Raw genomic sequence first — 50,077 nt, 5'->3', positions numbered from 1 at the left:
CAATTTGCTCAACAAAGCCCTTATCAACACTGAGCGCTTCGCCGTCCTCATCCATATAGCCTGGCTTGTCGTGCGCCTCCTGGCGCCTACAGAAGCTTCCCAAATGCTGATTTGCGGCAGCTTCCTGCATGCTGAATGTCGCAACGCGCGCGACATTTAGCGAACGAGCATTTTTGAATAGCTTTTTCCAAATAAATTAAATCTTTCGCATCGGTTTTTCTTTCCGATCTGAAAGAGTATTTACGGAATTGTTATCGCCGGAAAATTTTTCTCCAAAAAAATTGAACTCCCGCAGTTTCCTACTCTCAAAGGTTCGCTTTCACTTTTTTGAGAAGGAAACTCGCTAATGAAAAACGTAGTCAACTTTGCTTCGAATGCCCGTGTCAACGCAATCCTCTGCTGCAGCGCCGCGGTCCTGCTGACCGCTATTGGCGGCAACGCCTACGCCGCTGACAAGGCCACGGCATCCGAAGCGACTGTTGCCGCGGCGACGAGCTCGGTCGACCAGGTCACCGAACTCTATCGTACCCTGCTCGGTCGCGAGCCGGACACCGCCGGCCTCGCCTACTGGGTTGGCCTCGTCAACAACGGCCTACCGCTGGACAGCGTGCGCGTGGCCCTGATGAGCACCGAGGAATACACCAACCGCACGGTGTCCGCGGCCACCGCCTCGTCCTACCACCTGTACGTGGCCACCACCGGTTCGGACTCGAACCCGGGTACCCAGGCGCGTCCGTTCAAGACCATCAACAAGGCCGCCTCGGTCGCCAAGGCGAGCACCACCGTGCACGTGGCGCCGGGCACCTATAACGGCAACGTCTCGACCAAACTCAGCGGCACCTCGACCGGCTTGATCCGTTTCGTGTCGGATACCAAGTGGGGCGCCAAGATCGTCGGCAGCGGCAAGGAAGTCATGTGGCTGAACAACGGCAGCTACGTCGAGATCAACGGCTTCGACATCAGCGGCCCGGGCCGCCTGGGCATCCAGAACATGGGCTCGAACACGCTGGTGACGAATAACCGCGTCCACCACATCACGCTCTCGGGCGGTTGCACGGGCTCCGGCGGCGCCGGCATCGTCAACGCCAACTACAGCAGCTCGGCCGGCAGCATCATCGGCAACGTGGTGCACGACATCGGCAAGCCGGGCGGCTGCAACGGCGTTCAGGGTATCTACTCGTCCAACAAGGGCAGCAAGATCATGAACAACATCGTCTACCGCGCCTCGGCCTACGGCATCCACCTGTGGCACGCCGCGACCGACTCGACCATCGCCAACAACACCGTGTTCGCCAACGGTTCGAGCGGCATGGGCGGTGGCATCGTCACCGGCGTGGGCGACAAGCCGGGCAACATCCAGCTGAAGAACACGATGGTCGTCAACAACATCGTGTACAAGAACCCGCGCCAGGGAATTTCGCAGTACTGCTACTCGGGCCAGAGCTGCATCGGTTCGGGCAACGTCACCGCGAACAACCTGGTCTACGGCAACGGCTCGGCCATCTCGCTGCGCGTCGGCAGCGCGACCGGCACGATCAGCGCCGATCCGAAGTTCGTCAGCTACAACCCGACCGGCACCGGCGACTATCGCCTGCAGAGCAGCTCGCCGGCCGTGAACAAGGGCACCAAGAACTACGCCCCGACGGACGACATCGTCAATGCGCTGCGTCCGAAAGGCGGCGCATGGGATATCGGCGCCTACGAGAACCACTGATCTCGGAGGCCAGGCGGAGCCGAACGGCTCCGCCACATCCTGCACAGCCCCACGATGGCCAGCCCATCGTGGGGCTTTTTCATTTGCCTTCAGCATCGCGTTTCGACTTGGAGAAGCCGAAAGCTTTCATTTGTCGATCTTCCGTCACCGATACAGGCGGCTTTCTGCTTGCCGATCCACCGGAGCACTTATTCCCGCGCTAACTGAACAGCATCATTTGTTTTCGTTGGGCATCTCACAGCACGCCAATCCCATCCGCTGTTGACTTCCGCTGCTTCTGAAAGGGTTGTTTCGGATATGAAACAGCCTTTATAGAACAATTATTTTCAAATAATTTTTTTTCAAATCAATTAAATGTTCTTTAACTTTTCTAATTCACTCGGGAAATATCTTTTACAGAATTATTACCACAGGAAAAATTTTCTGTAAAAACATTGAACTAATGCAGTTTCCTGCTCTCAAAGTTTCGCTTTCACTTTTTTGAGAAGGAAATACCCTGATGAAAAACGTAGTCAACTTTGCTTCGAATGCCCGCGTTAATGCCGTCCTCTGCTGCAGCGCAGCCTTCCTGCTGACCGCTATCGGCGGCAACGCCTACGCCGCTGACAACGCCACGGCATCCGAAGCGACTGTTGCCGCGGCGACGAGCTCGGTCAACCAGGTCACCGAACTCTATCGTACCCTGCTCGGCCGCGAGCCCGACACCGCCGGCCTCGCCTATTGGGTTGGCCTCGTCAACAACGGCCTGCCGCTGGACAGCGTGCGCGTTGCCCTGATGAGCAGCCAGGAATACCAGAACCGCACCGCGTCGACGGCCGACACCTCGTCCTACCACCTGTACGTGGCCACCACCGGTTCGGACTCGAACCCGGGTACCAAGGCACGTCCGTTCAAGACCATCAACAAGGCCGCCTCGGTCGCCAAGGCGAGCACCACCGTGCACGTGGCGCCGGGCACCTATAACGGCAACGTCTCGACCAAACTCAGCGGCACCTCGAGCGCCCGCATCCGCTTCGTGTCCGACACCAAGTGGGGCGCCAAGATCGTCGGCAGCGGCAAGGAAGTCATGTGGCTGAACAACGGCAGCTATGTCGAGATCAACGGCTTCGATATCAGCGGCCCGGGCCGCCTGGGTATCCAGAACATGGGTTCGAACACGCTGGTGACCAATAACCGCGTCCACCACATCACCGTGTCGGGCGGTTGCACAGGTTCCGGCGGCGCCGGCATCGTCAACGCCAGCTACACCAGCTCGGCCGGCGACATCATCGGCAACGTGGTGCACGACATCGGCAAGCCGGGCGGCTGCAATGGTGTTCAGGGGATCTACTCGTCCAACAAGGGCAGCAAGATCATGAACAACATCGTCTACCGCGCCTCGGCCTACGGCATCCACCTGTGGCACGCCGCGACCGACTCGACCATCGCCAACAACACCGTGTTCGCCAACGGTTCGAGCGGCATGGGCGGTGGCATCGTCACCGGCGTGGGCGACAAGCCGGGCAACATCCAGCTGAAGAACACGATGGTCGTCAACAACATCGTGTACAAGAACCCGCGCCAGGGAATTTCGCAGTACTGCTACTCGGGCCAGAGCTGCATCGGTTCGGGCAACGTCACCGCGAACAACCTGGTCTACGGCAACGGCTCGGCCATCTCGCTGCGCGTCGGCAGCGCGACCGGCACCATCAACGCCGATCCGAAGTTCGTCAGCTACAACCCGTCCGGCACCGGCGACTATCGCCTGCAGAGCAGCTCGCCGGCCGTGAACAAGGGCACCAAGGCGTCCGCCCCGACGGTCGACATCGCGGGCGCGCTGCGTCCGAAAGGCGGCGCATGGGATATCGGCGCCTACGAGAACTACTGATCTCGGAGGCCAGGCGGGGCCGAACGGCTCCGCCACATCCTGCACAGCCCCACGATGGCCAGTCCATCGTGGGGCTTTTTCGTCAGGAGCCGCCCGCCTCGTCGTCGAGATTGCGCAGGAAGGCGAGCTTCTCGGCGATCTTCGATTCCACCCCGCGCGGCACCGGCCGGTACCAGCCCGGTTCGCGTATTCCCTCCGGCAGGTAGGTCTCGCCCGCCGCATAGGCATGCGGCTCGTCGTGGGCATAGCGGTAGGCGTGGCCGTAGCCGAGTTCCTTCATCAATTTCGTCGGCGCGTTGCGCAGGTGGACCGGGACCTCGCGCGACTTGTCCTTCTTGACGAAGGCCATCGCCTCGTTGAAGGCGTTGTAGCCGGCATTGCTCTTGGCGGCGATCGCCAGGTAGATCACGGCCTGGCCGAGGGCCAGCTCGCCTTCGGGCGAACCGAGGCGCTCATAGGTCGTGGCGGCATCGTTGGCGATCTGCAGCGCGCGCGGGTCGGCCAGTCCGATGTCTTCCCAGGCCATGCGCACGATGCGGCGCGACAGGTACTTGGCGTCGGCGCCGCCATCGAGCATGCGGCACAGCCAGTACAGGGCCGCGTCCGGGTGCGAGCCGCGCACCGACTTGTGCAGGGCCGAGATCTGGTCGTAGAAGTTGTCGCCGCCCTTGTCGAAGCGGCGCGCATTCAGCGTCAGCGCGTTCTCGACGAACTCCGCGGTGATGCGGGTGACGCCGGCCGTCTCGGCCGAGGTCTTGGTCTGTTCCAGCAGGTTGAGGAAGCGGCGCGCGTCGCCGTCGGCGTAGCCGACCAGGGTGTCGACCGCGACCTCGTCGAAGCTCAGGTGCTGCAGCACGCGCTCCTGGGCGCGCTTGAGAAGCTGGCGCATCTCGTCGTCGCTCAGGGCCTTGAGCACGTAGACCTGGGAGCGCGACAGCAGCGCCGAGTTGACCTCGAACGAGGGGTTCTCGGTGGTGGCGCCGATCAGGGTCACCAGGCCCGATTCCACGAAGGGCAGCAAGGCGTCCTGCTGCGACTTGTTGAAGCGGTGGATCTCGTCGATGAACAGGATGGTGTGCTTGCCCTGCTGCAGGTAGTGCTCGGCCTGTTCGACGGCGGCGCGGATATCCTTCACCCCCGAGAGCACCGCCGACAACGCGATGAACTCGCAGTCGAAGGCGTAGGCGGTCAGGCGCGCCAGCGTGGTCTTGCCCACGCCGGGCGGGCCCCACAGGATCATCGAGTGCGGCTTGCCCGACTTGAACACCAGGTTCAGCGGCTTGCCCGGGCCGAGCAGGTGGCTCTGGCCGATGACTTCGTCGATGGTGCGCGGCCGCAGGGCTTCGGCCAGCGGCGGCGAGGGTTCGGTCTTGAAGAGGTCATCCATGATGCGCTCCCGGGACGCTCGAGGGAAATGCGAAATGTTGCGGAGTGTTGTGCATGTGTCTAGTGTAGCCGATGCAGGCGGCAGAGGCAGTCTGCACGGGCCGGCCCTGTCCTATAATTCCCCGTTTCCATGCCGGAGCCGCCCCATGACACATCCCGCGCCCGTCCTGATGATCCAGGACGTCTGGTTCAGGTGGACCAAGGCCTCGCGCGCCGCCGCCGATGCCGGGCCGCGGCTGGCCGTGCCGCGCGTGCACCGCCTGCCCATCCTGAGCGGCGAGGCCACGGTCCGCCACGAGGTGGCAGCGCTGGAAGAGCATGGTTTCGAAGCGCGCCACCTGGTGCGCCGCATGGACGACCCGGCCTGGGCCCACGACCGCCCTGCCCGCCCGGACAACCTGAAGGCCTGGCGCGTGGGCGAAGGATTTGCCGTATCCCTGTTCCGGCCGTGGGACAGCATGCTGACCACCAGGTGGCCGGCCTGGCTGGCTTCGCCCCTGTTCGATGGCGGGCTGGGCGGTGCGGTCCGGATCGACTGGAACGCGCGCTTTCGCGCCTCGGTCTGCGGTTCGAACCGTTCCTATTTTTATGAGGAACACACGGTCTGGGTGACCCTGCAGGCCGCGCCGACGGATTCCAGCTTCCTGGCGCTCGCACCGAGCAAGCACATCAACCTGCGCACCACGATCTACTGAATCAAGGCTTGCCGACGTAGAGCACGATCTTGCCGACCGCCCTGCCGCTTTCGCTCAGGGCATGGGCTTGCGCGATGTCTTCCAGTGCGAACTCGGCGCCGACGATCGGCCGCAGGCGGCCGCCGTCGACCATCCCGGCCAGCTTGTCGAGCACCGGCGCATTCGGCCCGATGAAGACGAAGCCGCCGCGCACGCCCATCGCGGCCGCCCTGGCCTCGTCCGGCGGACTGATGATCGACACCTGGATGCCGCCCGGCTTCAACAGCGACCACGAAGCTTCCTGCACCTCGCCGCCGATGGTGTCGAACACGGCGTCCACCGGCTCGACCGCTTCAAGCAGCGTGGTTGTCGTGTAGTCGACGAACTGGTCGACGCCCAGCGACTCCACCAGCGCGCGGTTGCGGCCGGATGCGGTGGCGACGACGGTGGCCCCGGCCGCCTTCACCAGCTGGATCGCCAGCGAACCGACGCCGCCCGAGCCTGCGTGGACCAGCACGCGCTGCCCTGCGCGGACCCGGGCGGTGTCCATCATCGCCTCCCAGGCGGTGATCCCGGCCAGCGGCAATGAAGCTGCTTCGACGTGCGAAATGGTACGCGGCTTGCGCGCGCATTCGCCGGCGCGGATCGCGACGAACTCGGCATAGGTGCCGTTGCGCGCCAGGTCGGGCCGCGAGTAGACCGCGTCGCCCACCTGCCACTGCGTGACCTGGCTGCCCACCGCCGCCACCACGCCGGAGACGTCCCAGCCGAGGGTCAGCGGCATCTGGTGCGGCATCATCTGGGCCAGGTAGCCGGCGCGGACCTTCCAGTCGACCGGGTTGATCGAGGCCGCCACCACCCGCACCAGCACCTCATCCGGGGCGATGTCGGGGACGGGAATCTCGTCGAGGGAGAGGACCTCGCGTCCTCCGTACTGATGGATGCGTACTGCCTTCATTGGGCGCTCCTTTTGCCTGCCGTTGGTCGTGAAGACCGATTGTACGGAAGGCTGTCGGGCGGAGCGCCCGGCAGCGGGATTTACTGGTTGACGACGTCGGCGCCCTTCGGCACCTCGAATTTGAACTGCTGGGCGCCCAGCGCCGGGTTGCGCTGGAAGTTGGTGAACTTCAGCAGCGAGACCTGGCCGAACTGGTCCTTCAGCTCCATCGCCACCGGCACGCCGCCCTTCAGGCCGATGCCGATCTGCTCGAAGGTGGTGTCCTTGGTCTTCGGCACCGCGGTCAGCCATTCGGCGCCGTCACGCTCGCCGGCGTCAAGCAGGGTGAAGTTCTTCTCCAGGTCATTGCTGCCGAACAGGATGGCGGCCGGCGACGAACCCAGGGCGTTGCCCAGCTTGCGGGTGCTGACCTGGTTCAGGTCCTTGTCGTAGATATAAAGCGTTTCGCCGTCGGCCTGCAGCAGCTGTTCATAGGGCTTCTGGTAGGTCCAGATGAACTTGCCTGGGCGGGCGAACACAAACGTGCCGCTCGAAACCGGGGCGGCCTTGCCGCTCTTGGACTTGGTCAGCTGCTGCTGGGTGAACTCCCCCTTGGCGGACTTGGTGGTGGCGACGAAGCTCTTGAACTGGTCGAGGGCGGCGGCGCCGGCGTTGGCCGACAGGGCGAACGCGGTCGTTGCGATGAGTGCTGCGAAACGGGTGGTCGTGAATTTCATATGGATTCCTCTTGTTGTGGTCCGCCGCCCATCGTTGACCGCGTGGGCGGGAGGACCCGCCCACCCTACAACAGCGGATAGGCGCGGTTATTCGGCGGTCGTCGCCGGCACGAGGATGTCGCGGTTGCCGTTCGACTGCATCGGCGACACCAGGCCGCTCTGTTCCATTTGCTCGATCAGGCGGGCCGCGCGGTTGTAGCCGATGCGCAGGTGGCGCTGGACCAGCGAGATCGAGGCCTTGCGGTTCTTGAGCACCACGGCCACGGCCTGGTCGTAGAGCGCGTCGGATTCGCCGCCGCCCTCGCCCGCCGGGATGCCCTCGGCGTTACCCTCTTCCAACGTGCCGCCTTCGAGAATGCCTTCAATATAGTTCGGTTCACCGAGCGACTGGAGATGTTTTACAACTCGATGCACTTCGTCGTCCGACACGAAGGCGCCGTGCACGCGGATCGGCAGGCCGGTCCCCGGCGGCATGTACAGCATGTCGCCCATGCCCAGCAGCGTTTCCGCGCCCATCTGGTCGAGAATGGTGCGCGAGTCGATCTTCGACGAGACCTGGAAGGCGATGCGGGTCGGGATGTTCGCCTTGATCAGGCCGGTGATCACGTCCACCGACGGACGCTGGGTGGCCAGGATCAGGTGGATGCCGGCCGCACGCGCCTTCTGGGCGATACGGGCGATCAGTTCTTCCACCTTCTTACCCACGACCATCATCAGGTCGGCCAGTTCGTCGATGATGATGACGATGGTCGGCAGCTTCTCGAGCGGCTCGGGATTGTCCGGCATGATCGAGAACGGATTCGGGATGTGCTCCTCGCGCTTGGCCGCTTCCACGATCTTGCCGTTGTAGCCGGCCAGGTTACGCACGCCCAGCTTCGACATCAATTTGTAGCGGCGCTCCATCTCGTTCACTGCCCAGTTCAGGGCGTGACCGGCCTGGCGCATGTCGGTCACGACCGGCGCCAGCAGGTGCGGGATGCCTTCGTACACCGACATCTCCAGCATCTTCGGGTCGATCAGGATCAGGCGCACATCAAGCGGGTCGGATTTGTAGAGCAGCGACAGGATGGTCGCGTTGATGCCCACCGATTTACCCGAACCGGTGGTACCCGCCACCAGGAGGTGCGGCATCTTGGCCAGGTCGGCGCAGACTGGTTTACCGGCGATGTCCTTGCCCAGGGCCACCGTCAGCGCAGAGGCACTGTCGCCATAGACCTTGGAACCGACGATCTCCGACAGGCGCACGATCTGGCGCTTCGGGTTCGGCAGCTCGAGCGCCATGTAGTTCTTGCCCGGAATGGTCTCGACCACGCGGATCGAGGTCAGGGAGAGCGAACGCGCGAGGTCGCGCGCCAGGTTGACGATCTGGCTGCCCTTCACGCCGGTGGCCGGCTCGATCTCGTAGCGGGTGACCACCGGGCCCGGATAGGCGGCCACGACCTTGGCTTCGACGCCGAAGTCGGACAGCTTCTTCTCGATCAGGCGGCTGGTGAATTCCAGGGTCTCGACCGCCACCGTCTCTTGCGCCGGCGGAGCTTCGTCCAGCAGCGCCAGCGGCGGCAGGCCGCCGTCGCCCGCCAGCTCGTGGAACAGCGGCGTCTGCATTTCCTTCTGGGCGCGCTCGGACTTCGGCACGCTGGTCATCTGCGGCTCGATCTTGATGGTCGAGGCCGCGCTGGCCACCGGCGACGGGGCCGCGGGCGGCATGGCGAGCGAGGACGGCGTCGACGGCGGCAGGATCACGGGCTCGGCGCGCGGCTCCAGCGCCGGCTCGGCCTTGACGATCGGCGGCGGGGCCGGATGCTTTTCGGTGTACTTCTGGCGCTCGTTGACCACCAGCTCGTCGCGCTTGACGGCGGCGGCTTCGCCCTGCTTGCGGTCTTCGTGGTCTTCCATGCGCATGCGGAACCAGTCGATCGTGTTTTCGACCGACTCGCCGATGCGCTCGGCCACGGCCAGCCAGGACACCTGGAAGAACAGCGAGAAGCCCAGGCCGAACAGCAGCAGGAGCAGCAGGGTCGCGCCGGTGAAACCGAAGGCGACGTGGGCCGAATGGCCGATCAGCTGGCCCAGCACCCCGCCGGCGGCGCGCGGCAGCTCGACGTTCCAGGTCCACAGGCGCAGGTACTCCAGGCCCAGGCTGCCGGCCAGCATGATGGCGAAGCCGGTCCAGCGCACGTACATCTCGCCGGCATGAAGCGGTTCGTCGCCCACCGGGGCCAGCTTGTCGGTCAGGCGGCGCCAGCCCTTCCAGACCCCGCGCAGGAAGATCACGCCCCACCACCAGGCCGAGAAACCGAAGATGAACAGCAGCAGGTCGGACAGCCAGGCCCCGGCCTTGCCGCCCAGGTTGGCGATCCTGGGGACGGAATTGGCGTGCGACCAGCCCGGATCGCCCTTGTTATAGCTTAATAAAATAAGCACGAAATACAGGAAGGCGACGGCCATGGCGATCCAGCGCGCTTCCGACAGGAGGCGCGACAGCCGGCCAGGCAGGGGCTGGCGGGCGCGTGTGGATTGCGCAGTGCGGGTGTATCCAGAAGTGCTGGCTTGGCTGTTCTTGCTCATTGCTTGTACTACGAAAGTGACATGGAAAGCGAAACAGAAGTGTTCGCTATCGACAATCCGCCCATTCTAAGCCATATACGGCTGGGCTGGCCTACGATTCATGCTCGAGTGCATCATCGTCTATAATCTTGTGTTGCAAACCGAGCCTTGATCTTTCTAAAGGCCGCCCCCAGTTTCCGCTTGTTCATCTCTTATTGAAGCCTCCCATGACTACTACCAAACACGCCAAAGTCCTGATTCTCGGTTCCGGTCCTGCCGGCTACAGCGCCGCGGTGTACGCCGCGCGCGCTAACCTGAGCCCGATGCTGGTCACCGGCGTCGAACAGGGCGGCCAGCTGATGACCACGACCGACGTCGAGAACTGGCCGGGCGACCCGCTGGGCGTGCAGGGTCCGGAGCTGATGCAGCGCCTGCTGCAGCATGCGGAGCGCTTCAACACCGAGATCGTGTTCGACCACATCCACACCACCTTCCTGAACGAGAAGCCGATCCGCCTGGTCGGCGACAGCAACGAATACACCTGCGACGCGCTGATCATCGCCACCGGCGCCTCGGCCCAGTACCTCGGCCTGCCGTCGGAACAGGCGTTCATGGGCAGGGGCGTGTCGGCCTGCGCCACCTGCGACGGTTTCTTCTATCGCAACCAGGAAGTCGCGGTGATCGGCGGCGGCAATACCGCGGTCGAGGAAGCCCTGTACCTGGCCGGCATCGCCTCCAAGGTCACCTTGATCCACCGCCGCGACAAGTTCCGCGCCGAACCGATCCTGGTCGATCGCCTGATGCACAAGGTCCAGGAAGGCAAGATCGTGCTCGAACTGAACCACACCCTGGACGAGGTACTGGGCGACAACAGCGGCGTGACCGGCCTGCGCATCAAGTCCACCGAGACCGGCGCAGCCAAGGACATCGCCGTGCACGGCCTGTTCGTGGCGATCGGCCACAAGCCGAACACCGGCATCTTCGAAGGCCAGCTGGACATGCAGAACGGCTACATCAAGACCCGCTCGGGTACCGAGGGCATGGCGACCGCCACCAGCGTGCCGGGCGTGTTCGCCGCCGGCGACGTGCAGGACCACGTGTACCGCCAGGCGATCACCAGCTCGGGCACCGGCTGCATGGCCGCGCTCGACGCGCAGCGTTATCTCGAAGCGCTGGAAGACGATCCTAAATAAGCAAGTAGCGCTACGATGGCGGGCATGAAGGATTTTTCCGAGTTAAAGGGCTTGCGCGACAAGCTCAAGGAAGACGAGCGCCTGCGCGCCATCGAGAAGGCCGAGCGCGAGAAGCGCGAGCGGATCGCGAAGGAGCGCGCCGTGGAGTTCCGCGGCGCGATGGAGGGCGTGACCAAGATTCCCGAATCGGACCGCTACGTATACCGTCCGGTGTACGTGGCCTCCGACCGCGCCTTCAAGGACCGCACCCCGCTCACCGAGGAAGAGGAAATCGAAGCGGTGCTGCGCGAGTCGCTGTCCGACGAGTTCGACGTCGACGGCCTGCTCGACGAAGACCCGTCGCTGAGCTACGCCCAACCGGGCGTCGGGCCGGACGTCGTGAAAAAGCTGCGCAAGCGCCACTTGCCCGTGCAGGACGAGCTCGACCTGCATGGCCTGAACCGCGATGGGGCGCGCGACGCCCTCACCGACTTCCTCCACCGCGCCAACCGCCGCGGCGTGCGTTGCGTGCGCATCGTCCATGGCATCGGCTACGGCTCGCCGCAGGGCCAGCCGGTTCTGCGCGGGATCGTGCACAGCTGGCTGGTGCAAAAAAGCGAAGTAGTAGCCTTCTGCGTTGCAGGTAAGAAAGATGGCGGACACGGGGCCCTGATCGTCCTGCTGCGCCCCGCCTTGCTCGAGTGAACGGCCGCACGGAATGCAACATGGACACAACAATATGATGTGTCCATATGTATTACCTGTAAAATGCGCTCACGGACATTTGACGAATTTGACGAGAAGGGAATGGTGGCGAATTGAAGGGTACTTCCGTGATTCCCATGGAGCACGGCCGCCAGGTCGACCTGCTGAACTGCGCCGACGAGCCGATCCACATTCCAGGCTCGATCCAGCCCCACGGCGCCCTCCTTTTCTTCACTGCCGACGGCGCGCTGGAAGGCTGGAGCGCCAACGCGCCGGCCATGCTCGGCCTCACGCCCGAGCTCGGCGCTCCCTATGCCTCGCTCGACCTGCCGCCCGCCGCGCTCGAATTGCTGGTCGAGTACATCGGACCGGGCGAGCCTGAAGTCACTCCTTCGATGGTTCCGGTCTGTATCGGCGGCGCCGACTTCGACTGCGTCGTTCATGCCGCCCTCGGCCGGGTGACTGCCGAATTCGAACAGCGTGAGGCGAGCGCCGACGAGGTGGCCCTGTTCGCGGTGAAGGCGCATGCCTCGATCGACCGCCTGCGCCGCCAGAAAACCATCGAAGGCCTGCTGTCGATCGCGGTGGAGCAGATCCGCGAGATCACCGGATTCGACCGCGTGATGGCCTACCGCTTCCGCCCGGACGACAGCGGCGACGTGGTGGCCGAAGCCCGGCGCGAGGATATCGTGCCCTACCTCGGACAGCGCTACCCGGCCTCGGACATCCCGGCCCAGGCACGCCGCCTGTATGTGCTGAACACGCTGCGTTCGATCATCGACGTCAACGACACCATGGTGCCGCTGCTGGGCGCGCCGGATGCGCTGCCGCTCGACATGAGCCATGCCGTGCTGCGCAGCGTCTCGCCGATCCACATCGAATACCTGAAGAACATGGGTGTCGGCGCCTCGATGAGCGTGTCGATCGTCATCAACAACCGGCTGTGGGGGCTGATCGCCTGCCACCACATGTCGCGCAAGCTGGTGCCCTATTCGATCCGCATGGCCTGCGACGTGCTGGCCCAGGTGATGGCCTCGACCATCCACAGCATCGAGTCGCGCCTGGAAACCGGGATGATCGAGCGCGCGGCCTCGACCCGCACCAAGCTGGTCGAAGACCTGCTGCTGGAAGACGATCCGCTCGAGACCTTCGGCCGCTTCTCCGACGCCATCCTGGAGGCGACCCAGGCGCAGGCCCAGGTCACCAGCTACTACCACAAGGTGCAGGTGCGGGGCGATGTGCCGTACGAACTGGCCGAGGCCATCGTCGCCTCGCTGCCCGAGGGCGCGCACGATTTGGTGGTGCGCGAAAAGCTGGACGACTGGCCGGAAGCGATCCGCGACCGGCTCGGCAAGTGGGTCGGCCTGCTGGCCCTGCCTTTCGATCCGGCCGCGAACGGCTGGAACGTGGTGCTGCGGGTCGAGCAGATCGAGCAGGTCGCCTGGGGCGGCCGTCCGGAGAAGACCACGGCCTTCGGCCCGCTCGGCGAGCGCCTGACGCCGCGCGGCTCGTTCGACGCCTGGTACCAGACGGTGCGCGGCCATGCGCATCCGTGGGAATCGACCATCCTCGCCAACTCGCGCCTGACCCTGGCCGAACTGGTGCGCGTGATGAACTCGCGCCGCGCCCAGACTGAAGCCACGCGGGCCCAGCTGCTGGCCATGCTCGGCCACGACCTGCGCGACCCGCTCCATTCGATCAACATGGCCGGCATGGTGCTCGAGAAGGGCAACAGCCAGCCGACCCTGGGCAAGCGCATCCAGTCCTCCACCAGCCGCATGCAGCGCATGATCACGCAGGTGCTGGACATGAGCCGCATCGACGGCGGCCTGGGCCTGGGCGTGGCGCTCGAGCCGGTCGACCTGACGGCCCTGGTGGAAGACCTGATCGACGAAGCGCGCCTGGCCTATCCGACCATCCCCTTCCAGCTGGCCTGCGACGAGCAGGCGATGGTCAATGCCGACAGCGGAAGGATGGGACAGGTGCTGTCCAACCTGCTGAGCAATGCGCGCCACCATGGCGAGGTGGGCAAGCCGGTGCGCGTCTGCGTCCGGGTCGACGGCAAGGAAGCGGTGGTCGATGTCAGCAATGCGGGCGCCCCGATCCCGCCGGAACTGGTGGCAACCTTGTTCAACCCCTTCAAGCGCGCCTCGCTGAACAACCCGCGCAACCGCACGGGCATGGGGCTGGGACTGTACATCGCGCAGCAGATCGTACGCGAGCACCATGGCGACATCGCCTACCGCCACGATGGGAACGAGGTCATCTTCTCAGTAAGGCTCCCGCTGTTATAAGGTCGGCGTTCGTAAATGCAGAGCGGCATGGTAGTCTAGCAACACTGTCCGCTCTTCATTACCGCATGACCCTCATCAAGTTCATCGAAATCATGGCGATCCTGGTCGGCGCCTTCTCCGGCTTCATCGAAGCGCGGCGCAAGCGCATGGACCTGGTGGGCGTCTTCACGGTGGCGTTCATCACCGCTTTCGGCGGCGGTACCCTGCGCGACATCCTGCTCGACCGCCGGCCGCTGTTCTGGGTCATCCACCAGGAATACGCGATCCTGATCTTCGTGCTGGCCCTGGTGGCGTCTCCCCTGATCCGCACCCTGCGCCAGATCGTCTCGGAACGCCTGATCGTGATCGCCGACGCGGTGGGCCTGGGCCTGTTCTCGATAGCCGGGGTATCCGCCGCGCTGGCGGCCGACATGCCGATCTTCATCGCCTCGATGATGGGTGTGATCACCGGGATCTTCGGCGGGGTGCTGCGCGACATCGTCTGCAACGAAGTGCCGATGGTGTTCCGCGACGGGAAGCCCTACGCGATCTGCGCCTTCCTGGGGAACTGGCTGTACCTCATGATGCGCCACTATGGCGTGGAGCCGGATTTCGCCCTGTGGACCAGCGCGCTGTTCATCAGCGGGCTGCGCTTGATCACCTGGAAGTTCGATCTGCAGATGGGGCGCTAAGCGCTCCTTTCCCCTCGCGCCAACAGGCGCGCCAGTGCCCTGCGCAATTCTTCCTGCGTATAAGGCTTGGCCAATACGCTGACGTCCAGCCCGTGCAGGCGCTCGGGCGCGACCACATAGCCGCTGGCCAGCAGCACAGGCAGCTTCGGGTGCTGCGTGCGGAGGTGATGCGCCAGGCCGATGCCGTCCATGGCCCCCGGCATGACGACGTCGGAGAACACCAGGTCGAAGCGCTCCAGTGGATGCCGCAGCGCGTCCTGGGCGTCGCGTGCCAGCGTGGCTTCGCAGCCGAGGTTGGCGAGCAACTCCAGGGTCGCGTCGGCGACCGCCGCATCGTCCTCGACATACAGCACGCGGGCGCCCGCCACCAGGGGCGGCGAGGTGGCGCCGTCCTCCTTCTCCTGCCTCCTGGCGGCCCTGCTGCGCGGCAGCAGGATCGATACCGCCGTCCCTTGCGCCGAGCTGTCGATCCAGGCCGTGCCGCCTGATTGCTTGGCAAAACCGTACACCTGGCTCAGACCCAGACCGGTCCCGGCGCCGACCGGCTTGGTCGTGAAGAAGGGATCGAAGGCCTGGCGCACCACCTCGGGCGGCATGCCGGTGCCGGTATCACGCACACTCAGCCAGACGAAGTCGCCGCTCAGTTCCAGCTGGGGCAAGCCCGGCGACGGCAGGCTGAGATTGCGGGCGTGGATGGTGACCGCGCCGCCGTCCGGCATCGCGTCCTTGGCGTTGACGGCCAGGTTGAGCAGCGCCACCTCGAGCTGGGTCAGGTCGGCATCGGCCAGCCACAGGCCGGGTTCCACCTCCAAGGTCAGCGCAATCCGTTCGCGCAGGGACTGCTGCAGCAAGTCCTGCATCTCCTCGAGCTGGCGTGCGATGTCGAGCGCGCCGCCGCTCAATGCCTGGCGCCGGCCGAAGGCCAGCAGCTGGTGGGTCAGCTTGGCGCCGCGCGAGGCCGCGCGCTGGATTGCATGCAGGGCGCGCTGCCAGCGTTCGCTGCCCGGCTCGACCAGCGGCAGCAGGGTCGTCGAGCCCTGGATCACCTGCAGCAGGTTGTTGAAGTCATGGGCCACGCCGCCGGTGAGCCGCCCGATCGCTTCCAGCTTGCGCGCCTCGTTCAGGGCGCTTTCGACGCGCTTGCGGGTTTCAGTCTCGGCGACCAGTTCGGCGGTGCGTTCCAGCACCCGCTGCTCCAGCAGCGTCGCCGCGCCCGACAGGGTCTGCATCTGGTCGCGCACCGTGTACTGCCAGGCGCGTGCCCGGCAGGCGGCATCGAAGGCGGTGCGCAGGACGTTGGCGGAACCCGGCCGTCCCAACACCGTGAGGTTCGCGAACTGGCGCAGGAAGCTCCATTGCAGGTGCGAGCCACCGCTGCCCGCCTGGGCGCTGAGCACGATCAGCGGCATGTCCGACCAGGCGGGCTGGCCCTGCAGGGCAGCGGCCAGCGGCGTCGCGTGCGTCTCCAGGGCGTCGTCGGTGAGCAGCAGCAGCCAGACGCCGGGGTCCTCCACCGCGGCGACCAGCTGCGCCCCGTCGGCACAGGGCCGGGCCTGCGCGCCCCACTCCGCCAGCAGGCCGGCCAGCGCCTGTTCGTCGTAGCCGAAAGGCGCGCAGATCGCGGCGACCACGCTGGCGCCGGGCTTGCGCGGGTCAGTCATGTTGCACCGGCGGCGGGTCGGAATCCTCCTGCGCGGCGCGCGGCACGCCGGTCAGCACGCCCTCGAAGCCGCCCAGTTGCGGGCCGACCGCGACGCCGGCACTGGTCAGGGAAAACTCGCGGATGCTGCTTTCATGGCGGCCCGGCCGCTTCTTGACGATCGAGATCGCCTTGCGGACCTCGCCCTCGGCCTCGAAGTAGCGCATCAGGATCACGGTGTCGCTGATGAAGGCGATGTCGAGCGGGTCTCCCACGTTTTCCAGCAGGCCGCTCTGGCCCACGACCAGGATCGACAGCACGCCCTGGTGCGACAGGTAGCTGAGCAGCTCGTGCATCTGCAGCATCAGCGCCTTCTCCTCGTGCATGGTCTCAAGGTAGGAATTCAGGCTGTCGATCACGACCACGGCCGCGCCATGGTCCTCCACCTGGCGCCGCACCTTCCAGATGAATTCCCCCGGGGAGATGCGCGAGGGATTGATGCGTTCCCAGTAGATGGTGCCGTTGTTGATGGCATCGGCGGCGCGCATCGACAGGCCGTTGGCCCGGTCGATCAGGGTTTCCCTCGACTCGTCGAAGGCGAAATAGGCGACGTGCTCGCGGCGCTCGGCCGCCACGTTGGCGTACTGCAGGGCCAGCGAGGACTTGCCGACGCCCGTGGGGCCGAGGATCATCACCGAGGTGCCGCGCATCAGGCCGCCGCCCAGCATCGTGTCCAGGGCCGGGACTTCGCTGGTGATCGTGTCGCGGATGCGTTCGCCCTTGTGCTCGTCCGCGATCAGGCTGGGAAACACGAACACCTCGCGCTCGGTGATGGCGAAGTCGTGCCAGCCGCTCTGGAACTCGGCGCCGCGCATCTTGACCACCCGCAGGCGCCGGCGCGCGGCGCCGAATTCGCGCTCGCGCTGCTCCAGCGTGATCACGCCGTGCACCGTGCCCTGCAGGTCGTACTGGCGCGGCTCGTCGGTCAGGTCGTCCATCAAGAGCGTGGTGCAGTTCTGCCCCAGCAGGAAGCGCTTCAGGGCGACGATCTGGCGCCGGTAGCGCATCGGGTCATCGGCGACCATGCGCAGTTCCGACATCGAGTCGATCACCACCCGCCTTGGCGCCTCTTCCTGCACCGCCTCGGTGATCGCCGAGATGGTCTGGCCCAGTTCGACTTCCGACGGGAACAGCACGCTTTGCTGGCGCCCGAGCTGGGCTTCCGCCGGCACGACTTCGCGCAGTCCGATGCCGTCCAGCGACCAGCCATGGCTGGCCGCGGTGGCGCGCAGTTCCTCCACCGTCTCGGACAGCGAGATATACAGGCACTTCTCGCCCTTTTCCGCGCCGTCGATCAGGAAGCGCAGGCCGATGGTGGTCTTGCCGGAGCCGGGACGGCCCTCGATCAGGTGGATACGCTGTTTCGGCAAGCCGCCGCGCAAGACCATGTCGAGTTCGGGGATGCCGGTATGGATTTTTTCCAGGTCGCTCATGTTGTTCTCTCTAGGCTTGTTGGAAGAGCGAGCTACACGCACACATGCCAATTAGACAATTTTTATGCATGATAGCTCAGCTCAGCCTGCGCTCGAATAGCAGGCTGGCTTCTCATGAAGCAAGAATAGGACTACAACTGATGAGCTTGGGAAACGCCGGATACCAGCCGCGAAGCTGGAAGCGCCGGCTTAGACGGCGTCGGGACCGGTCTCGCCGGTGCGGATGCGGATCACCTGCTCCACGTTCTGCACGAAGATCTTGCCGTCGCCGATCTTGCCGGTGCGGGCCGCCTTGATGATGGCGTCGACCACCTGGTCGGCCATGCCGTCGTCGACCACCACCTCGATCTTCACCTTCGGCAGGAAGTCCACCACGTACTCGGCGCCGCGATACAGCTCGGTGTGGCCCTTCTGGCGGCCGAAGCCCTTCACTTCGGTCACGGTCAGGCCGGTGACGTTCACTTCGGCCAGCGCCTCGCGCACTTCGTCCAGCTTGAAGGGTTTGATCACGCAGGTAATCTGTTTCATGTTCTTGTCTCTCTCGTAAAAACAGGGATTAGTCAGGGATGTTCTTGAGGTCGTCCATCCACACGGTGGCCTCGGAATCCGACGGTGCGCGCCAGTCGCCGCGCGGGGACAGCGAGCCGCCGTTGCCGACCTTCGGCCCGTTCGGCACGCAGGTGCGCTTGAACTGGCTGGTCTTGAAGAATCGCCACAGGAAAATGCCGAGGTTCTTCTTGATCGCACCCAGCCCGTACTCGTTGCGCACGTTGGCCGCGCTCGGCCACCTGCCCTGCTCGCGGTCGTGCCAGGCGCTCCAGGAAAGGAAGGCCACCTTGCTCGGCTTGAGGCCGTAGCGCAGCGTGTAGTACAGGTTGAAGTCCTGCAGCTCGTAGGGGCCGATGGTGTCCTCGGTGATCTGTGCCGGCTTGCCGTCCTTGTCTCCTCCGGGCACCAGCTCGGGGCTGATCTCGGTGTCGAGGATCTTGAGCAGCACGTCGGCGCCATTGTCGACCACCGCGCCGGTCTCGGCCACCCAGCGCACCAGGTAGGAGATCAGGGTCTTGGGCACGCTGGCATTGACGTTGTAGTGCGACATGTGGTCGCCCACGCCGTAGGTGCACCAGCCCAGCGCCAGTTCGGACAGGTCGCCGGTGCCGATCACGATCCCGTTGTGGAAGTTCGCCAGGCGGAACAGGTGGTTGGTGCGCTCGCCGGCCTGCACGTTCTCGAAGGTGATGTCGTATTCCGCCTTGCCCTCCACGTAGGGGTGGCCGAGGTCCTTGAGCATCTGGATGCAGCTCGGGCGGATGTCGATCAGCTGGGCGCTGCAGCCCACCGCCGCCATCAGGTCGTTGGCCTGCTTGAGCGTGCGTTCGCTGGTGGCGAAGCCCGGCATCGTATAGGCGAGGATGTTGGTGCGCGGCAGGCCAAGGCGGTCCATGGCCTTGGCGCAGACCAGCAGCGCATGGGTCGAGTCCAGCCCGCCGGAAACGCCGATCACCACCTTCTTGATGCCGGTGCTCGACAGGCGCTGGATCAGGGCCTGCACCTGGATGTTGTAGACTTCAAGGCAGCGCTCGTCGCGGCGCGCCACGTCGGCCGGCACGTAGGGGAAGCGTTCGATCGTACGCGCCAACGGCATGTCGCGCTCCAGGGGCAGCTCGAGCGTGAACTGTACCAGGCGGAACTTCGCTACTTCTTCAGCATGGCGGCGCACCGATTGCGCGAAGGTGGTCGCATGCATGCGCTCGTTCGACAGGCGATCGAGGTCGACGTCGGCGAAGATCACGTGCGAGTCGTCGCTGAAGCGTTCCGATTCCGCCAGCAGCTCGCCCTTTTCGTAGATGAGCGACTGCCCGTCCCAGGCCATGTCGTTGGTCGACTCGCCGCGCCCGGCCGAGGTGTACAGATAGGCGGCCAGGCAGCGCGCCGACTGCTGGCTCACCAGCTGGTGGCGGTAGCCGCTCTTGCCCACCACGACGTTCGAGGCCGACAGGTTGACCAGCACCGTGGCGCCGGCCATCGCGGCGAACGAGGACGGGGGAATCGGCACCCACACGTCTTCGCAGATCTCGACGTGGAACCGGAACAGGGGCAGGTTCTCGATCTCGAACAGCAGGTTCGCACCAAAAGGCACGCTTGCGCCGAACAGGTCGATTCGCTCCACCGCCGCGCAATCGGCCGCACTGAACTGCCGGGATTCGTAAAACTCGCCATAATTAGGCAGGAAACTCTTGGGCACCACGCCCAGCACCCGGCCACCCGCAACGACGGCGGCGCAATTGAAGAGCTGGTGGTTGACCTTGAGCGGCAGGCCGACGACCAGCGCCACCGGCAGCGCCTTCGAAGCCTCGATGATCTTCGCCAGGCCATCGAGGCAGCCGTCGAGCAGGGCGCGCTGGTGGAACAGGTCTTCGCAGCTGTAGGCCGACAGTCCCAGCTCGGGGAAGGCCACCAGCACGGCGCCTTCGTCGGCGGCCTGGCGGGCCAGCGCCAAGGTCTGCTCGACGTTGAAGGCCGGGTCGGCGATGCGGCAGCGCGGGATGGCCACGGCGACGCGGGCGAAGTGGTGCGTGTAGAGATTGAAGAATTGCTTGTTCATTGGTGAGACTTTCGCGAAGTCGTCGCTCATCAATTCGTTAGGGATGTCATTTTGAATTATCGCACGCATATCGTTTCTTCCTTGTCCGAGATTGGCCAGGAACAGTGGGACGCGCTGGTCTCGGCACAGGAAGATCCCAACCCTTTCCTGTCGTATGCCTTCCTGCACGCGCTGCACGAATCGGGCAGCGCGGCGCCCGAGACCGGCTGGCAGCCGCAGTACATCGTCCTCCACGACGGCGAGCAGCTGGCCGCCGCCCTGCCCCTGTACGTCAAAGGCCACTCCTACGGCGAATATGTGTTCGACTGGGCCTGGGCCGACGCCTACCACCGGCACGGGGTCGAGTACTACCCGAAGCTGCTGTCCGCGATTCCGTTCACGCCGGTGGCGGGTCCGCGCCTGATGGCGGTGGACGACGCGGCAAGGGCCGCGCTGGTCGAGGTGCTGGTGGCCACGCAGCGCGCGGCCGAGGTTTCCTCGACCCATGTGCTGTTCCCGCCCGAGGAACAGGCGCGCCAGTTGCAGGAGACAGGCTTCATGCTGCGTAGCGGCGTCCAGTTCCATTGGCTGAACGGGGGATACGGTACTTTCGAAGACTTCCTGGCCACGCTCGAACAGAAGAAGCGCAAGAACATCCGCGCCGAACGGCGAAAGGTGCGCGAGGCTGGCGTGACGATGCGCCGCGTGCGCGGGCGCGATGCGACGGACGCTGACTGGGTCCTGTTCAACCGCTGCTACCGCCACACCTACAAGGCCCACTATTCGACGCCCTACCTGAACCTGGACTTCTTCCGGCGTATCGGCGCGAGCATGCCCGACAACATCCTGCTCGTCCTCGCCTCGCGCGAAGGGCGCGACATCGCGGCGTCGCTGGTGATCCACAACGAGAGCACGCTGTTCGGGCGCTACTGGGGCGAACTGGAACACGTGCCCTGCCTGCACTTCGAGGCGGCCTATTACCAGCCGCTTGAGTTCTGCATCGAACAGGGGATCCAGGCCTTCGAGGGCGGCGCCCAGGGCGAGCACAAGATGGCGCGCGGCTTCCTGCCGACCCGCACCTGGTCGGCGCACTGGCTGGCGCATCCTTCTTTCGCGGATGCGATCGAGCGCTTCCTGGAGCGCGAGCGGGGTGGGATCGACGACTACATGGACGAGCTCAACGAACGCAATCCGTTCCGCCCCGGCCGCTGAGCTCCGGACGATGGAAAAATGTGAAATTTCGACACAATCCTGCGATTCGGGTACTATCCGCGAATGAAAGTATTGATCGTAGATGACCTGCCCCTGGACGCCGAGTTGACGCAACGGGCTCTGCAACGTTGCGACAACGCCTATCAGGTGACGGTGGTCTCGGACGGCGAAGAAGCCTTGAACACGCTGGACCAGACCCGCGACTTCGACGTCATCCTGCTGGACCTGGCCTTGCCCAAGGTCGACGGCTTCGAAGTGCTGAAGGAACTCTCCTCGAAACCCTTCTTGTCCGACATCCCCATCATCGTCCTGTCGAGTTCGCGCAGCGGTTCGGACCAGGTGCGCACCCGCATGCTCGGGGCCTGCGGTTTTGTCGAAAAGGCCCTGGACTTCTCGGCCTTCCACGCCGATCTCGCGCGCACGCTCGAGCGCAATGGACTCACTGCCTGATACGCCCCTGGCGCGGGGCTGTCACGCGCCCGCGTCGTCCGCCACGAACAAGTCCGGATGGCTCTCCGCGCACTCGCGCAGCAGGTTCCACACCACCTTCACCCGGCGCAGGCGGTAAAGGTCGGTCGGCGCCGCCAGCCAGAATGCACGCTCGGCGTGGAAATCCGGCAGCACCCGCACCAGGCGGCCGTTGTCGGGCACCGCATAGGGCGGCGCCATCATCAGGCCCATGCCGAGCGACGCGGCTTCCAGCTGCGCCGTCATGCCCGAGCAGCACATGCGCCGCCGCGGCGTGAAACCCAGCTCGTTCAGGTAGGACAGTTCGCGGCTGGCCAGCCGGTCCTGCACGTAGTCGACGAAGTCGTGGCCGGCCAGGTCGGCCTGGGTGCGGATCGGCGGATGCTTGGCCAGGTAGATCGGCGAGGCATACAGGTAGAAGTGAAAGGAAGCCAGCCGCGTCACCATGTAGCGGCCGGTGGTGGGGGCATCCATCGTGACGCCGAGGTCGGCCTCGCGGTTGGCCAGGTTGGCGAAGCTGGGCAGCGCCAGCAGGTCGATCGACAGGTCGGGATGCTGGGCCAAGAGCCTGGCCAGCAGCGGCGCCACCACCCGCACCCCGAAGACCTCGGGCACGCCGAGCCGTACCACGCCGTGCGCCGCCACCTCGGCCCCGCCGATCTGTTCGGCCGCCGCCAGCGCCGCCCCTTCCATCGCCTCGGCATGCGGCAGCAGCGCGCGCCCGACCTCGGTCAGCTCGTAGCCTTCGCGCGAGCGGTCGAACAGGGTCGAACCGAGCTGGGCTTCCAGCCGGTCGATGCGGCGCGCCACGGTCGTGTGCTCCACTTCCAGCCGGCGCGAAGCGCCCGAGAGGGTGCCGGCGCGCGCCAGCTCCAGGAAGAATCGCAGGTCGGTCCACTCAGGCAGCGTATTCATCGGACGGGTTGTTTGATATCAAGATGACATATTGTGCACTAGTGCACATTCCCCCTGCAATCGTTTGGCGCTTTTCTCATGCGGCAGCGCACAAACGGTGCGCCGCCGGAATCCTCCCTCGTCAACACGCGCACAAGCCTGGTGCGGCGGGCTGTGCATTTTTGCACAAAGGGGTGGGCGATTGTTGACTATCTAACCAAACCGGAGCAAGGCACACTGCTGACCATGCGAAAACCTGAACGCATGCCGCTATCAAAAATTAGGAGACATGAATGCGTCTGACCAAGAACAAACTGAAGCTGCTGAACCCCGCCATCCAGTCGGCCGTCGCCCTGCTCGTCCTCTCGGGCGGCAACGTGGCCTACGCGCAGGAAGCCACCACCGCCCCGCCGGCGGCCAGCGCCGAAGAAGGCGGCGTCAACAAGGTGGTCGTGACCGCCCGCCGCCGCGAAGAAACCCTGCAGGACGTGCCGGTCTCGGTCACCGCCTTCAGCGCCGACCAGCTCTCCAAGGTAGCGACGCCGGACATCACCGCCCTGGCCACCGCGCTGCCGAACACCACCCTGAAAGCCTCGCGCGCCACCAACTCGACCCTGACCGCCTTCATCCGCGGCGTCGGCCAGGCCGACCCGCTGGCCGGCTTCGAGTCCGGCGTCGGCATCTACATCGACGACATTTACCTGGCCAGGCCGCAGGCTGCCGTGGCCGACATCTACGACGTCGAGCGCATCGAAGTGCTGCGCGGCCCGCAGGGCACGCTGTACGGCCGCAACACCATCGGCGGCGCCGTCAAGTACGTCACCCGCAAGCTGGCGCCGCAGACCGACGCGCGCCTGCGCGCCACCATCGGCCAGTACGGCCAGAAGGAAATCGTCGCCACCGCCAGCACCCCGATCTCGGAAACCGCACGCATCGGCGGCACCTTCGCCCGCTTCAAGCGCGACGGCTTCGGCAAGAACCTGACCACCGGCGGCGAGAACTACGACAAGGATGTGACGGCGGCCCGCCTGTCGGCCGAGTTCACCCCGAACCAGGACCTGTTCATCCGCATCGCCGGCGACGTCACCCAGGACGACTCCAGCCCGAAGAACGGCCACCGCCTGATCGTCGGCCGCACCAGCGGCGCTCCGATCCTCTCGAACGTCTTCGACACCCGCGCCAACCTGATGAAGGCGCTCGGCCACGACCAGGAAGTCAAGGCGCACGGCGTATCGGCCACCGTCGAATACACCCTGAATAACGAGTGGACCGTCAAATCGATCACGGCTTCGCGCAAGGACAAGTCCTATGCACCGATCGACTTCGACTCGCTGGCGGTGGTCGACATGGAAGTCCCGGCCCTGTACACCAACAAGCAGTTCAGCCAGGAATTCAACCTCACCTACACCGGCGACCGTCTGCAGGGCGTGGCCGGCATCTACTACATCGACGCCAACGCCTTCAACCACTTCGACACCATCCTGGGCGGCGCGGTCCCGACCTCGACCTACACGATGGGCGACATCGACACCAAGGCCTGGGCAATCTACGCCGACGGCAGCTACAACGTCACCGACGCCTTCAGCGTCTCGCTGGGCGGCCGCTACACCGTCGACAAGCGTGAAGCCGAAGTGCTGCGCCAGATTTACCTGGGCGCGGGCGGCTCCCCGGCCCTGGGCAATGCCGGCGCCATCCTGTTCCGCACCGACACCGACCTGCGCGGCGGCGTCCTGAAGCGCGAAGACAAGAAGTTCACCCCGCGCGTGGCCCTCAACTACAAGCTGAACCAGGACCACAACGTCTACGCGTCCTACTCGGAAGGCTTCAAGGGCGGCGGTTTCGAGCCTCGCCTGAACGTGGTCGGCACCCGCATCCCGATCGCGGTGGCGCAGCGCGGCTACGAGCCGGAAACCATCGAGACCTACGAGCTGGGCCTGAAGTCGGCCTTCAACGGCGGCCGCATCACCACCAACGCCGCGGTGTTCTACAGCGACTACCAGGACGTGCAGATCCCGGGTTCGGTGGCGATCGACACCAACGGCGACGGCAAGGACGACAGCTTCGCCGGCGTGACCACCAATGCCGGCAAGGCCAAGATCAAGGGCGCGGAACTGGAAGCGGTGGCCAACCTCACCCCGAACTTCATGATCGCGGGCATGTACAGCTACATCGACGCCGAGTACAAGGAATACATCTCGGCCGGCGTCAACGTGGCGAGCCAGCGCACCTTCCAAAACACCCCGAAGAACTCGGCCAACCTGCGCTTCAACTACGACATCCCGATGCCGGTCGCAGGCTATGGCGGCAAGCTGTCGCTGATCGGCAGCGCCTCGTACAAAGGCGCCACCGCCCAGTTCGAGACCGCATCGCTGCTGGACCAGGAATCGTACAAGCTGTATGACGCGAGCATCGTCTGGACCCGCACCGACGGCAAGGTCCGCGTCGGCCTGCACGGCAAGAACCTGAGCGACAAGCACTACAAGACCGGCGGCTACCTGTTCCCGACCCTGGGCAACGAAGGCACCCTGACCGCGTTCTACGGCAACCCACGCCAGGTCTCGGCAACGCTCGAGTACCGCTTCTAAACCTTCCACCGAAGTACCCGCAGCATCTCCAGGCAGGCGCCCTCCCGGCGCCGGCCCGGAGGCTTGCCGCCCGAACAAACGCTGCAAAGCGCCCCGAACGAACACAGGATACAAGCCAGCGTGTCTATCTACACACCAATCAGCTACACCAGCAGCGACGGGCTGGCGCTGTACGCGCGCGATTATCCGCCAACAAGCGCGGCCACAGGCGCAGCCACCGACGCCGGCGCCGGCGCGCGGCTGCCGGTCATCTGCATCCACGGCCTGACACGCAACTCCGCCGACTTCGACGAACTCGCGCCCATCCTTTCCGCCATGGGCCGGCGCGTGATCGCGGTCGACGTGCGCGGCCGCGGCCACTCGGCGCACGATCCCAATCCCGACAACTACAACCCGAACGTCTACGCCGCCGACGTCGCCCGGCTGATGGAGCACCTGGGCCTGGGGCGCGCCATCTTCGTGGGCACCTCGATGGGGGGCCTGATCACCATGACCCTGGCGGCGCGCCGCCTCGATCTGATCGCCGCCGCCGTCCTCAACGACGTCGGCCCGGTGTTGTCCGTGCGCGGCCTGCAGCGCATCGCGGGCTATGCGGGCCGCTGCAATGCGCTCGCGAGCTGGGACGACGCTGCCGCCTACCTGCGCGACATCAACGCCTGCGCCTTCCCAGCCAACTCCGACGAGGAATGGGGCAAGTGGGCGCGCCGCGCCTTCGAACAGAAGGATGACGGCCAGCTGGCGCTGCGTTACGATCCGAATATCGCACAAGCGATACAGACGGGTAAACTGCGTCCGACCTCGCTGGCCGCGCGCATGGCCTTCCGCCGGCTGGCAAGGCGCCGCCCCACCCTCCTGGTGCGCGGTGCGCTGTCCGACCTGGTCGAGCAGGAACAGGCCGACTGGATGCGCAAGGCCGCCCCGGAACTGCATTACGCGGAAGTGCCGAACGTCGGCCATGCGCCCATGCTCACCGAGCCGGAAGCGCTGGAGGCGATCCGCGCTTTCCTGTCCAAGCTACCGTAAGAATCACAAGGAGACTGACATGCACCACCTGATCAAACCCCTGTCCATCGCCATCGTCGCCGCCTTCGCGGCGAGCGCTGCGCCTGGCGCGCATGCACAGGGCAAGGACCTGAAGATCGCCCTCATCGCCGGCAAGACCGGCCCGCTCGAAGCCTATGCCAAGGAAACCGAGACCGGCTTCATGATGGGCCTCGAATACCTCACCGGCGGCACCATGCAGATCAATGGCCGGAGAATCAAGGTCATCGTCAAGGACGACCAGTCCAACCCGTCGCTGGGCCGCACCCTGCTGGCCGAAGCCTACGGCGACGACAAGGTCGACATCGCGGTCGGCACCACCTCGTCCGGCTCGGCCATCGCCATGCTGCCGGTCGCCAAGGAATACAAGAAGGTGCTGATCGTCGAACCGGCCGTGGCCGACGCGATCACCCAGGAAAAGTGGAACAAGTACATCTTCCGCACCGCGCGCAGCTCGATGCAGGATGCGCTGGCCGCCGCCAGCACCTTCAAGAGCGGCAGCGTCGGTTTCCTGGCGCAGGACTACGCCTTCGGGCGCGACGCCATCGAGGCCGGCAAGGAAGCGCTCAAGACCACCGGCAGCAAGGCCGTCGTTGTGCACGAGGAATACGCGCCGGCCACCGCCACCGACTTCACCGCACCGGCCCAGCGCCTGTTCGACAAGCTCAAGGACAAGCCGCAGCCGCGCGTGCTGCAGATCGTCTGGGCCGGCCCGAATCCGCTGAACAAGATCGCCGACATGAAGCCGGAGCGCTTCGGCATCGCGCTGGCCCCGGGCGGCAACATCCTGCCGGTGATGAAGACCTGGAAGAACTTCGCCGGCACCGAAGGCACCATCAATTACTACTACGGCTTCCCGAAGAACAAGATGAACGACTGGCTGGTTGCCGAACACACCAAGCGCTTCAAGATGCCGCCCGATATGTTCACCGCCGGTGGCATGGCCGCGGCGGGCGCGGTGGTTGCGGCCCTGTCGAAGGCGCCCAACGCCAAGAACGGCGACGAGATGGTGGCGGCGATGGAAGGCCTGTCCTTCGAAACGCCCAAGGGCCGGATGAGCTTCCGCAAGGAAGACCACCAGGCGATCCAGCCGATGTACCACTTCCGCATCAAGAAGGACCAGAAGAACGAGTGGGACCTGCTGGAACTGGTGCGCGAGATCCCGGCATCCGAACTGCCGCTGCCGGTGCGGAACAAGCGCTGACATGACCGCACCCGCATCGCTGCAGTCCGCTGCACCTTCCTTGTCCACCCGCGACCTGACGATCCGCTTCGGCGGCCACGTCGCGGTGAACGCGGTGACGGCGGACTTCCATCCCGGCACCCTGACGGTCATCGTCGGGCCCAACGGCGCCGGCAAGACCACCTATTTCAACCTGGTGTCGGGGCAGTTGCCGGCCACCTCGGGCAGCGTGTTGGTGAACGGCCGGGACATCACCCGCGCCGGCGCCGCCAAGCGCACCCGTTTGGGAGTAGGCCGCGCCTTCCAGCTCACCAACCTGTTCCCCAACCTGACGGTGGCGGAAAACGTGCGCCTGGCGGTGCAGAGCCGCGCCGGCCTGGGCCTGAATTTCCTCTCGATCTGGTCGAGCCACCGGGAACTGATCGCGCGCGCCGAGCACTACCTGGAGCGCGTGGGCCTGGTCAAGCGCCGCGACGCCTGGGTGGCGACGCTCTCGCACGGCGACCAGCGCAAGCTGGAAGTGGCGATCCTGCTGGCGCTGGAACCCAGCATCATGATGTTCGACGAACCCACCGCCGGCATGAGCGTGGACGAAGTGCCGGTGGTGCTCGACCTGATCCATGCCGTCAAGCAGGAGCGCAACAAGACCGTGCTGCTGGTCGAGCACAAGATGGACGTGGTGCGCGCCCTGGCCGACCGCATCATCGTGCTGCACAACGGCACCCTGGTCGCGGACGGCAAGCCGGCTGAAGTCATGCAATCGAAGATCGTACAGGAAGCCTATCTTGGAACACCTGAATCAACAAAGGTCGCACATGCATAACGTGCCCAGCGAGCCGCTGCTCGTCCTCAAGGGCGTGCACACCCACATCGGCCAGTACCACATCCTGCAGGGCGTCGACCTTGTGGTCCCGCGCGGCGGCCTGTCGATCCTGCTGGGCCGCAACGGCGCCGGCAAGACCACGACCCTGCGCACCATCATGGGCCTGTGGAAGGCCAGCGCCGGATCCATCACGTTCGAGGGCCGCGACATCACGAAGATGGCCACGCCCGACATCTCGCGCTCAGGGATAGCCTACGTCCCGGAAAGCATGGCCGTGTTCTCCGACCTGACCGTGCGCGAAAACCTGTACCTCGCCGCACGGAATGGTCCTTTGGACGGGGCGCGCGTGGACTGGATCTGCGGCTTCTTCCCGGCCCTGAAGAAATTCTGGAACTACCCGGCCGGGAACCTCTCGGGCGGCCAGAAGCAGATGGTGGCGATCGCGCGCGCGATCGTCGAGCCGAGGAAGCTGCTGCTGGTCGACGAACCGACCAAGGGCCTGGCCCCGGCCATCATCCAGAGCCTGATGGCCGCCTTCCGCGAGTTGAAGGACACCAGCACCAGCATCCTGCTGGTCGAGCAGAACTTCAACTTCGTCCGTTCGCTGGGCGACACGGTCAGCGTGATGGACGACGGCCGCGTCGTGCATGCGGGCTCGATGGCGGCGCTGGCGGACGACGACGAGCTGCAACAGCGCCTGCTCGGCCTGTCTTTGGATTCACATCAATAGGAATCACCATGAGTGCAAGCCTTCCCATTGCCAGCAAGGACACGCCTTTGCCAAGCGCGCCGCGCGACATCGCGCCGCTGCTCCTGGTTCCGGTCCTGATGCTGGCCATGCTGCCCCTGGTCGGCAGCTTCCCCACCTGGGTCACCTTGAGCGTCGCCGGCCTGGCGATGGGCATGATGATCTTCATCATGGCGAGCGGCCTGACCCTCGTGTTCGGCCTGATGAGCGTGCTGAACTTCGGTCACGGCGCCTTCGTGTCGGTCGGCGCCTTCGCGGCGACCATGGTGCTGCTGCCGATGCGCGGCTGGCTCGAGATGGACTCGCTCCTGATCAACCTCGGCGTGCTGGCGCTGGCCATCACGGTGGCGATGGTCGTCACCGCACTATTAGGTTGGGCCTTCGAGCGGGTGATCATCATGCCGGTCTACGGCCAGCACCTGAAGCAGATCCTGATCACCATGGGCGGCATGATCGTGGCCGAGCAGCTGATCCATGTGATCTGGGGCGCCGAGACCATCGCCCTGCCGCTGCCGACCGCGCTGCGCGGCGCCATCTTCCTGGGTGACGCGGCGATCGAGAAATACCGCCTGGTGGCGGTGGTGATCGGCCTGCTGGTTTTTGTGGGCATGTTCCTGACCCTGAACCGCAGCAAGATCGGCCTCCTGATCCGCGCCGGCGTCGAGAACGGCGAGATGGTCGAAGCGCTCGGCTACCGCATCAAGCGCCTGTTCGTGATCGTGTTCGCGGCCGGCTCGGCGCTGGCCGGCATGGGCGGCGTGCTGTGGGGCCTGTACAAGGAGACGCTGACCGCCGCGATGGGCGGCGAGATGATGGTGCTGATCTTCATCGTCATCATCATCGGCGGCCTCGGTTCCGTGGGCGGCTGCTTCATCGGCGCCCTCCTCATGGCGCTGGTTACCAACTATGCCGGTTTCCTGGCCCCAAAAGTAGCGCTGGTCTCGAACATCATCCTGATGATCGCGATCCTGCTGTGGCGTCCGGCCGGCCTGTACTCGAAGATGCGGGGTTGATGAACATGCTGCACCGACTTTTATCCGCCGACATGCCGCGCAGCCGCCTGCTGGCAGCAAGCCTGCTCCTGATCCTGCTGGGACTGGCCTTCGCGCCCTTCCTGTTCTCGGGCGCGCGTCCGCTCAACACCGCCGCCACGATCTGCGTCTACATCGTGCTGGTGGCGTCCTATGACCTGCTGCTGGGCTACACGGGCATCGTCTCTTTCGCCCACACCATGTTCTACGGCATCGGTGCCTATGGGATCGGCCTCGGGCTGGCGCGCGTGGACGAGCCGACCTGGAGCGCGGCGCTGACCGGCCTCGGCATCGCCCTGCTGCTGGCGCTGGCCCTGGCCCTGGTGGTCGGCCTGTTCGCCCTGCGCGTACGCGCCATCTTCTACGCCATGATCACGCTGGCGGTCGCTTCCTCGTTCGCGGTGCTGGCCTCGCAGCTGTCGGACTTCACCGGTGGCGAGGATGGCATCACCTTCAGCGTGCCGGAAGTGCTCACGCCCGGCTTCACGCTGATGGAAAACGAGGTCTTCGGGCGCTCGATCGACGGCAAGCTGCTCACCTACTACCTGGTGTTCTTCGGGTCCCTGGTACTGTTCCTGTTCCTGCTGCGCTTGGTGAATTCGCCGTTCGGCCGGGTGTTGCAGGCGATCCGCGAGAACGAGTTCCGCGCCGAGGCGCTGGGCTACCGCACCATGACCTACCGCATCTGGGCCAACTGCCTGGCGGCACTGGTGGCGGCGCTGGCCGGCGCGCTGATGGCCCTGTGGCTGCGCTACGTGGGCCCGGACACCTCGCTCGGCTTCAAGGTGATGACCGACATCCTGCTGATCGTCGTCATCGGCGGCATGGGCACGATGTACGGCGCGGTGGTGGGCGCGGCCCTGTTCATCATCGCGCAGAACTACCTGCAGGGACTGATGGGCGCGGGTTCGGAAGCGCTGGCCGGCGTGCCGATGCTGGCGGCGCTGCTGCATCCGGACCGCTGGATGCTGTGGCTGGGCGTGCTGTTCATCCTGTCGATCTATTTCTTCCCGATCGGGATCGTCGGCAAGCTGAGGTTGCGCAGTTTCCTGGCGCGGCAAGCCCGGTAAGCCTTCCCTTCATTTCTCAGCAGCAGCTGACGGCCTCCCTTGCGGAGGCCGTTCTCTTTTCCGCGATTTAGTTCCCCTCCCGCCCTTGAGCCGCCCCCTGTCGCGCTCTACCCGCATTGAATGAACATCAAGTTTGCTTATCAGCCTGCTCATACCATAAGGACAACCATGGGCTCGCCGTCAGCCAGCGCGAGTGGACCACCATTTTCTTTCTGGCTCAGTACGAAAGGGGAATCATGAAGCGACTTACCTCACTCGCCGGCGCGGCCCTCGTCGCGGCGGCCACGTGGGCGCCACTGCCGGGCCATGCCGCCGGCCTTGTCGTCCTCGACGAAGGCTTCGGCAGCGTGGCCGGCCTGTCCGACTGGGCGCAAATCAACCGCAGCACGCCACCCGGGAACGCATGGTTCCAGGGCAATACCAGCATTTTTTCCGCACAATCGGGCGCAGCCGGCTCGTATGCCGGCGTCAACTACCTGAGCGCCGCCAACGGCCTCGGACTCGTGGACAACTGGCTGATCACCCCGACCCTGTCGCTGAACGGCCTGACCACCCTGTCCTTCTTCACCAACCGCGCACCCGATCCCGGCTTCTTCGACCAGCTCGAGGTGCGCTTCAGCTACGGCGGCAATACCAGCGCCGACGGCTTCGACACCCTGCTCCTGACCATCGGCGGCGAGAACAGTTTTCCCACGCAGTGGGCGCAATGGACGACGAGCCTCGATGTCCAAGGAGAAGGACGCTTCGCTTTCCGCTACCTCGGTAATGCCGAGACGCTTTCCTACATCGGGCTCGACACCGTCAAGGTGGTCACCGCCGTGCCGGAGCCGTCGACCTACCTGATGCTGCTGGCGGGCCTCGGCGCCGTCGGGGCGCATGCCCGGCGGCTGCTCAGGCGGGCGCCGGCGCCATCCATCAAAGAGGCGCCCCCCACCGTTTGAGGAGAATGCCATGTTCATCCATAAATTGATGTGTTTCCTGCCGCTTGCCGCACTGGCCCTCCCCGCCTGCGCCCAGCAAACCGAATCCCAGGCGGCGCCAGCCCAGCAGGGAATGGTGGTCGTGCGCGACGCCGACACCGGCGAACTGCGCGCCCCCACCGCGGACGAGGCGCGCGCCCTGCACCCGCGCACCAAGGCCTCGGCGGCGGGCGTGGCCGCGCCCGCGCCGAAGATGGTCACCGGACCCGGCGGACGCCGCTCGGTCCAGCTCGGCGAACGCGGCATGGTGTATTCGGTCGTCACCCGTGGCGCCGACGGCAAGCTCGAGGAGCAATGCGTGCACGGCGCGCATGCCGCCGACCAGGCGGTCCAGGGCGCACACAAGCACGGCGCCGCCAAGCAAGAGGAGCATCGCCAATGAAAGCTGCCACCTTCACCGCCCACCTGCGCAGTCTCGCCGCCACGCTGGCCTGCGCGCTTGCCGCCGCCTTTGCCGTCATGCTCGGCGGCATCGGCGCCGCGCAAGCGGCCGCCACCATCGTCATCGTCAACCTGAACGCGCCCGGCGAAGGCTTCAACGACCCGACGCCCGCCGCCCCCGTCGGGGGCAACACCGGCACCACGCTGGGCGCCCAGCGCCTGATCGCCTTCCAGCGCGCAGCGAGCATCTGGGGCGCCACGCTCGACAGCCCCGTGACGATCCGCATCGGCGCCGCCTTCGTGCCCCTGTCCTGCACGGCCAGCGGCGCGGTGCTCGGTTCCGCCGGCGCCGCCGAGATCTGGACCGATTTCCCGAACGCGCCGCGTGCCAACACCTGGTATCCGACGGCGCTGGCCAGCAAGCTGGCCGGCGCCGACCTGACCGCGCCGGAAGATCCGCACATCATCGCGCGCTTCAACTCGCGCCTCGGCCTGTTCCCCGATTGCCTGCCGGGCTCGCCCTTCTACCTGGGCCTGGACCGGCGCGCCAACGGCCAGATCGACCTGGTCACGGTGCTGCTGCACGAAATGGCGCACGGGCTCGGCTTCCAGACCTTCACCGACGACGAAACGGGCGAGCTGTTCTTCGGCATCCCCTCGATCTGGGACTACTTTCTGGTGAACAACCGCAATAACATGCCCTGGGTGGCCATGACCGACGAGCAGCGCCGCATCTCCGCCATCACCTGGCGCGGCCTGTCCTGGAACGGCCCGAACGTCACCGCCGCGGTGCCGCGCGTGCTGGCGCCACGCAGCAACCTGAACATCGGCGGCGCAAACGCCGGGGCTGCCAGGGGCGATTACTACGTCGGCGATGCGTCCTTCGGTCCGCCGGTCGGCGCCCGCGCCGTGAGCGGCCAACTGATGCCGGTGGTCGACCAGCCGAACGGCACCGGGCTGGCCTGCACGCCGCTCAGCTTCAACAATGCCCTGGCGGTGCGCAACAACATCGCCCTGGTGGACCGCGGCAGCTGCGATTTCGTCACCAAGGCGCGCAACGTGCAGGCGGCCGGCGCGATCGGCATGCTGGTGGTGGACAATGTCCCGGGCGACGTCATCGGCCTGAGCGGCGCCGATTCGAGCATCAGGATCCCGTCGCTGCGCATCACCTTGTCCGACGGCGTCGCCATCAAGGCGGCGCTGCAGCAGCGCTCGCGGACGATGTCGGGCGTGATCGCCACCTTCGGCATCGACCCCACCCGGCTGGCAGGCACCGACCGGCAACGGCGCATCGTGATGTACAGCCCCAGCATCAACCAGCCGGGGTCCTCGGTGTCGCACTACACCACCGAAGCCAAGCCGAACCAGCTGATGGAGCCGTCGATCAACGCCGACCTGCGGCACGTGGTCAGGCCGCCGTACGACCTGACCTTCCCGCTGCTGCGCGATATTGGCTGGTAATGCGCGGCTGGTGACTAGTCCTAGAATAGATTGACAGTTGTAAGTAGCAAGAAGAGTTCGTTCTTGCTGTCCTCAGAGCGCCCGATGAATCTCATCGGGCGTTTTGTATTTCAGGGCCTGGTGCGGCCGTTCGTGGTTGTAGATCGTTACTGACTGGGCAACCATGCGTCTTGCTTCGGCCAGGTCTTCGGGCCGTTGCAAGAGGAACTCAGTTTTGAGGATGCCATTAATGCGTTCGGCCAGCGCGTTCTGGTAGCAGTCATACCCGTCGGTCATCGAGCAGGTGATGCCGTGTTTCGCATGTAGGGCTTGATAAGCGCCTGCACAGTACTGGATTCCGCGGTCGGAATGGTGGATCAAAGGAAGGCAATTTTCCCTCGAGCGCAAAGCCATCTTGAGCGCTTGGGCTACTTCCTCGGTCTGGAGGCTGGCGTGGACATGGTAGCCGACGATCTTGCGTGAGTAGGCATCGGTGACCAAGCTCAGGTAGACACAACGCTGGCGCGTCGGAAGGTAAGTGATGTCGGCCACCCAGACCTGCTCTGGACGGTGAATATCGGTACCGTTTTCCGGCTTGAGCAAGTTCGGATGCTTGTAGAACCGGTGAAAGCTGTCTGTGGTCTTATGGAAGGCGCGTGCTGGTGGCACGAGTAAGTGTGCCCGCTTGAGCGTGGCAAACATGCCGTCGCGACCCAGCTTGATGCACTTGGCAGCAAGACGTCGCCGCAACATGTGATGCAGTTTGCGTACACCGATCCGGGGCTGTCGTCGCCTGACTTCCCTTACCAGTTCTACGACCTTCGCATCGCGCTCGTGCAGCGCCGCTTCGGCCTTGATCTGCTGGTAGTACGCCTGGCGACTCCAGCCCATGAATCTGCACGCCTTGGCGAGACTCAAGCCGGCTACCTGCCTTTGCTCGATGACCCGCCGGAATGCTTTTTTGGCAGCTTGACCCCGTATTCCTTACGGATCACTTCCAGCATCGCTTCGAAAAGCTGCGCCTTTTGGTTTGCGTCCTTGAGCTGCGTTTCCAGTTCCTTGATACGCTGCTCGGGCGTTTGGGGCACGGTAGGCTTGCTCACGGGATCGCTCCTGCGCTGGTTCGGTCCTCGCAGACTACCCCAATCCTGGCGACCATGCTTACGCAACCAGACCAGTACTGTGGAACGACCCTGTATCCCGTAGCGCCGCTGTGCCTGCTTGTACGTTAACTCGCCTTTTTCTACCTCATCAACGACCGCCAGCTTAAAAGCCAGCGTGTAATCTCGCTGAGTACGTTTTTCCCTCTCATCCATGTCAACACTCCTAAAAGTGTCAACCTATTTCAGGATGGGTCATGGTAATAAAAAAAGCCGGCATCCCGATGAGGGACGCCGGCTTTTATCGCTTGCAAGGCGCGCTGCGTGCGTTCACGCGGCGCGTCATGCACCGGTGCTTATTCCTGGCCCTTGCGCTTGAACGCTTCGACGCCGCCCGTGATCTCGGCCTTGGCGGCTTCCGCATCGGCCCAGCCTTCGATCTTGACCCACTTGCCCGGCTCGAGGTCCTTGTAGTGCTCGAAGAAGTGCTGGATCTGCTGCAGGCGCAGTTCTTCCAGGTCTTCCAGCTTCTGGATCTTCTTGTACATCGGCAGGACTTTCTCGACCGGCACGGCGATGACCTTGGCGTCGCCGCCGCCGTCATCGGTCATCTTCAGCACGCCCAGCGCGCGGCAGCGCACCACCACGCCCGGCGGCAGCGGGAACGGGGTGATCACGAGCACGTCGCATGGGTCGCCGTCGTCGGCGATGGTCTGCGGCACGTAGCCGTAGTTGCATGGATAGTGCATGGCGGTACCCATGAAGCGGTCGACGAAGATCGCGCCGCTGTCCTTGTCGACCTCGTACTTGACCGGGTCGGCGTTCATCGGGATCTCGATGATGACGTTGAAGTCGTTCGGCACGTCTTTGCCGGCTGGGACGTTATTCAGGCTCATGGAATTCCTTGCTTGCTGAAGTTTTAATAAGGTGCGTCATTATAGCGAAAGCGGCAAGCGGATGGCGCGTCCGGTGGCGGCGCGCATCCGCTGGCAACCCGGCATCAGAGGATGCTGGCCAGCGCACATTGCCGGTAATGGTGCGCCGCTTCCCCTTCCTGCCCCAGCGCCTCGTGCATCTGGGCCAGCTTGAGGTGCGCCTCGCGCACCATCGCCGCATCGAGGGCATCCGACAGCGCCTGCTCCAGGTAGCGCTGCGCCTTGCCCCACAGCTTCTGCTTCAGGCATAAGGCGCCGAGGGTCAGGGCCAGCTCGGCGTCCCGCGGACGTTCCTTGAGCCAGGCCTCGCAGTGCTCGATCTGGGCCAGCAGCGAGGGCGAGCCGCTGGGGCCGGCCGCCTCGCGGTAGGCGCGCACCACACAGTCGTCCCAGTTGGCCTTGAGCGCCTCTTCGGCAATCTGGCGCGCCTCGTCGTGCAGGCCGCAGGCATTGAAGACATTGGCGGCGCGCGCCGCGACCGTGGGCAGGGTGCGCTCCGCCACCGGTACGCCGGCCCAGAGGCGGCGGATCGTTTCCGCATCGACGTTGCGCTCGGATAGCAGGGCTTCGTAGGCCAGCTCGCGCAGGCGCGTCGACAGCGCCGGATGCAGGGCCTTGCGCTTGTCGAGGATGCGCACCAGGCGCAGCACTTCCGGCCAGTTGCGGGCCTGCTGGTGGGCCTTCATCGACCATTGCAGCGCGTGGATGTGGCGTTGGCCGCTGGCATTGAGTTCGGCGACCGCCTCGAGCGCGGCTTCCGGCTGGTGGTCGTCGACCAGCAGCTCGGTCACCGTCATCAGGCGCGCGGTCTTGAGCGCGGGATCGTGGGCGATGCCGGCCAGCCAGGCGTCGCGCCGCGCCGGCTCGCGCATGCGGTGCGCGGCTCGGGCGCCGATCAGGGCCGCCAGGCCGGCGTTCTCCGGCAGCTCGGCGGCGCGCATGGCCGCTTTCTCGGCGTGGCCGAAGCGGCCTTCGAACAGGGCCTTGAGCGCGTCGCGCAAGCCCTTGTTGCCTTCGCGCTCGCGCTTGCGCTGGCGGTAGGCGGCCACGCGCTGCGGCATCTTGAGGGTCGACTTGAGCGCCCGCACCAGGCCGTAGAAGGTCAGGAACAGCAGCACCAGCAGCACGACGAACAGGTTGAGCGACATGTCGAGCCGGTGCGGCGGGTAGAACAGCACCACGTTGCCCGGATTGAAGCGTGCCGTCACGGCGATGCCGATGGCCGCGGCCATCAGGGCGACTAACCAGAGAAGGAGCCGCATCTTATTGCTTCGCCTTGTAGTTGCGCACCGCGTTCAGGCTCTCGGACAGCGTCGGCATCTCGATCGTCAGGTTGTTCGCCTGCACCTGGCGCAGCGCCGCCTGCGCCGACTGGGTGGCGCGGGAGCGGGTGTCGAAATACTTGAGCAGGATTTCCTGGCTGCTGGCCAGGTCGTCGCGGAAGGTCGCCTCGTTGCGCGACAGCAGGGCCAGGCGCGCGTTCAGCAGGCGCAGCTTGAGATTCTCGCGCACGAAGAAGGATTCGGTGGGCGAGAGCATCAGCGCTTCCGGCGTGTCGACGCTGCGCACGCGCACCAGCTGGCGCACGTCGTCCCACATCTCCTGGCTCCAGTTGCGCCAGGTCTGGATCATGCGCTGGCCCAGGCTCAGCTTGTCCGGCGCGGCTTCGGCAGCGCCCTTGGCATCAAGCTTGCCATCTGGTTTCCGGGTGCTGCGAACTGGGGCCGCCGGCAGCAGCGGCCTTTCGTCGGACAGCATCGGCAGCGTGTCGACCTGGGCGATGACGTTATCCAGGCGCAGCGCGACACCGGCCAGGTCGACCGCGGGCATCGCCTTCAGGCGCTCGATGTCGGCGCTGATGGCGCGGCGGATGTTCAGGAACTGCGGCTTGTCCGAACGGCCCAGCGAACGGTCGGCGTTCTGCAGCGCGATCAGGGCGCCCTGCACGTTGCCGGCCAGCTGCAATTGCTGGCTGGCCGTGTTCAGCACCTGCTCGACCTCGGACAGCGCCCATTCGTCGCGGTTCTTCGACAGGTCCTGGTAGAGCTGCTCGAGCGCCAGCTGCTGGGTCTGGGCCTCGGACTGGCGGCTTTCCAGCACGCCGACCTTGATCTGCAGCTCCTTGGCCGTATCCGACACCTCGCGCGCCAGCGCCGCGGTTTCGGCGTTCACGGCGTTGCCCTTCTGCAGGCTTTGCGCCATGTCGCGGCGCAGGGTGTTGATGCGGTTGTGCGAGGTCCAGGTCTGCACCGCCAGCAACAGGGCCAGGATGGCGACCGCCGCCGGCAGGGGGCGCTGCAGCGCCTGGAGCAGCCCCTCCCCCCTCGACGCGGGCGCCGGCGCCTTCTGCAGCGTGACGCTACCAGACGGGATGTGTTCTGGATTATTCTGTTGTTCGTTCATTCTTTAGATTGTATCGCGGCAAGTAAGCGTGCGTCGCCAGAACCAGTGAGGGTGATCCGATCGCACCCGAGCGCGCGCGCCGTCTCCGCTATCCGTGCATGGGGAACGATCAGGTGCTGCGCCTGCAAGCGGGCCAGCCCGGTCGCGGGATCGCGCTCCCGCACCAGCCCCGCCAGGCCGCGCAAGGCTTCCGAACTCGTGATTATCCAGTCGTTTGGCCCTGCCAGCAAGGCGTCCAGCCCGGCCGCCAGCGCCGCGCTCAAGGGCGGCACGCTGCGGCGGTAGGCGGCGACCGGGGTGACCTGCGCCCCGGCCGCGCGCAGGGTGTCGGCCATCAGTTCGCGCCCGCTTTCGCCGCGCACGATCAGCACGCGGCGCCCGGCGAAGGCCGACAGGTCGAGGCTGGCCAGCAGGTGTTCCGAATCGCTGTTGGCCGGATCCGGCGGGCAATGGATGGTGGCGTTCTCGTCCGTGACCCCATGGCGGGCCAGCGCCGCGCGGCTGCCCTCCCCCACGACGCCGATCGGCACGCCGGCCGGCCAGCCGTCCAGGTGGGCAAAGGCGGCGTCCACCGCATTCGGCGAAACGAACACGACCATCGCACAGGAATCCAGCCCGGCCAGCGCGGCGCGCAGCGGCGCGCTATCGTCGAGCGGCGCGATCTCGAGCAGCGGCAGCACCACGGCCCGGCGTCCCAGCGCGCGCACGGCCTGGGCCAGCGGCTGCGCCTGGGCGCGCGGCCGGGTGATGACGACTGCCCGATCAGGCATGGGTCAACCGCCCTGGCTTGGCGCCGGCGACGCGTCGGCGGCCGTCTCCTGCGCCGCCTCCAGCTTGCACGCTTCCAGGATCGCATGCGCATCCTGGTCTTCCAGCAGGATCGCCACCTGCTCGCCGAGGAATTCCGGATGCTCCCAGGAGCCCGCCACCTCGGCCTGCGCGGTGCGCTGGCCGTCCGGGGTCGCCACCATCGCGCGCAGGCGCATGGCGCTACCCTGGACGGTCGCAAAGGCCGCCAGCGGAATCTGGCAGCTGCCGCCGAAGATCTTCGAGACCTTGCGCTCGGCCGTCACGGCGCGCGCGGTGGCCTCGTGGTTCAGCGGCGCCAGGAGAGCGCGCAGGTCGACGCCGTCGCTGCGCGCGCTGCTCACGATCTCGATCGCCATCGCGCCCTGCCCGGCCGCCGGCAGGCTGTCTTCGGGTTCCAGGAGCGCGCGGATGCGCTGGGGCAGGCCGAGGCGCTTCAGGCCGGCGGCCGCCAGGATGATGGCGGCGTACTCGCCGCGGTCCAGCTTGGCCAGGCGGGTATCGAGGTTGCCGCGCAGCGGCTTGATGACGAGTTGCGGGTAGCGCGCGGCGATCAGGGCCTGGCGGCGCAGGCTGCTGGTGCCGACGATGCTGCCTGCCGGCAGTTCGGCCAGGCCAGCGTAATCGTTCGAGACGAAGGCGTCGCGCGGGTCTTCGCGCTCGAGCACGGCGGCCAGCTCGAAGCCTTCCGGCAGTTCCATCGGCACGTCCTTGAGCGAGTGCACGGCCAGGTCGGCGCGGCCTTCGGCCATCGCCACCTCCAGCTCCTTGACGAACAGGCCCTTGCCGCCTACCTTGGAGAGCGTCCGGTCGAGGATCTGGTCGCCGCGTGTTGTCATTCCGAGAATTTCAACGCTGCACTGCGGATATAATGCGGCGAGTCGGGCACGCACATGTTCCGCCTGCCACATGGCCAGGCGGCTCTCGCGGGATGCGATAATGAGCTTTTGAGGCGTCAGCTTCGCAGGCGCTTCCTGCGCCGATTCATTTGCTTTCAACACGGATTCTTTCACTGTCATCTAGCCTACCAGGACGATGCCGGTTAACGGCCCTTGCTCAAGATCACAAATTTTAGCATGGGGCCTCCTGCAGACGATGGCCAACCGCCATGGCACTAACAATTCATTTGTGGTCGATATGGAAAACCCTGCTGCACTAGACAACCCTGCCGTACAGCCCGCCCTGGACAAGGACGCGCCCTTGAAAGAAGACATCCGCCTGCTTGGCCGCCTGCTCGGCGACGTGCTGCGCGAACAGGAAGGCGAAGCCGTGTTCGAGGTGGTCGAGACCATCCGCCAGACGGCGGTGCGTTTCCGCCGCGATGCCGACCCGGTCGCCGGCGAGGAACTCACCACCCTGCTGCACCGGCTCACGCGCGACCAGACCATTTCGGTGGTGCGCGCCTTCTCCTATTTCTCGCACCTGGCCAACATCGCCGAGGACCAGCACCACATCCGCCGCCGCCGCGCCCACCTGATGCGCGGCGCCGCGCCGCGCCAGGGCAGCGTCGGCCATGCGCTCGGCAAGCTCGTCGATGCCGGCGTGCCGCGCGAGGTCGTCGAAGACTTCTTCAAGGACGCCCTGATCGCGCCGGTGCTCACCGCGCACCCGACCGAAGTGCAGCGCAAGAGCATCCTCGACGCCGAGCACGACATCGCGCGCCTGCTGGCCGAGCGCGACCGCGGCCTGACGCCCAAGGAACTCAATCGCAACACCCAGCTGCTGCAGGCGCGCATCGCCACCCTGTGGCAGACCCGCATGCTGCGCTACTCCAAGCTGACCGTCGCCGACGAGATCGACAACGCCCTGTCCTACTACCGCATTACCTTCTTGCGCGAAGTGCCGGGCCTGTACGACGACATCGAGGACGAGATCGCTTCCTGCTACGGCGGCGAGGCCAGGCTGGGCGAATCGCAGTACCTGCAGATGGGCAGCTGGATCGGCGGCGACCGCGACGGCAACCCGAACGTGAATGCCGACACCATGCGCCATGCGCTGGTGCGCCAGTCGACCACCATCCTCGACTTCTACCTGGACGAAGTGCACGCCCTCGGCGCCGAGCTGTCCACCTCGACCCTGATGGTGCCGGTGACGCCGCAGCTGCAGGCGCTGGCCGACGCCTCGGTCGACCATTCCCCGCACCGCAGCGACGAGCCCTACCGCCGCGCCCTGATCGGCATCTACGCGCGCCTGGCCGCCACCGCGCGCGAACTGGGCGTCGACCACATCCTGCGCAAGGAAGTCGGCGAAGCCCCGCCCTACCTCGACGCCGCTTTGTTCGCGGCCGACCTCGAGGTGCTGGCCGATTCGCTGCGCGCCAACCACGGCGCCGTCCTGGTCGAGCCGCGCCTGGCAGGCCTGAAGCGCGCCGCGCGCATCTTCGGCTTCCACCTGGCCTCGCTCGACATGCGCCAGAGTTCGGACGTGCACGAGCGCGTGCTGGCCGAGCTGTTCGCGCGCGCCGGCGCTCGAACGGACTACGCTGCCCTGGGCGAGGCGGACAAGGTCGCGCTGCTGCTGCGCGAACTGGCGCAGCCGCGCCCCCTGTATTCGCCCTACGAGAGCTATTCGGACGAGACCAATTCGGAACTGGCGATCCTGCGCGCGGCACGCGACATCCGCCAGCGCTACGGCAGCCGCGCGATCCGCAACTACATCATCTCGCATACCGAGACCGTGTCCGACCTGCTGGAAGTCCTGCTGCTGCAGAAGGAGACCGGCCTGATGCGGGTATCCAGCGGCACCAGCGACGTGATGGTGATCCCGCTGTTCGAAACCATCCCCGACCTGCAGCGCGCCAGCGGCATCATGGACGAGTGGATGTCGATCCCGCTGGTGGCCGGCGTCATCGAAAAGCAGGGCCGCCTGCAGGAAGTCATGCTCGGCTACTCGGACTCGAACAAGGACGGCGGCTTCCTGACCTCGAACTGGGAGCTGTACCAGGCCGAGCTCAAGCTGGTCGACGTGTTCGCCGCCAAGGGCGTCAAGCTGCGCCTGTTCCACGGCCGCGGCGGCACCGTGGGCCGCGGCGGCGGCCCGAGCTACGATGCGATCCGCGCCCAGCCGCCGGGCACCGTCAACGGCCAGATCAGGCTCACCGAACAGGGCGAGATCATCGCCTCGAAGTTCTCGAATCCGGAGATCGGCCGGCGCAACCTGGAACTGCTGGTGGCGGCGACCCTGGAGGCGAGCCTGGTGCCGCATCCGGCGGACGAGGTGAACAACGCCAGATTGGCGCGCTTTGAAGCCGTGATGGCCGAGCTGTCCGAGCGCGCCTACCGCGCCTACCGCAACCTGGTGTACGAGACCCCGGGCTTCACCGACTACTTCTTCAGCGCCACGCCGATCGCCGAGATCGCGGAACTGAACCTCGGTTCGCGTCCCGCCTCGCGCAAGTCGACCCGCCGCATCGAAGACCTGCGCGCGATTCCCTGGGGCTTCTCATGGGGCCAGTGCCGCCTGCTGCTGCCGGGCTGGTACGGCTTCGGCACCGCGGTGAGCGGCTGGCTGGCGGACGGCGACCGCGAGGAACGCCTGGCGCTGCTGCAGGAGATGCATGCAGGCTGGCCGTTCTTCGCGACCCTGCTGTCGAACATGGACATGGTGCTGGCCAAGACCGACCTGGCGATCGCCTCGCGCTATGCCGGGCTGGTGGCGGACGTGGAGCTGCGCGAGCGCATCTTCCGCCGCATCACCGCCGAGCATGGCGAGACCCTGCGCTGCCTGGAATCGGTGACGGGGGTGAGCGAACGGCTGGCGGGCAACCCGCTGCTGGCGCGCTCGATCCAGAACCGCTTCGCCTACCTCGACCCGCTGAACCACCTGCAGGTGGAGCTGATCCATCGCCGGCGCAAGCTGGGGGACAATGCGGATCCGCGGGTGCACCGGGGGATTCACTTGTCCATCAATGGGGTCGCTGCGGGCCTGAGAAATACCGGCTGAGCCGTTTTTGTAGGGTGGGTGGGTCTTCCCGCCCACGCGGTGATAGATAGCGACTCCGCTTTCGCACCGGATGATCTTGCTGCTAACGATCACCGCGTGGGCGGAGAATCCGCCCACCCTACGAACATCAGCTGGAGCAGGCCCCCAGCACACTGCCCTTCTTCAGGAACGCCGGCACCGCATTCGGCGACACGCACACCTGCGCCCCCGGATTGCGCTCGCTGCCGGTCTTGTTACACACCATCACCTTGCCCTCGCCGCAGCGCGCATCGATCACGTTGACCGTGGTGCTGGCCTGCGCGAAGCAGCTTTCCGGGCTGCTTGCTTGCGCCGTGAAGCTGAAGCTGCCCGCAGCGCTCGGCGCGAAGCTGGTCACCGCGCCGCTGGCGGTCGACAGCCCGCCGGCCGGGCTCCAGGTGAAGGTCGACGAACCCGCCGCGTCGCTCGCAGTCAAGCTCACGCTCTGCGGACCGTAGCCCAGCGCGATCGTGTTGGCCGGCAGGCCGGTGGCTTCCCCTGGCCCCGGGCTCACGCTGATCGAGGGCTGCGGCACGTGGCCCAGCACCCGCACCAGGCCTTCCGCGCTGGCGCTGTTGCCGCCCTTGTCGACGGCGCTCAGCACCACCTTCTGCGCGCCGATGTCCGAGCACGAGAAGCTGGTGCGCGAGGCCGTCAAGGACTCCACGCCCCAGTTGTCGCCCGTGCCGCCATCCAGCTCGCTCGCGGCGATCGAGGCGCTGCCGTTGGCGAGCGTCACCGAGACTTCCCGGGTGCGCACGGTCGGCGCCTCGAAGTCGTTGCTGACCGTGCCCGCGCGCGCACTCTCGGTGCTCAGGCGGTTCAACGCCGTCACCGTGTAGTAGTAATACTGGCCCGGCGCGACGCTGGCGTCCGCGAAGGCGCTGGTGGCGGTGTCGGTCACGCCCAGCAGGTTGGCCGGGTTGTCCAGGTCCATCTCGCGATCCGGCGAGCGGTAGATGGCGTACTTGCGGGTCTTCTCGAATTCGTCGGCGGATTCAGGCGCCGGCGCCCAGGCCAGGTTCACCGCGTTGTTCTCGCCCACGCTGGCGACCAAGCCTGCCGGTGCGGCGGGCGCCGCCGTGCCTTTCCAGGCCATGGTTGGCAGCAGTGCCGGACGCGCATAGGTGCTGTTCATCAGCGAAGTACGGTAGCCCAGCGGGTCGTTCTGCAGGAACTGGTGGCGGAAGTGGACCTGGCCCGAGATGTTTGCCGAAGCGCGGTTCAGCGCGATCTGGTTGTTGATCTCGTTCGGATTGCTCCAGCCTGCCGTGTCGCGCATCTTGTAGTCGGCCAGGCCGATGTACATGTGGCGCTCGTAGGCGTTGTCGTTCCACCACGGCACCAGGAGCTTGTAGTCCGAGCCGGCCTGGCCGATGTACCAGTAGACCTGGGGCGCCAGGTAGTCCACCCAGCCCTCGCGGATCCACTTGCGGGTGTCGGCGAACATGTGGGTGTAGTGCTGCAGGGCGCCGGCGCTGGTCGGGGAACCCACGGCCGGGTCGGTGCTGCTGCGGTAGATGCCGGACGGCGAAATGCCGAACTTCACCCAGGGCTTGACCGCGCGGATGCTGTCGTTCACGCGCGCGATCAGGATGTCGATGTTGTCGCGGCGCCAGTCGGCGCGGCCGGCTGCGGTATCCGGGAAGCCGCGCGGATCGGCGTAGTACGCCGCGTCGTCGCCGGTTGTGCCGTTCGGGTAGAAGTAGTCGTCGAAGTGGATGCCGTCCACGTCGTAGCGGTTGACGATGTCCATGATGACGTTCACGACGTGGTCGCGCACCGCCGGCAGGCCGGGGTTCAGGATCTTCACGGTGCCGACCGTGAGCAGCCATTCCGGATGGGCGAGCGACACGTGGTTCGGCGCGTACATCGCCGTGTTGTTCTGGTTGGACGCCGTGGCCACCGCGCGGTAGGGGTTGATCCAGGCATGGAATTCCATGCCGCGCTTGCGGGTCTCGTCGATCGCGAACTGCAGCGGGTCCCAGGCCGGGCTGGGCGCGCGGCCCTGCTGGTTGGTCAGGTAGTAGGACCAGGGTTCCAGCTCGCTCGGGTACATGGCGTCGGACTGGCTGCGCACCTGCAGGAAGGCGGCGTTCATGCCGGTGGCCTTGTTGTGGTCCAGGATGGCCTTGAGCTTGGCCTGCTGCTGGGCCGGCGTATCGAGACGGCTGGGCCAGTCCAGGCTGATGTGGGTGCTGATCCACACGCCGCGCATCTCGCGCTTGGGTGACACCGTCTGTGCATCGGCGTGGGAAATGGAAGCGACGAGCATGGCGGCTGCCGCTGCAAGCAAAAGTTTTTTCATGTTGTCTTTTTTTGCAGGTTGAGGTGAGCGCACCAGGGGAGCGCTGGTGGCGGTCCCCGGCGCCTCTCCACGCGCCGATGTGTTGCCATCCGCAAAACAGGGTACGCGCGAGCAATTTTGACAACCAATGAATTTAGCTGGGGCCGGCATAACTGTCATGCATGAGTCGCGTGGCGGCCACGGCCGCAGCAGAATCGTGCCGGACAGCGCAAATGCGATGCTAGGATGGCAGCACCAATCCTTGAGGAGGCCGCCATGGCGATCCGGAATGGCATGCCGGTGCCGGCGATCGCCGGCGCCCTTGCGGGCGGACCGGCCATGGCGGATGTGCGGAGGCAGGCAACGACCGGCAAGCTGCCGGGGGGCCGGTTCGACCTCGACCTTGGGGATGCGGTGACGCCTTCACTGCTCATTCCCGGCCTGCCGTCCTCGCTCGCCCACAGCCTTGGCGATAACGCCGCAGCCAATGCCACGCTCGGCCGGGGTGGCCATGTCGAAACCCATACAAGTGAGAGAGTGTACGACGCCGGTCAGCGCGGCGCCCGAACCCGCGTCCTGGGCCATGCTGCCCATCGACGCACCCCTGCTGGGCCGTTGCCCGCGAAGGACGCCACGACCAGCGCATTGACCAGGAGGTGAACCATGAAAACCGATATGCGACTCCAGGCGCTGGCCTTTGCCTGCGCCCTCGCCAGCGCCCCGGCGCTGGCCGACGTGCACGGCCAGGCGACGCTGGGAAACCTGCGCTTCACGTTGATCGATCTCGATCCGAACGATGCGGTCACGCCATCGCTCGAATGGGTGCTTCCGCAAAACCAGGGCTGGAGCGGGTCGAACGGCTACATGTCGGTCATGTACGACGCCTCCAGCACCGACTGGAGCTGGGGCGAATACTACAACCGCTATGCCAATCCCGAGGCGCGCCAGCCTGCCCAGATCGACTACGCGCCCGGCCCGCATGTCTCCTTGTCGACCGCGTACGCGCATCCGGACCCGCTCGGCCAGCTGCTGTCGCTATCGGTCGGGAGCGCTCCGCCGGCGGGAGCATACACGCATCTCACGGCCGACGTGCGCAGCGAACAGCTGGGATTCTGGCTGTCGCCGAATACCCGCGTTTCGCTCAGCGTCGACATGAACGGCAGTGCCGGCGCCGAGGAGCAGGACTCGCACAGCGAGTACCTGCGCCTCCTGCTGGGCTTCGGCGTGGTCGACTACCTGACCTACGGTAACAGGGATGAGATTCGTGTCCAGCGCGAGACCGGCACGGCTGCGGGCCTGGCACCGGGCTTCGCCGAAACGGGCACGCTGACGGTCGACTTCAGCAATCCCTACGGATACGCGCGCCGGGCCGACCTGCAGCTGTCGCTCGGCGCCGAAGCCTGGGCCTCGCCCATCAGCGCCGTGCCCGAGCCGTCCAGCCATGCCATGCTGCTGGCGGGCGCCGCCCTGCTCGGATGGCGCCGCGCGCGCACTCAGCGCCGGATCGACAGGCCGACGGTGAAGGCGACATCCGGCGTGCGGCTATTGAGTCCACGCGACAGCATCGCGTCGAGCTGCACGTCTTTCGACAGGAGATAAGCGGCGCCGACGTCGAAGCTCGCCTCGGTGCCGCCGTGGCGGCTGCGCGCAATATGCGGCAGCGCCACTTCGACGATGCCGCGCAGGCGCTCGCCGAAGCCCTTCGCCAGCACGATGCCGAACAGGCCGTAGCGGTAGCGCCCTGCGCCCTCTCCATCGCGTTCGACGCCGATCCCCGGCATGACGCCAAGCGCCATACCGTTCGGCAGGGTCCACTCGCCGATCACGCGCAGCGCGGGCCGTACGCCTTCGCCGCGGAAGGCGCGCGAGCCGCTGTCGAATTCCGCCGAGGCCAGCAGGCCGACCGAAGGGCGGCTGCCGGCGGCGTCGATGAGGTGCCAGCCCAGGGCCAGCGTGGTGTCGCCGTAGCCGGCGTCGGTGCTGCGCCCGCCGCCCGCACCAAGATGCCGATTCATGCGCCCCTCGGTCTCGACGCGCAGCTCGACAGTGTCGGCGACGCCGAAACGCAGCACGGTGGGCGTGGACAGGACGCGCTCGCGCCCCGCCCGGTTGCGGTCGCGTTCATACTGCAGGCCGGCTTCGAGCTGGAAACGGCCCTTGCCCACGACCGTGCTCGATTCGACGAAGTCGGGCCGGCCGCTTTCGATGACGTCCTGGGCCTGCGCGCCGGCTGCGCACAGGGCGACTGCCACAGCCAGCATGGTGGTGTGCTTCATGGGATGCTCGCGAGGTGGATGCCTTGCATGAGAGGTAGCGCAAACCGGGTGCTCCGGCCGCACCGGACAAAAAAATGCCGTCCAGTTCATCACTGGACGGCATCTTTTACCAAACGGTAAAAATTACTGGTTGTGCAGGAAGGTCTTCAGCTTGTCCGAACGCGACGGCTGGCGCAGCTTGCTCATCGCCTTGGCTTCGATCTGGCGGATCCGCTCGCGGGTGACATCGAACTGCTTGCCCACTTCTTCCAGTGTGTGGTCGTTCGACATTTCGACGCCGTAGCGCATGCGCAGCACCTTGGCTTCGCGCGGGGTCAGCGAGTCCAGCACTTCCTTGATCACGTTGCGCATCGAGGCGTGCAGCGCGGCGTCCAGCGGCGCCAGGGTGGTGTTGTCCTCGATGAAGTCGCCCAGCTGCGAATCGCCGTCCTCGCCCATCGGGGTTTCCATCGAAATCGGTTCCTTCGCGATCTTCATGATCTCGCGAACCTTGTTCTCCGGCATTTCCATCTTGGCCGCCAGGGTCGGCAGGTCCGGCTCGCTGCCGGTTTCCTGCATGATCTGGCGCGAGATGCGGTTCATCTTGTTGATGGTCTCGATCATGTGCACCGGCACGCGGATGGTACGGGCCATGTCCGCGATCGAACGCGTGATCGCCTGGCGGATCCACCAGGTCGCGTAGGTCGAGAACTTATAACCGCGGCGGTACTCGAACTTGTCCACCGCCTTCAACAGGCCGATGTTGCCTTCCTGGATCAGGTCGAGGAATTGCAGGCCGCGGTTGATGTATTTCTTGGCGATCGAGATCACCAGGCGCAGGTTGGCCACGGTCATTTCGCGCTTGGCCTGGCGGGCGCGCTTCTCGCCTGCCGCCATCTGCTTGTTGATGCGGCGCAGGTCGGCCAGCGGCAGCGCCACGCGCGCCTGCAGGTCGATCATGCGCTGCTGCAGTTCCTTGATGGCCGGCAGGTTCCGGCTCAGCACCGCGCTGTACGGGTAGGCGCAGTCGACTTCGCGGTCGCCCCATGCCAGGTCGGTCTCGTTGCCCGGGAAGACCTTGATGAAGTGGGCGCGCGGCATGCCGCAGCGGTTCACGCAGATGTCCAGCACGGCGCGCTCGATCGAACGCACTTCGTCCATCTGGCCGCGCAGGGTGTCGCACAGCTTTTCCACGATCTTGGCGGTGAAGCGGATGCCCAGCAGCTCGTTCGAGATGATGGCCTGGGCTTCTTCGTACTCGTCCGAACCATAGCCGCTGGTCTTGAAGGCGTGGCCCATGCGGTCGAACTGCTTCTCGATCAGGGCGAACTTCTCGAGCGCGCTCTTGCGCAGCTGCGCCAGCTGCTCGGTCGAGTAGCCGGCCGCGCCACCGCCGGCGGCGCCGTCTTCTTCCTCTTCCTCGACTTCCTCTTCTTCTTCCTCGTCGTCGCCGGCGCGCGCCGGCGCGGCGGCGGGCGCAGGCGCGGCATCGTTCAGGTCGACGAAGCCGTCCACCACGTCGTCGATCTTCATCTCGTCGGACGCGATCTTGTGCGACAGCGCGATGATCTCCGAGATCGTGGTCGGGCAAGCCGAGATCGCCTGCACCATGTCCTTCAGGCCGTCCTCGATGCGCTTGGCGATCTCGATCTCGCCTTCGCGCGTCAGCAGCGACACCGCGCCCATTTCACGCATGTACATGCGGACCGGGTCGGTGGTGCGGCCGAAGTCGGAATCGACGGTCGACAGCGCGGTCGCGGCGGCCGCTTCCACTTCGTCGTCGCTGGTGGCGGTCGGCACGTTATCCGACAGCAGCATCATTTCGGCTTCCGGGGCGCGCTCGTAGATCGCGATGCCCATGTCGTTGAAGGTCGCGATGATGCCTTCGATCGCTTCCGGATCGACGATGTTTTCCGGCAGCTGGTCGTTGATCTGGGCGTGGGTCAGATAGCCGCGCTCCTTGCCCATGTTGATCAGGTTCTTGATCTGCTGGCGGCGCTTTTCCAGTTCCGCTTCCGAGAAGCCGCTTTCGCCGCCCAGCATGCCGGCCAGGC

At 65.8% G+C, this 50,077-nt stretch carries 40 protein-coding genes; 22 read left to right on the top strand and 18 right to left on the bottom strand.

The window, feature by feature from the left end; translation table 11 throughout:
- The first annotated feature begins 346 nt into the window (after nt 1-346).
- Nucleotides 347-1,714: a choice-of-anchor Q domain-containing protein gene (locus B2R83_RS05320; protein ID WP_292038851.1), complete on the top strand. Its 1,368-nt coding sequence runs from the start codon at nt 347-349 to the stop codon at nt 1,712-1,714.
- A 499-nt stretch (nt 1,715-2,213) separates the two neighbouring features.
- On the top strand, nt 2,214-3,581 hold the full coding sequence (locus B2R83_RS05315; RefSeq protein WP_292038849.1) for a choice-of-anchor Q domain-containing protein: 1,368 nt from the start codon (nt 2,214-2,216) through the stop codon (nt 3,579-3,581).
- An 82-nt stretch (nt 3,582-3,663) separates the two neighbouring features.
- On the opposite strand, the gene B2R83_RS05310 is transcribed toward B2R83_RS05315, so the two are convergent.
- Nucleotides 3,664-4,968 (bottom strand): replication-associated recombination protein A, encoded by a 1,305-nt coding sequence (locus tag B2R83_RS05310; protein ID WP_292038848.1) that lies wholly within the window; start codon nt 4,966-4,968, stop codon nt 3,664-3,666.
- A 145-nt stretch (nt 4,969-5,113) separates the two neighbouring features.
- On the opposite strand from B2R83_RS05310, the gene B2R83_RS05305 reads away from it, so the two are divergent.
- Nucleotides 5,114-5,662 (top strand): hypothetical protein, encoded by a 549-nt coding sequence (locus B2R83_RS05305; RefSeq protein WP_292038847.1) that lies wholly within the window; start codon nt 5,114-5,116, stop codon nt 5,660-5,662.
- Nucleotide 5,663: 1 nt separating this feature from the next.
- On the opposite strand, the gene B2R83_RS05300 is transcribed toward B2R83_RS05305, so the two are convergent.
- The 3 genes from B2R83_RS05300 to B2R83_RS05290 form a co-directional block, all read right to left on the bottom strand.
- The gene (locus B2R83_RS05300; RefSeq protein ID WP_292038846.1) at nt 5,664-6,599 is read right to left on the bottom strand and encodes an NADP-dependent oxidoreductase; all 936 of its coding nucleotides are present in this window, start codon (nt 6,597-6,599) and stop codon (nt 5,664-5,666) included.
- An 80-nt stretch (nt 6,600-6,679) separates the two neighbouring features.
- Complete coding sequence (lolA, locus tag B2R83_RS05295; protein WP_292038845.1) at nt 6,680-7,315, bottom strand: outer membrane lipoprotein chaperone LolA; 636 nt, start codon at nt 7,313-7,315, stop codon at nt 6,680-6,682.
- Nucleotides 7,316-7,402: 87 nt separating this feature from the next.
- A complete protein-coding gene (locus B2R83_RS05290; protein WP_209588531.1) occupies nt 7,403-9,883 on the bottom strand; it encodes a DNA translocase FtsK in 2,481 nt (826 codons plus the stop codon).
- Nucleotides 9,884-10,089: 206 nt separating this feature from the next.
- Here B2R83_RS05290 and trxB point away from each other — a divergent pair, with 206 nt between their 5' ends.
- From trxB to B2R83_RS05270, 4 genes are all read left to right on the top strand, one after another.
- On the top strand, nt 10,090-11,055 hold the full coding sequence (gene trxB / locus B2R83_RS05285; protein WP_209588532.1) for a thioredoxin-disulfide reductase: 966 nt from the start codon (nt 10,090-10,092) through the stop codon (nt 11,053-11,055).
- 15 nt (nt 11,056-11,070) lie between these two features.
- The gene (locus tag B2R83_RS05280) at nt 11,071-11,739 is read left to right on the top strand and encodes a Smr/MutS family protein (RefSeq protein ID WP_292038842.1); all 669 of its coding nucleotides are present in this window, start codon (nt 11,071-11,073) and stop codon (nt 11,737-11,739) included.
- A 137-nt stretch (nt 11,740-11,876) separates the two neighbouring features.
- Nucleotides 11,877-14,033 (top strand): ATP-binding protein, encoded by a 2,157-nt coding sequence (locus B2R83_RS05275; protein ID WP_292038857.1) that lies wholly within the window; start codon nt 11,877-11,879, stop codon nt 14,031-14,033.
- A gap of 65 nt (nt 14,034-14,098) precedes the next feature.
- Nucleotides 14,099-14,704 (top strand): trimeric intracellular cation channel family protein, encoded by a 606-nt coding sequence (locus B2R83_RS05270; RefSeq protein ID WP_027866030.1) that lies wholly within the window; start codon nt 14,099-14,101, stop codon nt 14,702-14,704.
- Here B2R83_RS05270 and B2R83_RS05265 read toward each other — a convergent pair.
- The 4 genes from B2R83_RS05265 to B2R83_RS05250 all read right to left on the bottom strand — a co-directional run bounded on the left by B2R83_RS05265 (nt 14,701) and on the right by B2R83_RS05250 (nt 20,441).
- Nucleotides 14,701-16,365 (bottom strand): ATP-binding protein, encoded by a 1,665-nt coding sequence (locus tag B2R83_RS05265; protein ID WP_292038841.1) that lies wholly within the window; start codon nt 16,363-16,365, stop codon nt 14,701-14,703. The two genes, B2R83_RS05270 and B2R83_RS05265, sit on opposite strands and share 4 nt — an antisense overlap.
- Nucleotides 16,358-17,836 carry an ATPase domain-containing protein gene (locus B2R83_RS05260; protein ID WP_036211333.1) on the bottom strand — a complete coding sequence of 493 codons (1,479 nt, stop codon included), beginning with the start codon at nt 17,834-17,836 and terminating at the stop codon, nt 16,358-16,360. Before B2R83_RS05260 ends, B2R83_RS05265 begins: the two co-directional genes overlap by 8 nt.
- A 189-nt stretch (nt 17,837-18,025) precedes the next feature.
- Entirely contained in the window at nt 18,026-18,364 is a 339-nt protein-coding gene (locus B2R83_RS05255; protein WP_027866032.1) for a P-II family nitrogen regulator, read from the bottom strand.
- A 28-nt stretch (nt 18,365-18,392) separates the two neighbouring features.
- Nucleotides 18,393-20,441, bottom strand: a complete 2,049-nt coding sequence (locus B2R83_RS05250; RefSeq protein WP_292038854.1) for an NAD(+) synthase — start codon at nt 20,439-20,441, stop codon at nt 18,393-18,395.
- Nucleotides 20,442-20,492: 51 nt separating this feature from the next.
- Between B2R83_RS05250 and B2R83_RS05245 the strand changes: the two genes are divergently transcribed.
- Together B2R83_RS05245 and B2R83_RS05240 are read left to right on the top strand one after the other, a co-directional pair.
- Nucleotides 20,493-21,632, top strand: coding sequence for a GNAT family N-acetyltransferase (locus B2R83_RS05245; RefSeq protein ID WP_292038840.1), 1,140 nt, complete (start codon nt 20,493-20,495; stop codon nt 21,630-21,632).
- Between the two features lie 63 nt (nt 21,633-21,695).
- Nucleotides 21,696-22,082, top strand: a complete 387-nt coding sequence (locus B2R83_RS05240; RefSeq protein WP_051306468.1) for a response regulator — start codon at nt 21,696-21,698, stop codon at nt 22,080-22,082.
- Between the two features lie 21 nt (nt 22,083-22,103).
- On the opposite strand, the gene B2R83_RS05235 is transcribed toward B2R83_RS05240, so the two are convergent.
- Nucleotides 22,104-23,015 carry a LysR family transcriptional regulator gene (locus B2R83_RS05235; protein ID WP_036211342.1) on the bottom strand — a complete coding sequence of 304 codons (912 nt, stop codon included), beginning with the start codon at nt 23,013-23,015 and terminating at the stop codon, nt 22,104-22,106.
- A 272-nt stretch (nt 23,016-23,287) separates the two neighbouring features.
- Here B2R83_RS05235 and B2R83_RS05230 point away from each other — a divergent pair, with 272 nt between their 5' ends.
- The 10 genes from B2R83_RS05230 to B2R83_RS05185 all read left to right on the top strand — a co-directional run bounded on the left by B2R83_RS05230 (nt 23,288) and on the right by B2R83_RS05185 (nt 34,297).
- The gene (locus tag B2R83_RS05230; RefSeq protein WP_292038835.1) at nt 23,288-25,579 is read left to right on the top strand and encodes a TonB-dependent receptor; all 2,292 of its coding nucleotides are present in this window, start codon (nt 23,288-23,290) and stop codon (nt 25,577-25,579) included.
- Nucleotides 25,580-25,699: 120 nt separating this feature from the next.
- The gene (locus tag B2R83_RS05225) at nt 25,700-26,602 is read left to right on the top strand and encodes an alpha/beta fold hydrolase (RefSeq protein WP_292038833.1); all 903 of its coding nucleotides are present in this window, start codon (nt 25,700-25,702) and stop codon (nt 26,600-26,602) included.
- A gap of 19 nt (nt 26,603-26,621) precedes the next feature.
- Nucleotides 26,622-27,824 (top strand): substrate-binding domain-containing protein, encoded by a 1,203-nt coding sequence (locus B2R83_RS05220; RefSeq protein WP_209588552.1) that lies wholly within the window; start codon nt 26,622-26,624, stop codon nt 27,822-27,824.
- Between the two features lies 1 nt (nt 27,825).
- On the top strand, nt 27,826-28,626 hold the full coding sequence (locus tag B2R83_RS05215; RefSeq protein WP_292038829.1) for an ABC transporter ATP-binding protein: 801 nt from the start codon (nt 27,826-27,828) through the stop codon (nt 28,624-28,626).
- A complete protein-coding gene (locus B2R83_RS05210) occupies nt 28,619-29,356 on the top strand; it encodes an ABC transporter ATP-binding protein (RefSeq protein ID WP_292038827.1) in 738 nt (245 codons plus the stop codon). The genes B2R83_RS05215 and B2R83_RS05210 overlap by 8 nt, the downstream gene beginning before the upstream one ends.
- An 8-nt stretch (nt 29,357-29,364) precedes the next feature.
- Complete coding sequence (locus tag B2R83_RS05205) at nt 29,365-30,387, top strand: branched-chain amino acid ABC transporter permease (protein ID WP_292038824.1); 1,023 nt, start codon at nt 29,365-29,367, stop codon at nt 30,385-30,387.
- A 5-nt stretch (nt 30,388-30,392) separates the two neighbouring features.
- The gene (locus B2R83_RS05200; protein ID WP_292038853.1) at nt 30,393-31,475 is read left to right on the top strand and encodes a branched-chain amino acid ABC transporter permease; all 1,083 of its coding nucleotides are present in this window, start codon (nt 30,393-30,395) and stop codon (nt 31,473-31,475) included.
- A 236-nt stretch (nt 31,476-31,711) separates the two neighbouring features.
- Complete coding sequence (locus B2R83_RS05195; protein ID WP_292038822.1) at nt 31,712-32,416, top strand: choice-of-anchor J family PEP-CTERM protein; 705 nt, start codon at nt 31,712-31,714, stop codon at nt 32,414-32,416.
- A 10-nt stretch (nt 32,417-32,426) separates the two neighbouring features.
- Entirely contained in the window at nt 32,427-32,837 is a 411-nt protein-coding gene (locus tag B2R83_RS05190; protein ID WP_292038820.1) for a post-PEP-CTERM-1 domain-containing protein, read from the top strand.
- On the top strand, nt 32,834-34,297 hold the full coding sequence (locus tag B2R83_RS05185; protein ID WP_292038818.1) for a PA domain-containing protein: 1,464 nt from the start codon (nt 32,834-32,836) through the stop codon (nt 34,295-34,297). The genes B2R83_RS05190 and B2R83_RS05185 overlap by 4 nt, the downstream gene beginning before the upstream one ends.
- Before the next feature lie 72 nt (nt 34,298-34,369).
- Here B2R83_RS05185 and B2R83_RS05180 read toward each other — a convergent pair.
- The 6 genes from B2R83_RS05180 to hemC all read right to left on the bottom strand — a co-directional run bounded on the left by B2R83_RS05180 (nt 34,370) and on the right by hemC (nt 40,480).
- Nucleotides 34,370-35,592 (bottom strand): IS3 family transposase gene (locus B2R83_RS05180; protein ID WP_414674354.1). Its coding sequence is split into 2 segments (ribosomal slippage): nt 34,370-35,241 and nt 35,241-35,592, totalling 1,224 coding nucleotides; the frame shifts between segments, so codons are not numbered across the junction.
- A gap of 140 nt (nt 35,593-35,732) precedes the next feature.
- Entirely contained in the window at nt 35,733-36,272 is a 540-nt protein-coding gene (gene ppa / locus B2R83_RS05175; RefSeq protein ID WP_036211366.1) for an inorganic diphosphatase, read from the bottom strand.
- Between the two features lie 104 nt (nt 36,273-36,376).
- Nucleotides 36,377-37,573, bottom strand: coding sequence for a heme biosynthesis protein HemY (locus tag B2R83_RS05170; RefSeq protein ID WP_292038809.1), 1,197 nt, complete (start codon nt 37,571-37,573; stop codon nt 36,377-36,379).
- A 1-nt stretch (nt 37,574) separates the two neighbouring features.
- Complete coding sequence (locus tag B2R83_RS05165; protein WP_292038808.1) at nt 37,575-38,714, bottom strand: uroporphyrinogen-III C-methyltransferase; 1,140 nt, start codon at nt 38,712-38,714, stop codon at nt 37,575-37,577.
- Nucleotides 38,711-39,484 carry a uroporphyrinogen-III synthase gene (locus tag B2R83_RS05160; RefSeq protein WP_292038806.1) on the bottom strand — a complete coding sequence of 258 codons (774 nt, stop codon included), beginning with the start codon at nt 39,482-39,484 and terminating at the stop codon, nt 38,711-38,713. Before B2R83_RS05160 ends, B2R83_RS05165 begins: the two co-directional genes overlap by 4 nt.
- Nucleotides 39,485-39,487: 3 nt before the next feature.
- On the bottom strand, nt 39,488-40,480 hold the full coding sequence (hemC, locus tag B2R83_RS05155) for a hydroxymethylbilane synthase (protein ID WP_414674355.1): 993 nt from the start codon (nt 40,478-40,480) through the stop codon (nt 39,488-39,490).
- A gap of 178 nt (nt 40,481-40,658) precedes the next feature.
- Between hemC and ppc the strand changes: the two genes are divergently transcribed.
- Nucleotides 40,659-43,463, top strand: a complete 2,805-nt coding sequence (gene ppc, locus B2R83_RS05150) for a phosphoenolpyruvate carboxylase (RefSeq protein ID WP_292038803.1) — start codon at nt 40,659-40,661, stop codon at nt 43,461-43,463.
- Nucleotides 43,464-43,590: 127 nt separating this feature from the next.
- Here the strand turns inward: ppc and B2R83_RS05145 are convergent, their stop codons facing one another.
- Nucleotides 43,591-45,789 (bottom strand): family 10 glycosylhydrolase, encoded by a 2,199-nt coding sequence (locus B2R83_RS05145; RefSeq protein ID WP_292038801.1) that lies wholly within the window; start codon nt 45,787-45,789, stop codon nt 43,591-43,593.
- A gap of 255 nt (nt 45,790-46,044) precedes the next feature.
- Here B2R83_RS05145 and B2R83_RS05140 point away from each other — a divergent pair, with 255 nt between their 5' ends.
- Together B2R83_RS05140 and B2R83_RS05135 are read left to right on the top strand one after the other, a co-directional pair.
- Nucleotides 46,045-46,428: a hypothetical protein gene (locus B2R83_RS05140; protein ID WP_292038799.1), complete on the top strand. Its 384-nt coding sequence runs from the start codon at nt 46,045-46,047 to the stop codon at nt 46,426-46,428.
- Between the two features lie 3 nt (nt 46,429-46,431).
- Nucleotides 46,432-47,367 (top strand): PEP-CTERM sorting domain-containing protein, encoded by a 936-nt coding sequence (locus B2R83_RS05135; RefSeq protein ID WP_292038797.1) that lies wholly within the window; start codon nt 46,432-46,434, stop codon nt 47,365-47,367.
- Here the strand turns inward: B2R83_RS05135 and B2R83_RS05130 are convergent.
- Together B2R83_RS05130 and rpoD are read right to left on the bottom strand one after the other, a co-directional pair.
- Complete coding sequence (locus tag B2R83_RS05130; RefSeq protein WP_292038796.1) at nt 47,262-48,044, bottom strand: transporter; 783 nt, start codon at nt 48,042-48,044, stop codon at nt 47,262-47,264. The two genes, B2R83_RS05135 and B2R83_RS05130, sit on opposite strands and share 106 nt — an antisense overlap.
- A gap of 123 nt (nt 48,045-48,167) precedes the next feature.
- On the bottom strand, nt 48,168-50,077 hold a 1,910-nt coding region (rpoD, locus tag B2R83_RS05125; RefSeq protein WP_292038795.1), incomplete at its 5' end, for an RNA polymerase sigma factor RpoD.

Source organism: Massilia sp. UBA6681, from assembly GCF_002454935.1.
GTDB classification, from domain to species: domain Bacteria; phylum Pseudomonadota; class Gammaproteobacteria; order Burkholderiales; family Burkholderiaceae_D; genus Telluria; species Telluria varians.
Note: the sequence above shows the minus strand (reverse complement) of the source record. Positions and strands in the feature narration are given on the sequence as shown.

Coding starts and splice junctions, on each gene's coding strand:
- B2R83_RS05185 (WP_292038818.1), top strand. CDS start 32,834: ATGAAAGCTGCCACCTTCACCGCCCACCTGCGCAGTCTCGCCGCCACG.
- lolA (WP_292038845.1), bottom strand. CDS start 7,315: ATGAAATTCACGACCACCCGTTTCGCAGCACTCATCGCAACGACCGCG.
- B2R83_RS05275 (WP_292038857.1), top strand. CDS start 11,877: ATGGAGCACGGCCGCCAGGTCGACCTGCTGAACTGCGCCGACGAGCCG.
- B2R83_RS05300 (WP_292038846.1), bottom strand. CDS start 6,599: ATGAAGGCAGTACGCATCCATCAGTACGGAGGACGCGAGGTCCTCTCC.
- B2R83_RS05135 (WP_292038797.1), top strand. CDS start 46,432: ATGAAAACCGATATGCGACTCCAGGCGCTGGCCTTTGCCTGCGCCCTC.
- B2R83_RS05270 (WP_027866030.1), top strand. CDS start 14,099: ATGACCCTCATCAAGTTCATCGAAATCATGGCGATCCTGGTCGGCGCC.
- B2R83_RS05260 (WP_036211333.1), bottom strand. CDS start 17,836: ATGAGCGACCTGGAAAAAATCCATACCGGCATCCCCGAACTCGACATG.
- B2R83_RS05290 (WP_209588531.1), bottom strand. CDS start 9,883: ATGAGCAAGAACAGCCAAGCCAGCACTTCTGGATACACCCGCACTGCG.
- ppc (WP_292038803.1), top strand. CDS start 40,659: ATGGAAAACCCTGCTGCACTAGACAACCCTGCCGTACAGCCCGCCCTG.
- B2R83_RS05140 (WP_292038799.1), top strand. CDS start 46,045: ATGGCGATCCGGAATGGCATGCCGGTGCCGGCGATCGCCGGCGCCCTT.
- B2R83_RS05265 (WP_292038841.1), bottom strand. CDS start 16,365: ATGACTGACCCGCGCAAGCCCGGCGCCAGCGTGGTCGCCGCGATCTGC.
- B2R83_RS05320 (WP_292038851.1), top strand. CDS start 347: ATGAAAAACGTAGTCAACTTTGCTTCGAATGCCCGTGTCAACGCAATC.
- B2R83_RS05160 (WP_292038806.1), bottom strand. CDS start 39,484: ATGCCTGATCGGGCAGTCGTCATCACCCGGCCGCGCGCCCAGGCGCAG.
- B2R83_RS05130 (WP_292038796.1), bottom strand. CDS start 48,044: ATGAAGCACACCACCATGCTGGCTGTGGCAGTCGCCCTGTGCGCAGCC.
- B2R83_RS05280 (WP_292038842.1), top strand. CDS start 11,071: ATGGCGGGCATGAAGGATTTTTCCGAGTTAAAGGGCTTGCGCGACAAG.
- B2R83_RS05240 (WP_051306468.1), top strand. CDS start 21,696: ATGAAAGTATTGATCGTAGATGACCTGCCCCTGGACGCCGAGTTGACG.
- B2R83_RS05255 (WP_027866032.1), bottom strand. CDS start 18,364: ATGAAACAGATTACCTGCGTGATCAAACCCTTCAAGCTGGACGAAGTG.
- B2R83_RS05230 (WP_292038835.1), top strand. CDS start 23,288: ATGCGTCTGACCAAGAACAAACTGAAGCTGCTGAACCCCGCCATCCAG.
- B2R83_RS05190 (WP_292038820.1), top strand. CDS start 32,427: ATGTTCATCCATAAATTGATGTGTTTCCTGCCGCTTGCCGCACTGGCC.
- trxB (WP_209588532.1), top strand. CDS start 10,090: ATGACTACTACCAAACACGCCAAAGTCCTGATTCTCGGTTCCGGTCCT.
- B2R83_RS05170 (WP_292038809.1), bottom strand. CDS start 37,573: ATGCGGCTCCTTCTCTGGTTAGTCGCCCTGATGGCCGCGGCCATCGGC.
- B2R83_RS05315 (WP_292038849.1), top strand. CDS start 2,214: ATGAAAAACGTAGTCAACTTTGCTTCGAATGCCCGCGTTAATGCCGTC.
- B2R83_RS05250 (WP_292038854.1), bottom strand. CDS start 20,441: ATGAACAAGCAATTCTTCAATCTCTACACGCACCACTTCGCCCGCGTC.
- B2R83_RS05165 (WP_292038808.1), bottom strand. CDS start 38,714: ATGAACGAACAACAGAATAATCCAGAACACATCCCGTCTGGTAGCGTC.
- B2R83_RS05200 (WP_292038853.1), top strand. CDS start 30,393: ATGCTGCACCGACTTTTATCCGCCGACATGCCGCGCAGCCGCCTGCTG.
- B2R83_RS05215 (WP_292038829.1), top strand. CDS start 27,826: ATGACCGCACCCGCATCGCTGCAGTCCGCTGCACCTTCCTTGTCCACC.
- B2R83_RS05205 (WP_292038824.1), top strand. CDS start 29,365: ATGAGTGCAAGCCTTCCCATTGCCAGCAAGGACACGCCTTTGCCAAGC.
- B2R83_RS05210 (WP_292038827.1), top strand. CDS start 28,619: ATGCATAACGTGCCCAGCGAGCCGCTGCTCGTCCTCAAGGGCGTGCAC.
- ppa (WP_036211366.1), bottom strand. CDS start 36,272: ATGAGCCTGAATAACGTCCCAGCCGGCAAAGACGTGCCGAACGACTTC.
- B2R83_RS05195 (WP_292038822.1), top strand. CDS start 31,712: ATGAAGCGACTTACCTCACTCGCCGGCGCGGCCCTCGTCGCGGCGGCC.
- B2R83_RS05235 (WP_036211342.1), bottom strand. CDS start 23,015: ATGAATACGCTGCCTGAGTGGACCGACCTGCGATTCTTCCTGGAGCTG.
- B2R83_RS05310 (WP_292038848.1), bottom strand. CDS start 4,968: ATGGATGACCTCTTCAAGACCGAACCCTCGCCGCCGCTGGCCGAAGCC.
- B2R83_RS05145 (WP_292038801.1), bottom strand. CDS start 45,789: ATGAAAAAACTTTTGCTTGCAGCGGCAGCCGCCATGCTCGTCGCTTCC.
- B2R83_RS05305 (WP_292038847.1), top strand. CDS start 5,114: ATGACACATCCCGCGCCCGTCCTGATGATCCAGGACGTCTGGTTCAGG.
- B2R83_RS05220 (WP_209588552.1), top strand. CDS start 26,622: ATGCACCACCTGATCAAACCCCTGTCCATCGCCATCGTCGCCGCCTTC.